This window comes from Nocardia pseudobrasiliensis NBRC 108224 (genome assembly GCF_001613105.1).
Lineage (GTDB): Bacteria > Actinomycetota > Actinomycetes > Mycobacteriales > Mycobacteriaceae > Nocardia > Nocardia pseudobrasiliensis.
This window is the reverse complement of record NZ_BDBS01000018.1, coordinates 53200-110870: the sequence shown is the minus strand read 5'-3', so window position 1 is coordinate 110870 and position 57671 is coordinate 53200. Positions and strand designations below refer to the sequence as shown.

General features: G+C 66.4%; 54 protein-coding genes (2 of these 54 only partly in view). 25 read left to right on the top strand and 29 right to left on the bottom strand.

The genetic code is table 11. From position 1 onward, the window contains the following. The 5 genes from NP4_RS16105 to NP4_RS16085 form a co-directional block, all read right to left on the bottom strand. On the bottom strand, positions 1–1677 hold the 5' portion of the coding sequence (locus tag NP4_RS16105; RefSeq protein WP_067998458.1) for an NB-ARC domain-containing protein. Its footprint begins 423 nt before the window's first position; the window shows 1677 of its 2100 coding nt (coding positions 1–1677); the start codon lies at positions 1675–1677; the stop codon falls past the left edge of the window. 14 nt (positions 1678–1691) lie between these two features. After that, positions 1692–2792, bottom strand: a complete 1101-nt coding sequence (locus NP4_RS16100) for a glycosyltransferase family 4 protein (RefSeq protein ID WP_067998455.1) — start codon at positions 2790–2792, stop codon at positions 1692–1694. Further along, on the bottom strand, positions 2789–3814 hold the full coding sequence (locus NP4_RS16095; RefSeq protein ID WP_067998453.1) for a radical SAM protein: 1026 nt from the start codon (positions 3812–3814) through the stop codon (positions 2789–2791). Before NP4_RS16095 ends, NP4_RS16100 begins: the two co-directional genes overlap by 4 nt. Before the next feature lie 6 nt (positions 3815–3820). Next, a complete protein-coding gene (locus tag NP4_RS16090; protein ID WP_067998451.1) occupies positions 3821–4216 on the bottom strand; it encodes a cupin domain-containing protein in 396 nt (131 codons plus the stop codon). A gap of 190 nt (positions 4217–4406) precedes the next feature. Continuing rightward, complete coding sequence (locus tag NP4_RS16085) at positions 4407–5111, bottom strand: GntR family transcriptional regulator (protein WP_067998450.1); 705 nt, start codon at positions 5109–5111, stop codon at positions 4407–4409. 97 nt (positions 5112–5208) lie between these two features. On the opposite strand from NP4_RS16085, the gene NP4_RS16080 reads away from it, so the two are divergent. From NP4_RS16080 to NP4_RS16055, 6 genes are all read left to right on the top strand, one after another. Next, positions 5209–6324, top strand: a complete 1116-nt coding sequence (locus NP4_RS16080) for a TIGR03364 family FAD-dependent oxidoreductase (RefSeq protein WP_067998603.1) — start codon at positions 5209–5211, stop codon at positions 6322–6324. Between the two features lie 47 nt (positions 6325–6371). Next, positions 6372–7013, top strand: a complete 642-nt coding sequence (locus tag NP4_RS16075) for a phosphonatase-like hydrolase (RefSeq protein WP_067998600.1) — start codon at positions 6372–6374, stop codon at positions 7011–7013. A 48-nt stretch (positions 7014–7061) separates the two neighbouring features. Next, complete coding sequence (locus NP4_RS16070) at positions 7062–8120, top strand: 2-aminoethylphosphonate ABC transporter substrate-binding protein (RefSeq protein WP_114755737.1); 1059 nt, start codon at positions 7062–7064, stop codon at positions 8118–8120. Between the two features lie 23 nt (positions 8121–8143). After that, a complete protein-coding gene (locus NP4_RS16065; RefSeq protein ID WP_067998448.1) occupies positions 8144–9301 on the top strand; it encodes an ABC transporter ATP-binding protein in 1158 nt (385 codons plus the stop codon). Positions 9302–9500: 199 nt separating this feature from the next. Continuing rightward, positions 9501–10394: a 2-aminoethylphosphonate ABC transporter permease subunit gene (locus NP4_RS16060; protein ID WP_174556135.1), complete on the top strand. Its 894-nt coding sequence runs from the start codon at positions 9501–9503 to the stop codon at positions 10392–10394. A gap of 3 nt (positions 10395–10397) precedes the next feature. After that, positions 10398–11195: an ABC transporter permease gene (locus tag NP4_RS16055; protein WP_067998446.1), complete on the top strand. Its 798-nt coding sequence runs from the start codon at positions 10398–10400 to the stop codon at positions 11193–11195. Positions 11196–11634: 439 nt separating this feature from the next. Here NP4_RS16055 and NP4_RS16050 read toward each other — a convergent pair whose 3' ends face one another. The 12 genes from NP4_RS16050 to NP4_RS15995 form a co-directional block, all read right to left on the bottom strand. Beyond that, on the bottom strand, positions 11635–11994 hold the full coding sequence (locus NP4_RS16050) for a DUF4254 domain-containing protein (RefSeq protein ID WP_062510387.1): 360 nt from the start codon (positions 11992–11994) through the stop codon (positions 11635–11637). 457 nt (positions 11995–12451) lie between these two features. After that, complete coding sequence (locus tag NP4_RS16045) at positions 12452–12940, bottom strand: MarR family winged helix-turn-helix transcriptional regulator (protein WP_067998445.1); 489 nt, start codon at positions 12938–12940, stop codon at positions 12452–12454. A gap of 702 nt (positions 12941–13642) precedes the next feature. After that, positions 13643–13846: an ATP-binding cassette domain-containing protein gene (locus NP4_RS42620; RefSeq protein WP_245998079.1), complete on the bottom strand. Its 204-nt coding sequence runs from the start codon at positions 13844–13846 to the stop codon at positions 13643–13645. A gap of 244 nt (positions 13847–14090) precedes the next feature. Beyond that, positions 14091–14273, bottom strand: a complete 183-nt coding sequence (locus tag NP4_RS16035) for a hypothetical protein (protein WP_067998443.1) — start codon at positions 14271–14273, stop codon at positions 14091–14093. Between the two features lie 69 nt (positions 14274–14342). Continuing rightward, positions 14343–15008 (bottom strand): response regulator transcription factor, encoded by a 666-nt coding sequence (locus tag NP4_RS16030; protein ID WP_147287994.1) that lies wholly within the window; start codon positions 15006–15008, stop codon positions 14343–14345. 210 nt (positions 15009–15218) lie between these two features. Next, positions 15219–17237: an AfsR/SARP family transcriptional regulator gene (locus tag NP4_RS16025; RefSeq protein WP_067998441.1), complete on the bottom strand. Its 2019-nt coding sequence runs from the start codon at positions 17235–17237 to the stop codon at positions 15219–15221. Between the two features lie 170 nt (positions 17238–17407). Then, positions 17408–19846 carry a condensation domain-containing protein gene (locus tag NP4_RS16020; protein WP_067998439.1) on the bottom strand — a complete coding sequence of 813 codons (2439 nt, stop codon included), beginning with the start codon at positions 19844–19846 and terminating at the stop codon, positions 17408–17410. Beyond that, the gene (locus tag NP4_RS16015) at positions 19843–21423 is read right to left on the bottom strand and encodes an AMP-binding protein (RefSeq protein WP_067998437.1); all 1581 of its coding nucleotides are present in this window, start codon (positions 21421–21423) and stop codon (positions 19843–19845) included. Before NP4_RS16015 ends, NP4_RS16020 begins: the two co-directional genes overlap by 4 nt. Before the next feature lie 62 nt (positions 21424–21485). Next, complete coding sequence (locus tag NP4_RS16010; RefSeq protein WP_067998435.1) at positions 21486–22196, bottom strand: thioesterase II family protein; 711 nt, start codon at positions 22194–22196, stop codon at positions 21486–21488. Further along, on the bottom strand, positions 22193–25324 hold the full coding sequence (locus NP4_RS16005; protein WP_067998433.1) for a non-ribosomal peptide synthetase: 3132 nt from the start codon (positions 25322–25324) through the stop codon (positions 22193–22195). Before NP4_RS16005 ends, NP4_RS16010 begins: the two co-directional genes overlap by 4 nt. Further along, the gene (locus tag NP4_RS16000; RefSeq protein WP_062510324.1) at positions 25321–25596 is read right to left on the bottom strand and encodes a phosphopantetheine-binding protein; all 276 of its coding nucleotides are present in this window, start codon (positions 25594–25596) and stop codon (positions 25321–25323) included. Before NP4_RS16000 ends, NP4_RS16005 begins: the two co-directional genes overlap by 4 nt. 123 nt (positions 25597–25719) lie before the next feature. After that, the gene (locus NP4_RS15995) at positions 25720–26520 is read right to left on the bottom strand and encodes a phytanoyl-CoA dioxygenase family protein (RefSeq protein WP_067998431.1); all 801 of its coding nucleotides are present in this window, start codon (positions 26518–26520) and stop codon (positions 25720–25722) included. 270 nt (positions 26521–26790) lie between these two features. On the opposite strand from NP4_RS15995, the gene NP4_RS15990 reads away from it, so the two are divergent. The 6 genes from NP4_RS15990 (at position 26791) to NP4_RS15965 (ending at position 35887) form a co-directional block, all read left to right on the top strand. Then, on the top strand, positions 26791–28056 hold the full coding sequence (locus NP4_RS15990; protein ID WP_067998429.1) for an MFS transporter: 1266 nt from the start codon (positions 26791–26793) through the stop codon (positions 28054–28056). 10 nt (positions 28057–28066) lie between these two features. Then, entirely contained in the window at positions 28067–29641 is a 1575-nt protein-coding gene (locus NP4_RS15985; RefSeq protein ID WP_067998426.1) for an amino acid adenylation domain-containing protein, read from the top strand. Between the two features lie 139 nt (positions 29642–29780). After that, positions 29781–32243 carry a class III lanthionine synthetase LanKC N-terminal domain-containing protein gene (locus NP4_RS15980; RefSeq protein ID WP_067998424.1) on the top strand — a complete coding sequence of 821 codons (2463 nt, stop codon included), beginning with the start codon at positions 29781–29783 and terminating at the stop codon, positions 32241–32243. A gap of 291 nt (positions 32244–32534) precedes the next feature. Next, positions 32535–33479, top strand: coding sequence for a type I restriction endonuclease (locus NP4_RS15975; protein WP_245998082.1), 945 nt, complete (start codon positions 32535–32537; stop codon positions 33477–33479). A 68-nt stretch (positions 33480–33547) separates the two neighbouring features. Next, positions 33548–34948: a Si-specific NAD(P)(+) transhydrogenase gene (sthA, locus tag NP4_RS15970; RefSeq protein WP_067998420.1), complete on the top strand. Its 1401-nt coding sequence runs from the start codon at positions 33548–33550 to the stop codon at positions 34946–34948. Positions 34949–35023: 75 nt separating this feature from the next. Next, positions 35024–35887, top strand: coding sequence for a helix-turn-helix domain-containing protein (locus tag NP4_RS15965; RefSeq protein WP_067998592.1), 864 nt, complete (start codon positions 35024–35026; stop codon positions 35885–35887). Here NP4_RS15965 and NP4_RS15960 read toward each other — a convergent pair whose 3' ends face one another. Next, on the bottom strand, positions 35888–36694 hold the full coding sequence (locus tag NP4_RS15960; RefSeq protein WP_067998418.1) for an ABC transporter permease: 807 nt from the start codon (positions 36692–36694) through the stop codon (positions 35888–35890). Then, the gene (locus tag NP4_RS15955; protein ID WP_307597363.1) at positions 36691–37494 is read right to left on the bottom strand and encodes an ABC transporter permease; all 804 of its coding nucleotides are present in this window, start codon (positions 37492–37494) and stop codon (positions 36691–36693) included. The genes NP4_RS15960 and NP4_RS15955 overlap by 4 nt, the downstream gene beginning before the upstream one ends. A 157-nt stretch (positions 37495–37651) precedes the next feature. On the opposite strand from NP4_RS15955, the gene NP4_RS15950 reads away from it, so the two are divergent. Together NP4_RS15950 and NP4_RS40970 are read left to right on the top strand one after the other, a co-directional pair. Then, a complete protein-coding gene (locus NP4_RS15950; protein WP_067998416.1) occupies positions 37652–38173 on the top strand; it encodes a peroxynitrite isomerase in 522 nt (173 codons plus the stop codon). 160 nt (positions 38174–38333) lie between these two features. After that, positions 38334–38486 carry a hypothetical protein gene (locus NP4_RS40970; protein WP_156524917.1) on the top strand — a complete coding sequence of 51 codons (153 nt, stop codon included), beginning with the start codon at positions 38334–38336 and terminating at the stop codon, positions 38484–38486. A gap of 100 nt (positions 38487–38586) precedes the next feature. On the opposite strand, the gene NP4_RS15945 is transcribed toward NP4_RS40970, so the two are convergent. The 3 genes from NP4_RS15945 to ispG all read right to left on the bottom strand — a co-directional run bounded on the left by NP4_RS15945 (position 38587) and on the right by ispG (position 42547). Further along, the gene (locus tag NP4_RS15945) at positions 38587–40350 is read right to left on the bottom strand and encodes a penicillin-binding transpeptidase domain-containing protein (RefSeq protein WP_067998414.1); all 1764 of its coding nucleotides are present in this window, start codon (positions 40348–40350) and stop codon (positions 38587–38589) included. Positions 40351–40474: 124 nt separating this feature from the next. Then, positions 40475–41338 (bottom strand): GNAT family N-acetyltransferase, encoded by an 864-nt coding sequence (locus NP4_RS15940; protein WP_245998086.1) that lies wholly within the window; start codon positions 41336–41338, stop codon positions 40475–40477. A 54-nt stretch (positions 41339–41392) separates the two neighbouring features. Beyond that, a complete protein-coding gene (gene ispG, locus NP4_RS15935) occupies positions 41393–42547 on the bottom strand; it encodes a flavodoxin-dependent (E)-4-hydroxy-3-methylbut-2-enyl-diphosphate synthase (RefSeq protein WP_082875903.1) in 1155 nt (384 codons plus the stop codon). Positions 42548–42730: 183 nt separating this feature from the next. Between ispG and NP4_RS15930 the strand changes: the two genes are divergently transcribed. From NP4_RS15930 to NP4_RS15915, 4 genes are read left to right on the top strand one after another with little or no spacing between them, the layout of a single operon-like run. After that, positions 42731–43291, top strand: coding sequence for a DUF3558 domain-containing protein (locus tag NP4_RS15930; RefSeq protein ID WP_147287995.1), 561 nt, complete (start codon positions 42731–42733; stop codon positions 43289–43291). Positions 43292–43300: 9 nt separating this feature from the next. Beyond that, the gene (locus NP4_RS15925) at positions 43301–43681 is read left to right on the top strand and encodes a hypothetical protein (protein ID WP_067998410.1); all 381 of its coding nucleotides are present in this window, start codon (positions 43301–43303) and stop codon (positions 43679–43681) included. Beyond that, a complete protein-coding gene (locus tag NP4_RS15920; protein ID WP_067998408.1) occupies positions 43678–45024 on the top strand; it encodes a WXG100 family type VII secretion target in 1347 nt (448 codons plus the stop codon). The genes NP4_RS15925 and NP4_RS15920 overlap by 4 nt, the downstream gene beginning before the upstream one ends. Then, the gene (locus NP4_RS15915) at positions 45017–45790 is read left to right on the top strand and encodes an ESX secretion-associated protein EspG (protein ID WP_067998406.1); all 774 of its coding nucleotides are present in this window, start codon (positions 45017–45019) and stop codon (positions 45788–45790) included. The genes NP4_RS15920 and NP4_RS15915 overlap by 8 nt, the downstream gene beginning before the upstream one ends. Before the next feature lie 109 nt (positions 45791–45899). Here NP4_RS15915 and NP4_RS15910 read toward each other — a convergent pair whose 3' ends face one another. Together NP4_RS15910 and NP4_RS15905 are read right to left on the bottom strand one after the other, a co-directional pair. Beyond that, positions 45900–47087, bottom strand: coding sequence for a hypothetical protein (locus tag NP4_RS15910; RefSeq protein WP_147287996.1), 1188 nt, complete (start codon positions 47085–47087; stop codon positions 45900–45902). 6 nt (positions 47088–47093) lie between these two features. Further along, a complete protein-coding gene (locus NP4_RS15905; RefSeq protein ID WP_082875919.1) occupies positions 47094–48296 on the bottom strand; it encodes an alanine--tRNA ligase-related protein in 1203 nt (400 codons plus the stop codon). 379 nt (positions 48297–48675) lie between these two features. Here NP4_RS15905 and NP4_RS15900 point away from each other — a divergent pair, with 379 nt between their 5' ends. Then, on the top strand, positions 48676–49212 hold the full coding sequence (locus tag NP4_RS15900) for a hypothetical protein (protein WP_082875902.1): 537 nt from the start codon (positions 48676–48678) through the stop codon (positions 49210–49212). Positions 49213–49230: 18 nt separating this feature from the next. Here NP4_RS15900 and NP4_RS15895 read toward each other — a convergent pair whose 3' ends face one another. Further along, the gene (locus NP4_RS15895) at positions 49231–49632 is read right to left on the bottom strand and encodes an SRPBCC family protein (protein ID WP_067998401.1); all 402 of its coding nucleotides are present in this window, start codon (positions 49630–49632) and stop codon (positions 49231–49233) included. Positions 49633–49761: 129 nt separating this feature from the next. On the opposite strand from NP4_RS15895, the gene NP4_RS15890 reads away from it, so the two are divergent. Then, positions 49762–50652 carry a helix-turn-helix domain-containing protein gene (locus NP4_RS15890; protein ID WP_067998400.1) on the top strand — a complete coding sequence of 297 codons (891 nt, stop codon included), beginning with the start codon at positions 49762–49764 and terminating at the stop codon, positions 50650–50652. Here the strand turns inward: NP4_RS15890 and NP4_RS15885 are convergent. Both NP4_RS15885 and NP4_RS15880 read right to left on the bottom strand, forming a co-directional pair. Beyond that, positions 50587–51336, bottom strand: a complete 750-nt coding sequence (locus NP4_RS15885) for a MerR family transcriptional regulator (RefSeq protein WP_245998088.1) — start codon at positions 51334–51336, stop codon at positions 50587–50589. The genes NP4_RS15890 and NP4_RS15885 overlap by 66 nt on opposite strands. 13 nt (positions 51337–51349) lie before the next feature. After that, positions 51350–52252: an alpha/beta fold hydrolase gene (locus NP4_RS15880; RefSeq protein ID WP_067998398.1), complete on the bottom strand. Its 903-nt coding sequence runs from the start codon at positions 52250–52252 to the stop codon at positions 51350–51352. A 167-nt stretch (positions 52253–52419) separates the two neighbouring features. On the opposite strand from NP4_RS15880, the gene NP4_RS15875 reads away from it, so the two are divergent. After that, positions 52420–52944: a CAP family protein gene (locus tag NP4_RS15875; RefSeq protein ID WP_169813743.1), complete on the top strand. Its 525-nt coding sequence runs from the start codon at positions 52420–52422 to the stop codon at positions 52942–52944. A gap of 227 nt (positions 52945–53171) precedes the next feature. On the opposite strand, the gene NP4_RS15870 is transcribed toward NP4_RS15875, so the two are convergent. Both NP4_RS15870 and NP4_RS15865 read right to left on the bottom strand, forming a co-directional pair. Beyond that, complete coding sequence (locus NP4_RS15870) at positions 53172–53657, bottom strand: VOC family protein (RefSeq protein WP_067998394.1); 486 nt, start codon at positions 53655–53657, stop codon at positions 53172–53174. Positions 53658–53731: 74 nt separating this feature from the next. Next, positions 53732–54337, bottom strand: coding sequence for a response regulator transcription factor (locus NP4_RS15865; protein WP_067998392.1), 606 nt, complete (start codon positions 54335–54337; stop codon positions 53732–53734). Positions 54338–54414: 77 nt separating this feature from the next. On the opposite strand from NP4_RS15865, the gene NP4_RS15860 reads away from it, so the two are divergent. The 4 genes from NP4_RS15860 to NP4_RS15845 all read left to right on the top strand — a co-directional run. Next, positions 54415–56154 carry a sensor histidine kinase gene (locus tag NP4_RS15860; RefSeq protein WP_067998390.1) on the top strand — a complete coding sequence of 580 codons (1740 nt, stop codon included), beginning with the start codon at positions 54415–54417 and terminating at the stop codon, positions 56152–56154. Between the two features lie 129 nt (positions 56155–56283). Further along, positions 56284–56577: a hypothetical protein gene (locus NP4_RS15855; protein WP_067998388.1), complete on the top strand. Its 294-nt coding sequence runs from the start codon at positions 56284–56286 to the stop codon at positions 56575–56577. Between the two features lie 28 nt (positions 56578–56605). Beyond that, the gene (locus NP4_RS15850) at positions 56606–56953 is read left to right on the top strand and encodes a DoxX family protein (protein WP_067998386.1); all 348 of its coding nucleotides are present in this window, start codon (positions 56606–56608) and stop codon (positions 56951–56953) included. 14 nt (positions 56954–56967) lie between these two features. Further along, positions 56968–57671 carry the 5' portion of an FAD-dependent monooxygenase gene (locus tag NP4_RS15845; protein WP_067998579.1) on the top strand. The gene runs 397 nt beyond the window's last position, so only the first 704 of its 1101 coding nucleotides appear in the window; it begins with the start codon at positions 56968–56970; its stop codon lies off the right edge, out of view.

Sequence of the window (57671 nt, the reverse complement as noted above, 5' to 3'; positions counted from 1 at the left end):
CCGGATACGCGCGCGAACCGGCGGCAGTTCGGCCAACGCCTCGGCCCGCTCGAGTTCCGCCGCATGATCACGCCCCCGCTCGCGCCGCGCGTCGAGCTGCACCTGATACGCGATAGCCAGCGCCACACCGTCATCGAGCGACTCCGCACTCGCCAACGCCCGCGCCCGATCGAATACGCCCGAGGCGAGATCGTCCTGCCGTCGGGTCAGGTAGATGTACCCGACACCGTCGACCAGCAGCCACACCTCCCATTCGGCGCGATGCAGTTCATGGGCCGCCGCGATACACCATTCCGATACCGCGCGCCGCTCGTCGACCATTCCGATTCGCCACAGATGATGAACCAACGGACCGCCCAACCGCAGTACCGCCTCGTGATTGCGCTCGGCCACCGCCCAACTCAGACACTGCAGTATCGCGTCGATTTCGCGTTCGATGGTCTCGTTGGACAGCCACGCGGTGATCGGCGCCCAATAGTCGGTCCCCAGCGCACCCTCGACGAAGTCGATCAGCAATCGAGTCATCCGCCCCTTGAGCTCGATCGAAAGTCGCGGCGCCGCGGCCACTTCGGCGGCGATGAACCGCCGGGTCAACGGCAGGATGCTGAAGCGGTCCTCGGTCAGCCGCACCAGAGACAGCTGCAACAGCTCCCGCGTCGCCGCGCTCCCGCCGGCTGCGTCCAATCCGGCGACTTCGATCGCGGTGGCCCGCGCGACACTCGCCGGAAACAGGGATATGGCGATGAGCAGTCGATAGCCGTCCTGCCCGCGGATGCCGACTATCGCGCTCGCGAAGGTGAATTCCACGACGTCTCCCCTCGGATTGGCCACGGTGTGCGGCAGCGATTCCGGATCGAATCCGTGCGCGACCTGTCCGACACTCCACACCGCGGCCAGCGCCACCCCGCCCGTACTCTCGTAGATCCGCCGCTCCAGCGCCTGCGAGGGCGTCAGCCCCTTCGCCTCGAGTTCCTTCGCGACCAGCGTCGCCGTATCGGTCGAACCGAACTCTCCGATCCGGATCTCGAATGCCCAGCCCAGCGCCGGGCGAGTGGTTACCAGAACCCTTGTGGGACTGGGGATGCCACGCAGGAACGAAAAAATCGTCTCGTTGTCGAGGGTCTCGATGTTGTCGACCACCAGCAGCGCTCTGCGCCGGCTCAACAACATTCGGACGAGATCTTCCCGTTCGGCCAGCGGCGCCTGCAATATCTCACGCCGATCCAGGGTGATCGCGATCGCCCGGAACACATCCGCGATCGACTGTGCCGCCGAACGCCTGCGCACGATGCCGGTCGGCAACAGTTCGTGCTGCTGGGCCGAACACCAGATGAACGCGTCATAGGGTGTGCGGCCGCTGTCGGCCAGCCGCAGCAGCCGCCCGACCGCCTCGAGCGCCAGCGTCGTCTTGCCCACCCCGCCGAATCCCACGATCGCGACCACCGGATGCGTCGGCGCGGTCAGCTCCCGCAGCAGCGCCTCGAGCTCCCGCTGTCGATCGACGAAACCGTTGTGTAGAGGCTGCGGCAGATTGTGGGCCACCTGCCGCAGAGTCGGACGCGCGCGGCGATCCTGCCACCAGCTCACCAACGGAATCTGCCCGATGATCGCGACATACAACACGGCGAGAACACCGGCGATACTGCCGGATATGGATATGATCGCCGACCATCCCATCCCGTAACGCTAACCTAATGCCGTCGCGCGCGGTCGTAGATCTCGTTCAGGGCCAACGCATATCGCGCCGAACCATAGGTGCGCCCGATATATCCGGCGCGGGCCCGCCGACCGGCATGCGAGCCCGATAGCGCCGCGACCACCGCGGCCTGCGCCGAGCCCGGATCCTCCGGCTCGAAACCGAGTATGTGCGGAGCTCGTTCCAACTCCCCGAGCCCGCCCGATCTCGGCACCACCACCGGCGTCCCGCACGCCGCCGCCTCGACCGCCGTCAGCCCGAAGGGTTCGTCGACGGCACAGGCGACCAGAACATCCAGCGCGCCATAGACTTCGGGCATCCGTGCGTGCGGCACCGCCCCGAGGAATTCCACCGCGCCCCGGCATTCCCGCGCGAGCGCGATGGACCGACGCCGATCCGGCCCGTCGCCGACGATCAGGAATTCCCGCGCCACACCGACGGCGCACAGGCGATCGGCGAGTTCGAGAAAGAAATCGACCCGTTTGTATCTGACCAGTCTGCTGACGAAACCGATACGGCGGTCGCGCATTCCACGATCGGCCCGCGGTCGGAACAGACTGTCGTCGTAGGCATTCGGCAACAGGATCAGCCGGGACGCGTCGATCGCGCATTCCCGCCGCAATCGCGCGGCGACGTATTCGGAGACGCAGATGATCGGCGGCAGATTCTCATCCGCCAGCGCCCGATCCCCCGCCGCCGCACGCTTGCTCAGCAATCCGATCTCCGAGCCGTGACAGGTCGCGACCACCGGCGGTCCCGATCGCAAGGCCGCCTCGAGCGGAATCCAGATATGCTGCACGTGAACGATATCCGGCCGGAACCGCGCCACCGCGTCGTCGATATTCGCCGCCCATGCCTCGACCAGCGCCGACAACTGTTCCGGACGTAATTCGGCGTAGGTCAGCGAACTTCGCGGATGCCCGGTGAAGGTCGGAAACCGCTCGAACGGCAGCGCCACCGGCATATCTCCCGATTCGGGACACAGCACCGCGACTCGGTGACCGTGCGCGGTCAGGATGCGACGCAGATTGGCCGTATACGTCCCACTGCCGGAACCGTCGAGCGGTGTGTGATTGACCAGCAGTATGCGAGTCACTCGCCGAACCACTCCAGCTGCCGCTCCGGATGCCGCAGGATGTAGGAGTTGTCGGAATGACAGCCCGAAGGGCAGTGCGCGCAGACCGAATCCCGCACGGGGAATTCGCCGTAGCGTTCGCGGCCGCGCGCGACGAGTTCGTCGATGCTGTGTTCCAGGAGCGAGCCGACCTTCTGGTCCGCGTACTCGTCGCACGGATACAGGAAGTTACCCTCGAAATCCAGATAGAACTGATTGCCCCGGACCAGGCAGTTCGACTGCGTGAATGCGTCGCTGAGCTGTTCGGAGTGGCGGCGGTCGTTGGTTACGTACTCGCGCCCGGCGTATTCGACCGCGCGCAGCGCCATCTCGCGCTCCTTGGCCCAGTCGGAGTGCTGATCGTGCTTCAGCGGCAGGAACTTCATGATGAACGCGTTCTCGACGCAGAAGTCCAGCAGCGGAACCACATCCCGGTCGAAATCGTCGTTGGACGCCGTGGTCCAGGACGGCACCACCGTCGGCAGGTCGGCGCCGAACTCCTGCCGCAGCGCCCGCAGATCGTCGAGCAGCCGGGCCATCTGCTTCGGATACTGCCGGATTCGCATGGCATCGATACTCACCGTCAGGGTGTCCACGAGCGGGAGCAGATGTTTGTTGCGCCGCAACAGCAGACCGTTGGTGCTGACCCGGATCGACGGAATGTCCAGCGCCCGCATATGGGTCAGCAGATCGCCGAAATCCCTGCGGCTGAACGGCTCTCCGCCGAGTACGACCACGCAGTAGGTGTGCCCGGACAGCTGATCGGCCAGGGCGCGCAGCGTATCGAGGGAGACGTTCTCGCGCGCGTGATGCGAGGGTTCGGCGAAGTAGTCCTCGAAATAGAAGTAGCAGTAATTGCAACGCAGATTGCATGTGTTGGTGACATAGATGTCGGTCTCGAAGGCGCGGTGCGCATCCAACCCGCGTTGCAACCGTTCCACATCCGCCCGGAATTCCTCGCGTACCGCGGCCCTACGCACCGGATCACGAACGGTGATGAGCATATTCGACTACTCCTCGCTATGTCGCGGCGGATTCACCGAGATCTTGTCCGACGGAATGCTCGGCGCCCGGACCACGATGAGTTCGGCATCCGGACCGGTCGAAATGTCGGAGACGACGGATTCCGGCCAGATGACATAGAACTGACCGGCCCGGAGGGTATGTTCGACGCCGTCGATCGACAGCTTCAGCCAACCCCGCAGCAGGATGTTGATCTCGACGGTTTGCCGATGATAGTGGGCCTGTTCCGGATTCGGCGTCACATCGGGCAGCCGTTGCCACGCGACCTCGACGAGATCGCTCTCGAGTAGCGGCTCGTCCATGAACGCACCGAAGAACCAGCCTTTGCGTTGACGGAAGTCGTCCACCGTTCCGACGAAAGACATCTTCTTCTTGTCGTCCATCACGCACCTTTCCGCGTCGACAGTGATTCGCTGAGCCGAATACCCCACACCGCACTACGTAGTCCGTGGTTCACGAAGATGATCAACCGATCAGTGGAACACGCCCGTTCCATTTCGACGCGAAGACGAGCGTATTCATCCCATTATCATCGGGCGGCAAACCAATTGTCAACCGGCGCAATGTATTCGGTCAGCTGACAAGTTGCGCTTCGAACGCTATGCGATCACCGCGATACAGCGAGCGGACCCGCTCCACGGGCCGATCCTCGATATCGAGCGTGCGCCGATGCAGCAGGATCATCGGCAGCGCCGTCGTACATTCCAGCAGCGCGGCCTCGCGCGGCGAGGCCAGGACGGTCTGGATACGCTCGCGCGCGGAACCGAAATCCACCCCGGCCGCGCGCAGCGCCGCGTAGAGCGAGGTGGTGGGGTCATAGGTGTCGCGCAGCCGACCGAAACGATCCAGCGGCAGGAATGTGCTCTCCAGACCGATCTTCTCACCGTCGGCCAGCAGGATCCGCTCCAGATGCATGACCTGGGCGCCGGGTTCGAGATCGAGCGCGTCGGCGGTCTCGCTGTCCGCGGCCACATCCTCCCAGCCGACCAGCACGCGGCCGGGTTTGCGCCCCAGGCTCAGCGCCGCCTCGGTATAGGACCGCAGCGACAGCGGCTGCACCATCTTCGGGCGCGACACCACCGTACCCCGACCCTGACGGCGAATCCGCCCCTCCACCAACAGGTCTCGCAGGGCTTGGCGCACCGTCTCGCGCGCCACCTCGAATCGGCTCGCCAGCTCCCGCTCCGAGGGCACCGGATCGCCCTCGGCCAATTCGTCGATGATGCGCTCGATCTGTGTACGCACCCGATAGGCCTTCGGTAGCCGCGTCACCTCCATGCCGACAGCGTACCCGAGATTGGTCTATACCAATTGTTAACCCTGCGTTCGTGTATGACACACCCTACGGTCTAGACCATTGCCCATGATGCTGACCATGCGTTTGGTCATCATCGGCGGCGGCATCCTCGGCACCGCCCACGCCTTCGCCGCCATCGGTCGCGGTCACGAGGTCGTGCAGTTGGAGCGGGAGACCGAGGCCCGCGGCGCCACCGTCCGCAATTTCGGTCTGGTCTGGGTCTCCGGCCGCAGCGCGGCGGAATTGGCGATCACACTGCGCTCCCGAATGCTCTGGGAGGAGATCGGCGGCCGCGTTCCGGGCGTCGGGTTCCGACCGGCCGGATCGATCACCCTGGTGCGCACCGAGGCCGAACTGGCCGTCGCCGAGGCCGCCGCGGCCGGACCGACCGCCGCCGAACGCGGCTTCGAACTGCTCGATCCGGACCGCGTCCGCGCGCTCAACCCGGCCCTGCGCGGCAAATTCCTTGCGGGCCTGCACTGTTCGAACGACGCCGCGGTGGAGTCGCGCCAGGCCATGCCCGCGCTGCGCGCCCATATGGAGGCTACCGGCCGCTACAGCTTCTACGCCGGAGCCGAGGCCCGCACCGTCACCGGCACGGCCGTGATCGACGACCGCGGCCGCCGCTTCGAGGCCGATCTGGTGCTGGTGTGCCCGGGCGCGGCGCACACCGGCCTGACCCGAGAACTGGTGGGCGACATTCCCGTTCGCCGCGTGCGCCTGCAGATGATGCAGACCGCTCCCCTGGGCGAATCGCTCACCACCGCGGTCGCCGACGGCGACAGCTTCCGCTACTACCCCGGGTTCGCGGGCCCGGAACTCGAGCGGCTCAATCGCGAGGAGTCCCAAGCTTTCACCGCCGCGCGGCACAAGATGCAGCTGCTGTGCGTGCAGCGCCTGCACGGCGGGCTCACCATCGGCGACACCCACGAATACGACGAACCGTTCGCCTTCGATGTCGACGAGGCGCCCTATGAGCACCTCACCGCCGTGGCCGAGGAACTACTGGGCCGCAAACTGCCCACGGTCGTGCGCCGCTGGGCCGGGGTCTACAGCCAGAGCATCGATCCCACCGCGATCGTGACCCGCGCGCAGGCCGCCGACGACGTCTGGGTGATCACCGGCGCGGGCGGCCGCGGTATGACCCTCGGCCCCGCCCTCGGCGAGGAAACCGCCGACCTGCTGAACCTGTGAGAGGAAAGATCGTGTCCGACAAGCAGATCGAGCTGGCCGTACTGGATATGGCCGGAACCACCGTCGCCGACGGCGGCCTGGTGCTGCGCGCCTTCGACGCCGCCGCGACCGCCGCCGGACTGCCCGAGGGCGGACCCGACCGCGCGGCGGCCCGCACCTACGTCCTCGACACCATGGGCCAGTCCAAGATCACCGTTTTCCGCGCCCTGTTCGGCGACGAGGATCGCGCCCAACTGGCCAACCGCACCTTCGAGACCGCCTACGACGAATTCGCCGCCGAGGCCACCGCGATTCCCGGTGCGGCCGAGGCGATCACGGCGCTGCGCGCGGCCGGTATCAAGGTGGCGCTCACCACCGGCTTCAGCCGCACCACCCAGGACAAGCTGCTCGACGCCTTGGGCTGGCACGATATCGCCGATCTGACCCTGGCCCCGTCCCAGGCCGGCCGCGGCCGCCCGTATCCGGATCTCGTCCTGACCGCGCTGCTGCGCCTGAATATCGACGCCGTCGACCGCGTGGCCGTACTCGGCGACACCACCAGCGATATCGCGTCCGGTATCGCGGCGGGCGCGCGCGTCGTCGCCGGAACTTTGACCGGCGCGCACACCGAGGAACAGCTGCGCGCCGCGGGCGCCACCCACATCGTGGCCTCGGTCGCCGACTTCCCGAACCTGTTGACCTCCCTGTAACCCGTCCCTTCGATCCATCCTCCGCACCACACGAAAGTTGCTGTAATCGTGCGTATTCCGACCCTGCGCCTCGCACGCACCACGGTCGTCGTGGCCTCGGCCGTCGCCGTGGCCCTCACCGCCGCGGCCTGCGGCGGCACCGGCGCCACCTCCTCCGACGGCAAGACCGTCACCGTGTACTCCGCCGACGGCGTCGGCGACTGGTACAAGACCCAGTTCAAGAAGTTCAAGGAGCAGACCGGGATCGACGTGAACTACGTGGAGGCCGGTTCCGGCGAGGTCGTCAACCGGGTCGACAAGGAACAGTCGAATCCGCAGGCCGATATCGTCGTCACACTGCCGCCGTTCATCCAGAAGGCCAACAAGTCCGGGCTGCTGCAGGACAGCGGAGTGGACACCGGCGCGGTGGCCGCCACCGACAAGGACGCGGGCGGCAAGTACGTCACCCTGGCCGGAAACTACCTGTCCTTCATCGCGAATCCGTCGATCGACAGCTCCAAGCTCACCTGGGACGACCTGCTGAAGCCGGAATTCAAGGGCAAGATCCAGTACTCCACCCCGGGGCAGGCCGGTGACGGCACGGCCGTGTTGATCCTGTTGCAGCAGCTCTACGGCAAGCAGGGCGCGCTGGACTATCTGGGCAAGCTGCAGGCCAACAATGTCGGACCGTCCTCCTCGACCGGCAAGCTGCAGCCGAAGGTGGACAATGGCGAATTGCTCGTCGCCAACGGCGATGTGCAGATGAACCTGGCCAATATCAAGGAGAAGTCCTCCAAGTTCAGCGTCTTCTTCCCCACCACCGCCGACGGCAAGCGCAGCACCGTCGCCGTGCCCTACGTCATGGGCCTGGCCAAGGGCGCGCCGCACAGGGACGCGGCGAAGAAGCTGATGGAGTACCTGCTTTCGGCCGATGTGCAGAAGACCCTCGGTCCCGACGCCATGGCGGTGCCGGTGCGCACGGATCTGAAGGATGCCCCCGCGCCCGCGGGCGCCGTATCCCCGGCGGCCTATCTGAAGGACGTCACCGTGGTGAACCCGGACTGGAACAAGGTGCTCGACGAGCTGGACAGCGACGTCGCCGCCTACCAGAAGGCCACCGGAAGCTGATCGAAAACCCCAGGAGCGCAACCATGTCCGCACCGACGACCTCCGTCTCGGTCACCGGCGCCGCCGACGGCCAGACCGCGATCGTCTTCGATCGCGTCGGCGTCCGCTACGGCCGCGGCCGCAAGACCACCGTCGCGCTGACCGATTTCACCCTGCGCGTGGCCGCCGGCGAAACGGTTGCGCTACTGGGGCCCAGTGGTTCCGGTAAGTCGACCGCGCTCAAGGCGCTGGCCGGATTCGTCCGGCCCACCTCGGGCGCGGTGCGGCTGGCCGGACGCGACGTCACCGACCTGTCCCCCGCCAAGCGCGGTATCGGCGTGGTGGTCCAGTCCTACGCCCTGTTTCCCCATATGCGCGTGCGCGACAATGTCGCCTTCGGCCTGAAGGCACATCGCGTGCGGCGCGGCGAGATTCGCGACCGCGTCATCGAGGCGTTGGAGATGGTCGGCATGGCCGCCTACGCCGAGCGGCTGCCGCGGGAGCTGTCCGGCGGTCAGCAGCAGCGCGTCGCGATCGCCCGCGCCCTGGCCATCCGCCCCAAGGTGCTGCTGCTCGACGAGCCGCTCGCGGCCCTCGACGCCCAGCTGCGCCAGTCCATGCTCGCCGAACTGCAGCAGCTGCGAAAGGCTTTGCCCGACACCGCGATGCTGTACGTCACCCACGATCAATCCGAGGCGCTCGCGCTGGCCGATCGCATCGCGGTCATGCGCGACGCCCGCCTGGTCGACATCGATACCGCCGAGAACCTGTGGCGACGTCCGCCCAGCTCGTTCACCGCCGCCTTCCTCGGCGGCGCGAATCTGCTGCCGTGCAGGGTCGAACACGTCTCCGGCGCCATCGCCCTGGTCACCGTCGGCATCCGCACGCTGCGCGCCGAGGCCCCCACTCCCGGTATCGGCCAACTGGATTGGACTCCCGGTGTGGAGGGTCTGCTCTGCGTACGCCCCCATACGATCCGCATCGGCACTACCAGCGACCGCGAGGCCATCCCCGCGACGGTGCTCGCCTCGGTCTGGCGGGGTTCGTCGACCCGCCTGCGACTCGATGTCAACGGTCTGCCCACCGAACTGACCGTCGACGTCCCGGGCCATGCGGACACCGCGGTCGGCGCGGTCGTCGGCGTGCGATTCCCTGACACCGCGGGGGTTTTGATCCCGGCCGCCGTCGGGGAGGGATCATGATCCGCAACCCGAGCGTCCAGCCCACGTCGGGCACGGCTGCCAGGCGATCGACCGATCCGGCTCCTCGGCGCACGCCGGGTCCACACATCGAATACGCGACCAACCTCTCCCGGCATCTGTTCGATCCGCCATCCACGCGGACCTGCGACGGATCGTTCAGGCAGGCAACCGATTCGGTCCGCAGCAGAGGTGGTCGAGTATGAGCGTGACGGCGGTTCTCGAACCGGCGCTGACCGAGCCTCCGGAACGGCCTGCCGCACAGCGCAACTGGCGGCCGATCCTCTGGTCGCTGCCGCCGCTCGCGGTGGTGGCGTTGATCGCGGTCTATCCGATCATCCGGGTGCTGGGCGAGTCGGCGCGGACTCGGCCGGGGCACGGGTCGGTATGGGGCGAGGTGCTCGGGTCGCGGGCGTTCCGGGATGCGTTGTGGCGCACGGTGTCCATCGCGGTGTGCTCGACGGCCGGCTGTCTGGCGCTCGGGACCTTCATCGCGGTGGTACTGGCCTTCGTGCCGTTTCCCGGGTCGGGGGTGATGGGGCGGTTGATCGATACCGTGCTGACGCTGCCGTCGTTTCTGATCACCCTCGCCTTCACCTTCCTCTACGGCACGGCGGGCGCGGTGAACGCGCTCATCGCGCGGATCAGTGGAAATCACTCCCCCGCAGTGGATTTCCTCACCACGCCGACCGGTGTGATCCTGGCCGAGGTCACATACTTCACACCGTTCGTGGTCCGGCCGCTGCTGGCCGCCTTCGCGCAGTTGCCGCGCGAGCAGTTGGATGTGGCGGCGAGTCTGGGCGCGTCGCCCTGGCGGGTGCTGCGGCAGGTGGTACTGCCGGAGGCGTGGCCCACGCTGGCGGCGGGCGGCAGCCTGGTATTGCTGTTGACGCTCAACGAATTCGGCATCGTGCTGTTCACCGGCGCAAAGGGCGTGATCACCCTGCCCGCGCTGATCTATACCCGCGGCATCGTCACCTTCGACCTACCGGGCGCGGCGGTGCTCGCGTCGGTACAGGTGCTGTTGTCGCTGACCCTGTATGTGTCCTATCGGCTGATCTTCGCCTGGTTCACCAGGATTCGGAAGGAGGGCTGAGTCGTGCTGGTGTGGACCCGACGCGGCCGCGCGCTGGTGTTGGCCGTCTTCGCACTGATCGTGCTGATCGTATTCGCCGCGCCGATCGCGACGGTGATCGCCGCGGCGCTGGCCGGGCACTGGACCGGCCCGCTGCCCTCGGATCTAGGCTTCGCCAATTTCGGGCGCGCGCTCTCCGGCGACGAGGCCGCGAGCCTGTCGGTGAGCCTGCAGACCGCCCTACTGGCCGGAGCGGTCGCGCTGATTCTCGGCACCTGGGCGGCCCTGGCCGCGCGGGAGGCGCCGGACTGGTGGCGTCGCATCACCGACGCGATATTCCACCTACCCGTCGCGGTCCCATCGGTGGCGATCGGCCTGGGCGTCCTGATCGCGTTCAACGAACGCCCGCTACTACTGGGCGGCACCAAATGGATTGTGATCGTGGCCCATTCGGTCCTGGTCCTCGCCTACGCCTTCAGCTCGGTCTCCGCGGCCCTCGACCGCCTGGACCCCGCCTACCGCCAGGCCGCCGAATCCCTGGGCGCCGGCCCGGCCCGAGTCCTGTTCCGCATCACCCTGCCCCTACTGCTCCCCGCCCTGGGCGCGGCCGCGGGCCTATCCATCGCCCTCTCCATGGGAGAACTCGGCGCAACTATCATGGTCTACCCCGCAACCTGGAAAACCCTGCCGATCACCATCTTCGGCGCAACCGACAGAGGCGAGGTATTCGACGCCGCAGCCAGCACAACAGTCCTGGTCGCAGTCACCCTTGTGGCCCTACTACTCCTGGGCCGCATCCGCAGCAGAGCCGCACTGAGATAACAACTCCGGCCGACCGTAAACACCTGCGCCCAACCGACATTCAAAACCTCGCGGCAGAACCCGACCATGCCACGATTCCCACGCCTGACCGGGCCACGATTCCGCACCCGTCCACGCCACAATTTCCCGTGCCTGACCGGCCCACGATTTCCGGCTCCCGACCAGACCACGATTCCCGCGCCCAACCAGACCACGATTCTCACGCTCAACCGGGTCATGCCCGACCGGATCGCGTTTTCCTTGTTCCGGTCGGGCGGGATTCCTTACCCCCGGCGCACATTCGGTCGGGGAAGAACGAGCGTGCCGCGCCAGTCGACCGCGCGGCACGCCGGGCGGGGCGCCCCGTTGCGCCCGCCGTCTTGGCGGGCAACGTCATGGCTCGAGCGCGCCATCGATGGGATGGCACCTCGCTCGGGCGACGTCTCCGCTCGAGCAATGATCACTGCTCGGGTAAACGGCGGCGGCCTCCGGCCACGTCGATTACGAGATCAGTGTAACCGTCGACCAGTTCGGCCAGGTGATACCAGTGTTTATGGGTGTTGTCGCTGCGCGGACCGTGCCGGTCGATCGCCTGATTGGCGTCCACCCAGCTCCGGGCCATGCGATCAACGACCGCCCCCAGGCTCTCGGTGTGCAGCGATGCCCCGTTTCTGTGCTGAGGCATCTCCTGCTCCACCCAATCATTGATGTCGTCAACGAGTTCACCGCGCCGGCAATCGATCTCGGCGACCATGATCGGGTCGCGCACCTGCACACGGCGAGCATGCAGTTCGGCGAGCGCCCGGGCCGAGCGCAACAGCGCTCGATCCTCGAATCGACGACCTTGAAACGCGCACAGCAACTGCGGAGCAGTCGGCAGCACGCCGGCTATCGACATGGTGGTCATCGCCGCTCCCCGCACGCACCCGACTGCAACACTAATCGCACCAACATGATTGGTCTCCGGGATTCAGATGTACCGGTCTACGGATCGGTGGTTCACAACTAAGCGTAGCTGGGATCATGCTCTTACAAATGCAAGAACGCAAGATTGCGACCGCATATTCTGGCGTCAATATGCACTTACACCCGCAAGCACACGGTCAAAGGCCCGCCGACCCCCTACCGAAAATACGACCCCGGCGTGTCGACCGACCAAACCGTTCCGTTTGCTATAAGGCTGCTATACAACCGACCGCCCGGTTCTATTGATTGACCGAGCGGCCAGCGATCCCTCAATTACCCTGCATACGAAGCAATCCCGTCCGCCACGGGACTCAGAGTTGATACCCCTCGATATCGCCGACGGCATTGGCCTCCCCGCCCGCGGCGCTGAATGCGGTGAGCGCCTCGACCAGTCCGGTCCGGTCACGGGCGGGCATGCGCTCGACCACGGCCGCGATCTCCGATCGACGTCGCACGATGACCGCATCGACAACGGCTCGGCCGCGCGGAGTCAGCGCGATGATCAACTCCCGCCGCGATTCCGGATTCGGTCGGCGATCGACCAACCCGACCCCGACCAACCGATCGACCATGCGCGTGGCGGTGGACGGCTGGACGTCGAGCATATGCGCGAGGTTCACGATCTTGGACGGGCCGCGGGTCGACAGAATCATCAGCGTTCGGAACTGTGGCACCGTGATGGATTCGTCGACGTGGGCGATAGATCGAACCGACAGAGCGACCAGCAGTCGTGACGCGGTCAGCAGCGCATCGGTGATCTCGTCCACGGATTCCTCGACCGCCCCGTCCTTGTGACCCATTGCAACCTCCTCGAGCGAGCCGATCGATAATTTGTATCCTGCCGTCCCGCCGCTCAACCGACCGCCACCGCTCAGACCGCGCGTTCCCGACCCACCTCGCCGCATCGAGCCACCAAAGAAACCGAAGCGTCGGTATCTGAGAACCCGCAGCCATCAGTACGGCCACCACCGCCAACGACGTCGCGAATACCCCGATCGACAGGTCCAACGCGAACATATCGCTGGTGAACGATCGTAAGAACACCGAGCAGCACGATTACCGCGACCGCTATTGCCTGCATCGGCCTTCGACGCAGGTTGCGGCGAATCTTGCGGCCCAGCAACCTATTCCGATGCGCGTTCACCGAGATCACCAGTGCACCGAGGCGGCCTCGGACAGTGCGGCATTGGCGCCGTCGGCCACGACGCCCTGTCGCGCATGCGGATCACCCGGTCGGCGATCGAGCGACAGCTTCGTTGTGGCTCACCATCACCACGCCGCGACCGTCACGGGCGGTGCTTTGCAGTAGGGCGAGCACCTCCCGCCCGGTCGCCACATCGAGCGCGCCGGTCGGCTCGTCGACCAGCAGCAGATCCGGATCGGTGGCCAGCGCGAGCGATCAACACTCGCTGCTGCTGTCCACCGGACAGCTGCGCGCCGGGAAATGGTCTGCGCGATCGGACAATCCGACCGCGTTCGGCAGCCCGCCCACCCGCTCCCGATCATCGCGCCAGGCCCGCAATCAATTTGGAGAACTGAAAGACGAAACCCGCTCGCATACGGCGGAATTCGTTCAGGCCACGCGGGTGACGGCCCGAGATGCCCTCCCCCGCACCAATGATCGACCCGTGATTCACCGATTCGATCCCACCGATCACATTGCGCAGGGTGGTCTTACCGGAACCGCTGGCGCCCAATACGGCCACCAGCTCGCCGGTTCAATCTCGAGCTCGACCCCGCGCAGCGCCCGCGCCGCGGCGTCACCGGCCCCATAAGTCTTGTGCACGTCCCGCAGCCGAACCCCATCACGCCGTCCTGGCCGTATCCGGCCGCTCCTCTCGGCCCACCGGCGTCGGGACGAAGGTCTACGGATTCACCGGCGAGCACCTGCGGACACAGGCAACAAATCAGTGCCCTGGGCAATAGTTGCTCCTCGCACAGGTTTTGGGATCAGCTCAGCAGACCGAACGGCATCACCAGGGCCAGACTGAGGCCCAAACCCGCGATCGCCGCCTGTCCGGCGGCGTCGATGAGGGTGGTCACGACCGCGGCGAGGACGGGCCCGGACCGGCCATTCGTCGTGCCGGAGACCGTATTCGCCGAACGAAAGCGAGGCAGCGTATTCACAGTCATGCCGTCGCTCTACCCGTTCATTTTGTTATCACACTCGCACGACGGAATATCGAAACTACATTCTCCGGACTATCCAGACAAAGCGGTGGAACAATAGGCCGGTTCGGCATGCAGACTTTCCGTCCGCGCCTCCCCGACGGACACCAGCCCGACCCGATAGGCCAGTGCAATCGCCTGCCCACGGTCCTGCACACCCAATTTCGCGAGCAGATGGGATATATGCGATTTGACGGTGGCCCGGCTGCGCCGCAAGGTGTGTGCGACCTCGGCGGTACTCAAACCCAGTGCGATCAAACGCAATACCTCACGCTCGCGAGCGGTCAGCAGTTCGATCCCGCGGCTGAGCGTCGGATCGATGGCCGGAATGCGGGCTCCCAATTGGTCGAGCACATATCCGGCCGCCGAGGGCGCGATATACGCATTGCCCGCCACGACCTCACGCACCGCGCGAACCAACTGTCGTCGCGCGTCCGAGCGCAGTACGATGCCCCGCGCGCCGATCCGCACCACATGGTCCAGTTCGGCGACCGACTCGCACATCGCGACAACCGGCAGTTCGGAGAACGACGAACGCAGCGCGCCCTCACCCTCACTCACCACCACGTTCGGCGTATGCCGCCGAATCAACGCGCCCATGTTGCCGCCCGAAACCGCCTCTGCGACAACGGAAATATCCGGCTCGGCCTCGAGAATCGAGACCACACCCGCGCGCACCAACTCATTGCTTTCAGACAAGAGCACACGGCAATGCCGCCCACTCGTGCGGACCCCAGGCACCGTCGGCACCTCCTTCTGCCCCTGCTCAGCCGGCCCCCCAACCGTCGATGTCCACACTGTACAGCCGGACAAATCGAAAACACATCGGTTCAGCTCAACGAGCGAATTATGCGCTCGCACAAGGGAAATAGAGGCTTCGTCAAGCCCCAGGAAGCTCCGGCAGGGAAATTACTGCTTCCCCGCCAGCAGGGCATGGCGCAGATCGTCAACGGCCTTGTGCAGGGTGTCGGTGTGGTCGCGCAGCGACAGCTCACTGAGCGTCGTGCGGTGGGCCCGATACCATGCCGACCGATCGTGCCGCCCCGGCATGCACGCGCGCGGCTGCGGGGCCGTCAGCGTATCGGAGACACATCCGCGCACCGCGTCCACGTAATAGTCGACCACCCGCTGAACCGCCGCTCGAGCCATCGCCGGATCCGACTGAGTTTCGCGGGCCACCAACCGAACCGAGGCGGGAACCAGATAGCGACCCAACTCGAGCGATTCCAGCAGCCCCGCATCGACCAGCCGTTCGGCGATCAGATGTGCGGCGGCGGGCGCGGAGTCCAGCAACATCACCAGATCCATCTCGGTCACCAGCGGCAGATCGAGAGCGCCCAGCAGTTCCAACGCCCGCAACCCCGCCGCGTCGTTACCGCGCGCCAACCGGGCGCGGCAGGCCGCGAGCCGATCACGCAGGCTCATCTCACCGTGCGTGAGCAGGTCCAGCCGGGCATGCGCATCGGCGAGACGCTCGGCGAAATCGGCCAGCTTCCAATCGGGTCGGGCACTGAGCTTGCCCGCGGCGATCCGCAGCGCCAGCGGCGTGTGCTCACACAATCGGGCCAGCCGTGCCGCCGCCGCGCGATCGGCGTCGACCCGCTCGTCACCGACCAGCCGACCGAGCAGTTCGAGCGCACCGACCTCCGGCAGCCGACCCACCAGCAGATGGCTGCGACTGTCCACCGCCCCGACCGCGGCGCAACCGGTGAGCAGAATCGACCATCCGGCTGGAACGGCCGACAGCAGCGGACCCACCTGTCGCATATTCATCACATCGTCGAGCACCAAAAGCACTCGCCGATCGGATAATTCCTGCGGCCAGCGCGGCAGCGCCTGATCATGACCGACCAGAACCGAGGCCGCCACGACCCCGAACGCCTCGCACACCTGATGCATCGCCTCGATCGGACGCAGCGGCGCCGAGGTGGTTCCGCGCATATCGACGAAGACCTGACCGTCATCGAAACGGTCGGCCACCGCATGCGCCGCAGTGAGCGCCAGCGCGGTCTTGCCGACCCCGGCCACCCCGTGCACCGACACCACGGCATCGTCTTCGACCAGCTGTTCGGTCAGCCGCTGCAATTCGGTATCGCGGGCGACGAGGATCCGCGGCGCGGGCGGCAGGCCGTGCGGCGTCGCGATCGGACCCGCCGGTACAGCCTGGGACGCAATATCTTTCGTCGACGACCTCGCCACGGTGGTCAGCAGCGACGGATCCTCCAGCAGAATGCGCTGCTGCAATTCACGCAGCGGCTTACTCGGATCGACACCGAGTTCGTCGACCAGCAACCCGCGCAGATCCCGGAAGACCCCGAGCGCCTCCGCCTGCTGTCCGCAGCGATATAGCGCGGTCATCAGCAATCCGTGCAGGCGCTCGCGCAACGGCTGTTGGGAGACGAGCAATTTCAGTTCGGGCAGCACTTCCTCGTGGCGGCCGAGATCGAGTTCGACGCCGCAGCGGGCCTCGGTCACGGCGAGCCGCGTCTCCTCCAGCCGAGACTGCTCGGCCATGATCGAATTCGTGGCCGCGACATCGGCGAGCGCGTTGCCGCGCCAGACCTCGAGCGCGCGAATGAACGAATCCAGCGCTCCGGTAAGGTCATTCGCCGCGCGGCGCGCCCGCCCCTCCGCGACCAGTGTCTGGTAGACGTGCAGATCGATCGCACCGGGCGGCACATTGAGCTGATAGCCCCCGGGGGTGGTCACGAGTTGTGTGCCGCTCTCGTCTCCGATCGCGGCGCGCAACCGCCACATACATCCGGCCAGCAGGCCGCTATTGCGCGCCTGCGGCCGATCCGGCCACAGCTCCGAATACAGTTGCTGCGCGGACACACTGCGATTGGCGTGGAGCAGCAGCGTCGCCAGTAGGGTGCGCTGTTTGGTCGCGCTGATCGAAACCCAACCGTCAGGTCCCAGGTACTCCACGGGACCGAGGATCCTGAATATGATCGGCGACTGCCCCGACCCCGACGATGTCGTCACCGAATCTCCCCTCTCACCTAGTTGAAGTGACAATCGCATATTCGCGCTCCCGTGGTAACTGCCAACCGAATGTGCGTCTCCTCCACTTCTGGTGGAGGAGACGCACCGTCATCTCATCCGGAAGTGGAACTGCGGACCGGAACGGCCACGTCGGCGAAGCGTTCGATCGCCGCGGCGACCGTTGCGACCGCCGGTGCTCGCAACACCGAATAGTGTTCGGCGTCAACGCGTTCCACCTCCGGCGCGGTGACGAACCGACCCGTCCAGCCTGCGGTGTGCTCATCGGTCACGGCCGCGGCGAGCATCGTCGCGGGCACATCGAGTACCCGATCGGATACGAACGCCGACAGGGCGCGATAGTGCCGGTCGAAGGTGTGCCAGCGCTCGGCCAGCGTCGCCGTCGGCACCTCGTGTCCGGCGGCGCGCAACCGCGCCGACAGCACCACCAGTGTGTCCTCCGCGGTAGCGTCCGCACCGGCCGCGTCGACCACCGGCGAACCGTCCAGTCGCACACCGAGAGCCAGGCAGATCGTCGCCGCGAAGTCGGCGAGGCGCTGCCCCTCCGGCTCGGCCTCGAGATCGAACCCGACCGGCGGAATCGTGTCGATCAGCACCACACCGGGCGCCGAATCTCCGTATCCCGCAGCGACCTCGTAGGCAACCTGTCCACCCATGGACCAGCCCGCGAGCAGATCCGGCCGCAGTCCCTCGCCGTCCAGATCCGCGCGATATCGCACGGCCATATCCACGACGCTTGACAGTGGCTCCCGCTCCTGAGACACCGTGATCCGCCAGTCCGCGGGCAATGCGTCCACCAGTGCGCGGTAATCCTGCACGGCCCCACCGGATCCGGTGAACAGATGCAAATGGCGACCCGTACCCGAGCGCAGCGACACCACCGTGCTCTGCCGATCGGCGTCGGCCTCCGACCGCGGACCGTCCAACTGCGTCAGAATCGCCCGCGGCGTTGGATCGGCCAGCCAGGTCGCGAGATCCAGCTGCGCACCGGTCGCCTCGACGAGCGCGGCGACGAATTCCACCGCATTGAGCGAATGGCCACCACTTTCGAAGAAGTTGTCGTCCACGGACGCCGGCGGATACCCGAGCAGATCCGCCCATGCGTCGCGCACGGTCTGCTCGGCCTCGTCCACCGCCGCCACACCGGATTCGACCGATCGGTCCGGCCGCACGCCGACGTGGTGATCGGCCTGTGCTGATACCGATTTCGTGCGCACCCGCACATCCTGGATCTTGCGCTCGGGCTCGTTCGCGAGGACGAGCACGTCGTCGAGATCCTGCAGCAGTCGCAGTACCGTGTCCCGGTCGTAGCGGGCGGTGCTGTACTCCACCTCGGCGATGAGGCCGCCGCCCTCGGTATCCCAGTAGGCGATCGCGATATCGGTGCGGGCCGCGACATTCGGGCTCGGCAGCAACGTCAGGGCGATCTCACCGAGCTTCAAACCACCGCCGATCGGACCCAGGTAGTTCAGCACCACGGGCACGATGTCGCCGAGTCCGGCGCGGGCCGAATCGGTGAGTTCGGAGAACACCACCGGATACGGAACGCCCTGATGGGCCAGCATCTGCCAGAGGGACTGGCGCGCACGACCGGTCACCTCGCCGAGGGTGTCCTGTTCGGAGACGGTCGCCCGCAGCGCGCACAGATTGACCGTATAGCCGACCAGCTTCTGATCCCGCACGCTCATCCGGTTCGCGGCCACCGCGCCGACCACCACATCGGAGGTGTCGCCGGAGCGGGCGAGCACCACTTGCAGCGCGGCGAGCACCACCGCGAACGAGGTCGTGGAGATCGACTTCGCCAGGGCGGCGACACCGTTCACCGCCTCGTCGCTGAAGGTATGCCGCAGGATCGCCCCGACGCCACCGGCGCCCGCATAGCGCGGTCGATCCCCGGCCACCGTGGTCGCCACCACGCCGTCGAGGGTCTTGCGCCAGTGGTCGATACCCTTCTGCCACTTGCCCGCCCGCCGCACCTCGCCCTGCTCCCGCGCGAAGTCGCACCAGGACGGCGCCTCGGCCTCGAACTCCGGCGTCCGCCCGGCCGAGGCCATGGCGTAGGCCTCGGCCAGATCGGTGAACAGCAGCTGGATCGCCCAACCGTCGAGCGCGATGTGATGCACGGTCAGGATGAGCTCGTAGCGCTCACCCACCCGGACCACCGCGAGCCGCCCCAAGGGCGCCCGAGCCAGATCGAACGGCTCCCGGTGCAGCTCCTCGGCAATGGCCAGCAGTAGCGCATCGGTATCGGCCGATCCCGGATCGTCGACCTCGATCAGTCGTACCGGCGATGGCACCGTCGAGGCGACGGCGGCCCCGAGTCCGCCATCGCGCAGCCCGAACGACAGCCGCATCGCCTCGTGCCGGTCGATCACGGCCGGCCAGGCCGCCCGCAGCGCCGAGATATCCGGCGCCGCAGCACATGCCAGCCGCCAGGTGACGTTGTATACCGACCCGTCACGGACGCGCTGGCACAGCCACCACATCGCCTCCTGCAGCGCGGTAGGTTCGACCGCGATCGGCTCCTCGCTCATGACGCCGCCGCTTCCGCGGTGCCCAGCTCCCGGGCGAGTTGCGCGGACAGGCCGCGGCGGTCCACCTTGTTGAGTCCGGTCAACGGAATCGTGTCGCGGCGATGGAATTTGCGCGGATGCATATAGCCCGGCAGCCGCGTGAGCAACTGGTTGAATTCGGCGATGGTCACCTCACCGCCGGTGTAGACCGCATGCAGATCGATCTCCCCCTCCCCATCGGGCACGGTGACCACGACGGCATCCTCGATCGCTGGATGCCGGCGCAGCGCCGACTCGATCTCCCCGAGTTCGAGCCGGTTTCCGCGCACCTTGACCATGCCGTCCATCCGGCCCAGATGCACCATTTCCCCGTGCTCGATCCGGCACCGGTCGCCCGTGCGGTAGTAGTGCGCGTCGGTCACCGGACCGTCGCCGTCGTAGATGCTGCCGCGGCCGGACTCCACCAGAACGAATCGGCCGAAATTCTCCGCAGGATCAAGATACCCCGGAAAACGTTGCGGCCCACGGACACACAGCTCGCCGTCGTCCGACACGCGGAGATCGTCGTCGATCAGCACCCATTCGAGATGTGGATACGGGTAGCCGATCGGCACCGAACGGTTGGAGGTCTCCACCCAGTCCGCGCGATTCGACGGCACCAGATACCCGGTCATGATGATCGTGGTCTCGGTAGGTCCGTAGCAGTTGTTCAGCACGGCCTTCGGTGCGGCCGCCGCCCAGGCTTCGGCCTGTTCGATATTCATGGCGTCGCCGCCGAACATGCCGCGCTCGAGGGTCGGCATACAGCCCGGCTGCAGGGCGCGCAGGCGACGGGCGAAGGAGATGGCCGAGGGGACCGACATCCAGTGCGTGAGCCGCTTTTCGTTGATGAACTTGACCGGGGTGAAAATGTCGGCGTGCTGGCAGACGCACAGCGTGCCGCCCGCGCCCCACGCGCCCCAGCTCTCGATGACTACGCCGTCGAAGAACATCTCGAAGGTCTGTGACACACGGGACTTCGGGCCGAGCGCGAATCGCGTCAGGATATCGCTGAGGAACGCGTCGACGCTGAGGTGCATCGTGGGCACGCCCTTGGGCTTACCGGTGGTGCCGCTGGTGAAGGTGATGTAGGCCAGATCCTTCGGACCGGGCTTGCCCTGTTCGGGAATCTCGGCAGTCGGATCCGGATCGAACAGCCCGCGCCAGTTGTCCCCGGTCATATCCAGCACCCGCACACCGGACTTCTCCCGGTATTCGGTGAGGCCCTCACCCGAGGTGTTGTCGATGAGGGTGAGATCGATACTCGCCTCGAGGGTGATATCGGCATTGCGTACCGCGGGTGCGGCGGGATTGAGCGGCACACCGATCGCCCCGAGCCGTTGCACGGCTAGATAGCCGACGTAGCTGACGATATCGCGCGAGGTGAGCAGGCCGACCGTGCGCGGCCGCCCACCCGCCGCCTCGACTATCCGAGCCGACATCCATTCGGCCGCCGCGCGCAGCTGCCGATAGGTCATCGAGACGTCTTTGACCTCGATCGCGATGGTGTCCGGATAGGCGTCGGCACTGTCGGAAAACCATTCGTACAGGGTTCGCATGGGTTCATCCCTCCGTTGACTGTTGTTGCTCACCACATGCGGCGGCATTGCGCCCGCGCTACTCATTCGGCTCTCCCCAGAAAGCCGTCGATCGCCGAAACAAGTTGCGGCAGATGGGCGGGTTCGAAGACTTCGTAGTGATCGGCGTCGAGGGTTCCGGTGGTCAGATCCTCGGCCAGTTCCTTCCAGCGGCGGACAGCGGCGGCCGTCGCCTCGGTGTCCCACGGCGTGCACATCTGCAACAGCACCCGGCCGCGGTAGTGATATTCGGTGCGGTAGTCGCGCAACGCCCGAACCTGAGCGTCGAAGATGCGCAGCACCCGATCGACCAGATCCGGTTTGGCCAGCGGCCCCAGCTGCGCCAGAATCCGGCTCTGCACCTCGTGATCCTCGGCGGCGGTGGCTCGCCTCGGCAGCGGCGAGCTGTCCACGATCACCACCTCCGGTGCGGGACCGTCGGCGGCGAGCAGATTGCTCAGCTCCCAGGCGATGATTCCGCCGAAGGACCATCCGAAAACGAGTTCGGGCTGAATATCGCCGTTGCCGAGCGCATCCCGTGCGGCCGCGGCCATCTCGGGGACGGTCTCTTCCGGCAGTTCGCCGGGCAGCATGCCGGTCGGCACCACCCCGTACACGTTGTGGCTCTTGCCGAAATGGCGTGCCAATCGCAGATAGGGCGAGAGGCCGCCGCCCGAGCCGGGCAGCATGACGCACGCCGGTCGCCGACCACGGCGGACCAGTGTGACCAGGCTGCCCGGATTGACCGCGGTCATGCCGGTACCTGTTCCCGGACCAGTTCGGCCAGCGCGGCGATCGTGGGATCCCGGAAGAAGTCCGGCACCTCGACCGTCACGCCGTAGCGCTCCTCGATCTGCGCGAAGGCGGTGAACACATTGAGCGAATGCGCACCGTATTCCAGCAGCGACCGGTCCCGCTCGAGGCGCTCGACCTCGAGGATGCCCGCCCACACCGCGGCCAGTTCCCGCTCCAGATCGTCGGTGAATTCGGGCGCCGGCGCGTCCTGGGCGATGGCGGGTGCCAGCGAATCCATAAGTGCGACAAGGGCGGTGCGATCGGTCTTACCCGACCGTGAGGTCGGCACGGTATCGATGTCGAAGATCTTCGTCGGCACCTGATACGCGGGCAGCGTCCTGGCCAGCGCGGAACGGACCGTGGCGTGATCGGACGGCGCGGTGCCGTCCCCGCGGAGGAACAGCACCAGCTCTCGTTCGGCGCCGGTACCGTGCGCCACCGCGACCGCCTGGGCCACGCCCTTCACTCGGGTCGCCACGGCCTCGATCTCGCCGAGTTCGACACGGTGACCGCGGATCTTGAGCTGAGTGTCCTTGCGGCCCAGGAAGGTCAGCGTGCCGCCGGTATCCCGGACGACCTGGTCGCCGGTCCGGTACATTCGGCCCGATTCGGCGAAACGATCCGTCAGGAAGCCCGCCGCGGTGCGCTCCGGATCGTCGAGATATCCGTCCGCCGGGACACAGCCACCGATGTAGAGCTCACCCGGAACGCCCACGGGCGCAAGATGCCCGGTCGTATCGACCACGTAGGCGGCCACCCCGGGCATCGGCGTCCCGATCGGCACATGCACCGGCCACGGCCCGTCGGAGCCCTGCAGCATGTGCACGGTCACGGCGTTGGTTTCCGTCGGTCCGTACAGATTGATCAGCTTGCACCGCTCGTGCTCGACGAAGAATTCACGAATCTCGTCGTCCACCAGCAACTGTTCGCCGGATACGCACAGGTGGGTCAGCGCCGGAAAGCTCAGTCCCTCGGCCCGAGCCGCCTGTACGAACGGCCGCAGCGCGGCCACCGGCAGGAACAGGTGGGTGATCGCGGTTTCGGCGACCCGGCGTACCAGCGCCGGGAAATCCCGCCGGTCGACCGGCTGCCGCGACACCACGGTGCCACCGGTCATCAGGGTCGGGATGATCTCCTGGAACGATACGTCGAAACCCAGTGGGGCGTACTGGAAGAACCGGGTCTCCGGACCGTGGTCGAGTGCGGTCAGCTGCCAGGCCGCCAGATTCAGCAGCGGCTGCTGTCCCATCAGCACGCCCTTGGGCACCCCGGTCGAGCCGGAGGTGAACATCAGGTAGGCGGCCGCGCTCGGATCCCCGTTCAGCCCTTCGATTCTCGCCGGGCCGCACAGTTCCGCACACCGGATGGTGCGCACCCCTGGCGCGTCCACCCCGTCGCCGATGACGATCTTGCAGCCCGACCGGCCCAGCATTCCGGCCAGCCGCTCGGCGGGCAGGCTCAGATCCACCGGCAGGAAGGTGGCGCCGCAGCGCAGGATGGCCAGCATCGCGACCAAGGTGCTGACCAGTGTCTCGGTGGCGATGGCGACGACATCCTGTGCGGCCGTGCCGTGTTCGATCAGGCCCGCGGCCACCTGCTCGGACGCGGTGATCAATTCGGCGTAGGTCAGCTGTTTGCCGGGTTCCTCGACCGCGATCGCATCCGGCGTGCGCCGGGCGGCCCGGTCGATCAGCTCGGTCAGCGTGTCACCGGGCAGCTGCCACGGCGGTGTCGGAAGGCTTTGTGCCAGAGACGCATCGGTGAACAGCTCCGACAGCGGCGTCGAGCCGTCCGACAGGGTGCGCACCAGCGCGGTGCGCAGCGAGTCGAGAACCGCCTCGGCAACCTCGGGCCGGATCAGCTCGGTGTCGTACTCCAGCTCGAGCAGCCAGCTGCCGTCGACCGGGGTGGCGCCGAGCCACAAGTCGAATTTGGCCGTGCCGTTGCCCGGTTCGCTCACCCCGAGGATCGGCCCGTCCTCGGTGTTCACGTAGGTGTCCTGCATGGCGAGCATGCAGGAGAACAGCGGATTGCGATTGCTGGTGCGGTCCTGCCCGACCTCGGCCACCAGCTGATTGAAGGAGATGTCCAGATTCGAGCGGCAGTAGTCGACCGCCTCGCGCACGGTCCGGCCGATATGCTCGTCGACCGATCGCGTCCAGTCGACATCGACTGTGACAGGAAGTGTCTGGACGAAGAAGCCGACCAGATCGAAGGATTTCACCGTGCGCCGCGCCGCGAACGGGCTGCCCACCAGAACTCGATCGACCCCACCGTGCCGGGCCACCGTCGCCCCGTAGATGGCGGTGAACAAGACGAACGGACTCACCGACAGGCGCTTGCACAGTGCGGTGACCGCGGTGGTCTGCTCCTCGGTCAGTCGCCATTCCACCCGGGCGCCACGGAAATTCGTCTCCGAGGGCCGATCCGGACGCGGGTCGAGGACCAGCGGCGGGACATCGGTGACCTCCTTGGCCCACACCTTGGCACGATCGCTCGCCACGGCCGCGCGCGTGGCGCGGTCCTGGGAGGCAAGCTCTTTGACGTACGCCCTCTCCCGCTCGGCCTGTTTGGCGGCAATCGCCTCGGTGTCGAACTTGCCGGAGATCGCGTCCTGCAGATCGCGGATGATCGGCCCCATCGAGATGCCGTCACCCACGATGTGATGGCCGCACAGCAGTACGGCGGAGGCGCTGCGGTCCTCGGCGCGCACATGACCGAACCGATAGGCCGGCCCGATCTGCAGGTCGAAGCTTTCATTGCCCATGCGCCGCACGAGCTCCCAGACGCCGTCCTCGAAATCCTCCGCGCCGGTGTCGACCACCTCGAGCGGGAAGGATTCCGGATCGGGCGTCGGGGCGAACAGCGCGTGGAATTCGGGTTTGGTGCGAAACACCTGGCGCAACGCCGGCTGAATGGCGACCAGGGTGCGAATCGCGTCGGCCACAACCGAATCGGGCAGATTCGGATCGATATCGAATCGCATCAGCTGGTTGTAGATCTCCGGCGTCGGCACCCAGCCGTCGACGACCAGCAGACCCTTTTGCGAATCGGTGATCGTCAGGACGTCGGAATTCAGCGCGGTCATGATTCCTGCGCTCCCGCCGCGGCGGCCGCGAGTTCCCGCAGCCACACTTTCAGATCACCGATGTTGTGAATGTCGACCAGACGGGTCGCGTCGATTTCGGCGTCCTCATCGGCTGCCGCTTCCACCGCGAGCCTGATGAGTGACAACGATTCCAGCCCGGCGTCGGCCAGAGAAGTGGAATCGTCGAATTCCGCCGTGGCATGTCGAGCGATGGCGACATCGAGGTCCAATGTGTCCGCCACGGTCCCCCTGCTTTCGTCGATGGTGTCCATGAAACTGCTTCTTTCACATAGTTCTCGAGGCGGATGTGCGCTCGATGTGCTCGCAATTGCGCGCCGCTGTGGCCGGAGCGGCAGGCCTTGTGAGCAGGGCTTCTGCCGCGTTCGGCGGATCGGCTAGGCGGGGGTCAACGCCCGGGGCTGGGCCAGCCGGCGGACCGCGGTCACGCTCGGATCGACCAGGAAGTCGGGGCGATGGACGTGGCGCGGCGAGTTCGTCACCGCGTTGTAGGTGATGTACAGGATGGTGCGGCGATCGCTCGAGGTGTTGCGCGCCGAGGAGTGCACGATGTTGGGGTGGAAGGCCGATATGGTTCCGGCCGGGCCCGTGAGCTTGTGCAATGTGTGCCGCTGGCTGAGCTCCTCGACCTCCTGATCGCCGACGGTGTAGGTCAGATCGGCCGAGACGTGGTCGCGCCAGTCACGGCCGGTGGACGCGTCGTGGCTGGGCGACGGGATGAGCCCGAGCAGATGCGAGCCCGCGAGCACCTGCAGCGGACCGTTCCAGTCGAAGACATCGTCGAGGTTGATGGCAATGTTCATCGCGCGGTCGGCGGGCATGCCGTCCTCGATGCTCCAGAACGCGAAATCCTGGTGCCACGGCCATTTCTCGCCGTCGTAGGAGTTCTTGATGTTCACCTTGAACTGGTAGACATAGGCCGGATCGCCGAGTACCGCCTCGGCCAGATCGACGAACAGCGGTAGGCGCACCAGATCCGCGCACACATCGTCGAATCGGTGACATCCGTGCAGTGCGCGGACCGTTTTACCGTCCTTTTCGTAGACGACCTCCGGGCGGCTCATTTGCGAGATTTCGGAGATACTCTCACGCACCTTCGCGAGCATGTCGTCACTGAGCCGCTGCGGCAGAACGCAGAAGCCCTGTGTTTCGTATTGCTGCTTGGCATCGATCAGCATCGTCTGCCCCTTCTATTTCTGAGAGATCGAAAGCGCGCCGAGTGGAATGGATCGCGGTGACATGCGCCTTCGGGATACAGGTTTCCAAGCCAGGATGTGTTCTCGATGTTCGAGCGATACACCCATGCTGTTACGAGCGCGCGACCTCATGTTTTTCCGCTGTCCCGGGCACAGGTGCATATTCCGTATTCGCTTGCGACACGGCATCCTTGAATGCAATGGGCCCGCCGCGTCGGCGGGCGACATCGAAATCGATTAGGGGATAAGACGATGACGGAACCCCAAGAGGCGACGGCGCCACCGACCGAGACCCGCACCGAGTCGCCGATCGGGCGCAACACGGTCGTACTGGTCTCGTTCACCGCGGTGACCAATCTCGCGGACGGCGTGACCAAGGTGGCGCTCCCGCTGATCGCGACGACGCTGACCAAGTCACCCGCGCTGGTGTCCTTCGTGCTGCTCACCTTGACGCTGCCGTGGCTGTTCGCCGCGATGCACGTGGGCGTCCTGGTCGATCGCGCCGACCGGCGGCGGCTGCTGGGGCTGGCCAACACGATGCGAATCGTGGTGGTGGCCGGACTGTTCGCGGCCGTACTGGCCGATGTGATCAACCTGCCGATGCTCTACGGGGGCGGCCTCGTACTAGGTGTCGCGGAGGTGATCGCGCTGACCTCGGCCGGTGCGCTCATACCCGATGCCGTCGCACCGGCCGGACGTGAACGCGCCAATCAGTGGCTCACCGGCGCCGAAACCGTCTGCAACGAATTCGCCGGTCCGTTCCTGGGCGGTCTGCTGGTCGCCGCGGGCACCGCGATCGCACTGGGCTCCACGGTCGTCGCGTATGTCCTGTCGGTGGCCATCCTGCTGTTCCTGGTCGGCACCTTCCGCGTGGCCCGCACCGAGGATCAGCCGAAGGTCACGGTGCACGAGCAGATCGCCGAGGGTTTGAAATTCCTGCTGCGCCACCGCTTGTTGCGCACATTCAGCATCGTGGTGTCGGTGCTGTGCGCCTGCTGGGGCGCCTGGTTCGGCCTCATGCCGCTGGTCGCGACGAGCGGAATGGGTTTGAGCGCAAGCTATTACGGCGCCATGGTCAGCGCGCTCGGCGTCGGCGGCGTCTTCGGCACCGTGATCGTCGGGGCGAGCAACCGGCTGTTCGGACGGCGGCGGGTGATGTTCAGCAACATCATCCTGACCCTCGCGATGACCGCCGCGCCCGCGCTCACCACCAATGTCTGGATCGTGGGGGCCGCGGCGTTCCTGGGCGGTATGGGCGGCACGCTGTGGACGGTCAACTCCCGCACCATCGGTCAGCGACTGGTGACCCAGGAGATGATGGGCCGCTACAGCGCCGCCAACCGCCTGTTCGGCTGGGGCTCGATCCCGCTGGGCTCGGCGGTGGCGGGTCTGCTCGCCCAGTGGTTCGATCCGAAACTGGCCTTCGGCGTTTTCGCCATCGCGACCCTGGCCCTGATCCCGCTGTTCCTGCGCGTGTACACCAGCGCGGTCGAAACCGAAGTCGAAGCGAAAGTCTGAGGGACGACACATGTCCACACCCACCACAGTCGAGTCGCTCGACGAGGTTCTCACCCGGTCCGCGACGAATTCACCCGATGCCGTGGCGCTGTCCGATACGACCCGGAGCCTGACCTACGAACAACTGCGCTCGCGTACCGCGGCGGTCGCGACCCAGCTGACCGAACGCGGCGTGCGCAAGGGCGATCTGGTCGGCCTCCTGGTGGAGCGGACCGTGGACGTCGTGGTCGGCATGTTGGCCGTACTCCGTTGCGGCGCGGCGTATGTGCCGATCGATCCGACCTATCCGGTCGAACGGCAGAACTACATCCTGCGCGACGCCGGAATCGGCTTCGTGGTCGGCTCCGCTGCCGCGCTCGCGCGCACCGAGCTGCCCACCGCGGTGCGGGTCCACGACCTCGACACTCCGACGGATCCGGGCGCCCCGGTCGCCGATCCAGCCGCGGTGGGTCCGGGCGATCCGGCCTATGTGATCTACACGTCCGGATCGACCGGTGCGCCCAAGGGCTGTGTGGTGACCCACGGCAATGTGCTGAGTCTGCTCGACAACGCGCTGCCGCTGTTCTCCGTCGGTCCAGAGGACTGCTGGTCGATCTTCCATTCGTTCAGCTTCGATGTCTCGGTCTGGGAGCTGTGGGCCCCGCTGTCCATCGGGGCCAAGACGGTGGTCGTGCCGCACGAGGCGACCCAGGTGCCCGCGGCGTTCGTGCGCGTGTTGGTCGAGGAGGGGGTGACGGTGCTGTCCCAGGTGCCGTCCATCTTCCGACAGTTCACCAGCCTCAACCGGTATCCGGCGGAACAGTTGCGTTACATCGTCTTCGCCGGGGAGGGCATCGATCTCACCAGCGTCGGGAAGTTCTGGGCGCAGTGCGACGGGCACCGCCCGGCCGTGATCAATATGTACGGGCCCACCGAGACCACGGTGTACGCGACGTTCCGGCACATCACCGAGGCAGATCTCACCGGCGCGGTGCACTCGCCGATCGGTGTCGCGCTCCCGCATCTGACCATCGAGTTGCGCGCGCAGGAACCGCCGCATCGACCGGTGCCCGACGGGGAGATCGGCGAAATGTGGGTCACCGGTCCGGGAGTGGCTTGCGGCTATCTGAATCGCGCGGAGTTGACCGCGCAGCGCTTCGTCATGGACGAGGCGTCGGGCACTCGCAGGCGCTACTACCGGTCCGGTGATCTGGCTCGCCGTCAACCCGACGGGGGGCTGGAGTATCTGGGCCGCAACGATCAGCAGATCAAGTTGCGGGGATATCGCATCGAGCTCGGCGAGATCGAGGCCGTACTGCGCGTCCAGCCCGGCGTGCGGGATGCCGCGCTGTGTGTGGTTGCCCGGCGAACCGGATCGAATCTGCTGACGGCCTGCGTGGTCGCCGAGGACGAGGGCGAGGAGCAGGGCAGCCGGATCGAGGCACTGCGCGCGGTGCTGACGGCGCGGCTGCCGAAATATATGCTGCCCGACCGCTATGTCCATCTCACGTCCCTGCCGCTTACCCTGTCGGGCAAACTCGACCGGAACAGGCTGACGGAGCTGGCGACCGAGGCCGTGGCGAACAGATCCGCCCGCACCAGGTAAATCATGTCCCCCTGACACCTTTGGGACCCAACGGGTTTCGCGAATCGCCCGGTCAACCCCCGTAAAATTCTGTCTGGAACGGGTTTGCGCAGGTCAATACCATGTCGCGGAGTGAGTTCGACCGACGACAGGTAGCGCGATGCGCGGTGGTGACGGTTTCGAGCAGTACGCGACGCGCGCGGCGGTCGAGTACGGTCGCTGCGTGCACCTGTCCCAGGTCTGGCTGCATGTGCACAACCCCGAGATGCCACTGCCCGATCACGGCTGGAAGTTACACATCTCGGTGCGCCCGCAGGATTTCGAGCGGTTGGCCGACATCGTGGTGCCGGAATTACTGGCGGCGGGATGTCATTTCCGGATGATTCGCTCGGAGCCCGCGCTGCGGGAGTTGAGCGGGGATACGGGCGGGAAGGCGTGGACGGTATATCCGAGCCCGGCGCAGATCCGCGAGGTCGGCACGCTGTTGGCCGAGTTGCTGCGCGGGGAGCGGGGGCCACGCCTACCCGCCGACGGTCGGGTCGCCGAGGACGCCCCGGTCTATTACGGCTACGGTCCGTTCGGGCAGCGCAATGTCTCCTGGAACGAGAAAACGGTTCATCCGCGGCCGCGTTGGACGGTTGACCCGTTCCTGGAGACCGCCGACTCGCCGAAGTACGGTCTGGTCGAAATTCTCAGCGGCAATGTGTATTACGCCCAGGACGTCCGTACCGGAGAACGGGTCGTCGTCAAACAGGCCCGGGCCGCACGGGCCGCCGAATCCGGCGGCCCGGACGACGACGCTCGCGGCCGATTGCGCAACGAACACTACGTTCTCGAGCATCTCAGCGAGATATCGGGCGTACCGAGGTATTTGGATCATTTCCGGCATGGCGTCGACGAATACCTGGTCACCAGCTTCGACGGGAAGTTCACCCTCGCACAGGATGTCGCGCGGCACGGCCGCTATCGGCCGCTGTCTGCGGCGCGATCGACCGATCCGTCGCGCCGGTCGCTGGATCGCCTGGCCACCCGGCTGGCCCGGATCCTCGGCGATATTCACACCCGCGGATTCATCGTCGCGGATCTGTCGCCGAAGAACATCGTGATCCGCCAGTCCAGCGGTGAACCGACCATCATCGACCTCGGGCATTGCAATCACGGCCGCGTGCGTCCCGTCGCCGGTGCGCCGGGGTATGCCACGCATGCCCAATTGGCCGGCGCCGCACCGTCGGTCGCCGATGATCTGCACGCGCTCGGCATGACATTGCTGTTCGCCGCGACCGGCGCGGATCCGGTCGAGGCCGGACCCGATCCCGAGGAACCCCGCAGGCGCGCCCGCGAAACCATCCGGCGCAGATTCGGCGTCGAAACACCGCCCCTGCTGCGCTGCATCGTGGGCCTGCTCGATCCCGATCTCGATCGCGCCCGCGCGGCCCTGAGCGCCCTTGGCTCCGGCTATCCCGAACGATTCCACACCGTTGCGATACCACTGACCGGAATTGATTGCGGTCCAACCGATCTCATCGATCAATTGCGAGCCGATGTGATCGATCGCGTCACCCGCCTGCTGGACGGCCCCGGCGGATGGTCCGAACCCAACGCCTATCACGGCGCGGCGGGGGTGGGCCTGGAACTGCTGCACCACCTCGGTAAGCGCGAGGCCGTGGACGCCGTGCAGAGTCTGGGTCGCGCCGCCGCGGACCATGCGCGGCGAATCCGCATGCCTCCGGGATTGTTCGTCGGATCCACCGGCGTCGACATTCTGCTGCGCCGCCTGCACGACGAGGGTATCGAGGCACCCGAGCCGACGAATCCTATTCTCACCGAATGGGATTCGCGGCAGCAGGGCGACGATCTCATCGCGGGCGTGGCCGGAATCGGCTTCGGGCACTGTCTGCTCGCCGACGCCGCGTCGACTCCGCCCGAGAACCGACGACGGCATCTGGCTGTGGCCCGCCGCTGCGCGAAGCGGTTGATCGACCACACGCCGTCTCGATCCTCCTATCCCGCCGACGATCTCCCGCCCGCGGCCGGAATCGACGCCTCGGTCGGCATGGCGCACGGACAGGCCGGGGCGGTGGCATTCCTGCTGCATATGAGCGCACTCGGCCTACTCGCCTCCGACGAGCCCGCACTGCGTTACCGGCTGGCGGATCTGTATCGCCAAACGCGTTCGCTCCTCGAACGCTCCGCACAGTCCACCGCCGCCCGGCTGTGCGTCTCGTGGTGCCGCGGCCTGGCCGGAATCGGCGACACGCTGCTGCAATCCGCCGAAATCCGTTCCGACAGCGAGGCCCTGGAGCTGGCCATCGCCGCGGGAACCACCTGCGCGACCTGGCTCCCTAACCTGGCCGCCCCCGGCGCCTGCTGTGGCATATCCGGCGTCGGCGACTTCCTGCTCCGCCTGGCCGACCTCACCGGCAAGGACCGCTTCACCGAAGCCGCCTGGTCCGCCGCCACCCACCTCGTCGGCCGCGATATCGCCGAGGGCACCTGTTACAACCCAGCCGACCCCGCCGACCAACGCAGCGTCGTCTCCTGGGCCTACGGCCGCTCGGGCATCCTCGCATTCCTCCGCCGCCTCCACACCGGCGACAAACCATCAACGGTCGGACCGTTCTGAACCAGAATTGCGTACCGGTCGGGCTGTTGAGAATAGGGCTGTAACAGCTGCGGCCGGAATGGCGACCGAAATTATAGGAAAGCAGTCGGTTGCCATGGCCCCGCGGCCGCTCGGATTCAGTTAGAAAGCGTCCACACCATGTCGAGCACACTCGATCGAATCAACGCCATCGCAGGCAAGTTGCGCACAGCGCACACGGTCATCGCCACCGAGGAAGCCACGAAAAACGCTCTCGTCATGCCGTTCATTTCGCAGGTCCTCGGCTATGACGTCTTCGATCCGGCCGAGGTCGTGCCCGAGTTCATCGCGGATGTAGGCACCAAGAAGGGCGAGAAGATCGACTACGCCATCCTGAAGAATGGGATCATTCAAATATTGGTCGAGTGCAAGAAAATGTCGGAGCCGCTGGACATCAACCACGCCTCCCAACTCTTCCGGTATTTCACGGTGACATCGGCTCGGATCGCCATACTCACCAATGGCCGCGAATATCAAGTGTTCACCGACGGCGATCGGCCGAACATCATGGACTCCAAGCCTTTTCTGGTTTTCGACATCCTCAACATGGACCGTCTGCTCGTTCCCGAGGTTGCGAAGTTGTCGAAGGAGTCGTTCGATCTCGACTCGATCGTCAGCGCCGCGGAGGAGCTGAAGTACATCGGTCAGATCAAGCGAATCATCGCCGGTGAGGCCAAGAGTCCCTCCGACGAGTGGGTGCGACTCTTCGTCTCTCGCGTCTACGAGGGCAAGGCCACGCAGCGCGTCGTCGACCAGTTCCGGCCTCTGGCCGCCAAGGCCTTCGCGCAATATGTCGCAGACCAGGTGAGCGACCGGCTGAATACCGCCCTGGGCGAGAACGACGGAGCGGTGATCGCCGCGGCCGCCGCGCCGAGGCCGATACCCGCGATCACTCCTGATGCTGTCGCGCCCGAGCCGGACGACGGAATCGTCACTACCCCAGAGGAACTCGACGGATACAACATCATCCGTGCCATCCTGGCCAAGGACATAGATCCGATGAGAGTGTTCTGCCGCGACGCGAAGGCCTACTGCGCAATCCTGCTCGACGACAACAACCGGAAGCCGATCGCTCGATTGCATTTCAATGGCAAGGGCATCAAGTTCATCACAACCTTCGAGAACGGAAAGCTCGGTGAGCGGCACGATATCGGCAGTGTGGTCGACATCTACCGGCATGCGGACCGGATCCTCGCCGCGGTGTCCAACTATGCCTGAGCTGAGCGATACACACCCCTGTCGGCCAATGCCCCATGGATTTCACGTCGCGCTGTCACACTGGCCGCATGTACGACTGCGACGTGCTGGTGCTCGGTTCCGGGCCCGGTGGGCAGAAGGCGGCTATTGCTACCGCGAAGCTTGGGCGGCGGGCGGGTGTGGTTGAGCGGCGGGACATGATCGGTGGGGTGTGTATCAACACCGGGACGATTCCGTCGAAGACACTGCGGGAGGCCGTGCTTTATCTGACGGGGCTCAGTCAGCGGGAGATGTATGGGCAGAGTTATCGGGTGAAGGAGAACATCACCGTCGCCGATCTGCTCGCCCGGGCGAATCATGTGATCGGGCGGGAGATCGATGTGATCCGAAATCAGCTCTCGCGCAATCGGGTTGCCATGTATCCGGGTATGGGGGCGTTCGTGGACGAGCACACCGTGGAGGTGATGGACGGGACGGGGCGCGAGACGCGGGTGACCGCGGAGAAGATCGTGATCGCCACCGGTACCCAACCCGCGCGCCCGGAGGCGGTGGAGTTCGACGGCACGACGATCATCGACTCCGACGGCATCTTGCGTCTCGAGCGGGTTCCGCAGTCGATGATCGTGGTCGGCGCGGGGGTCATCGGCATCGAGTACGCGTCGATGTTCGCCGCGCTGGGTTGCAAGGTGACGGTGGTGGAATCGCGTGAACGGATGCTGGACTTCTGCGATATCGAGGTGGTCGAGGCGCTGAAGTATCACCTGCGCGATCTCGCGGTCACCTTCCGTTTCCGCGAGACCGTCGCCGCGGTGGAGCGGCATCCGCGCGGTGCGATCGCGATTCTGGAGAGCGGCAAGAAGATTCCGGCCGAGGTGGTGATGTACTCCGCGGGACGGCAGGGCATGACCGAGAGTCTGCGGCTCGACAATGCCGGGCTGAGCGCGGACAAGCGCGGCCGGGTCGCCGTCGACGAATATTTCCGCACCGAGATCCCGCACATCTACGCCGTCGGCGATGTGATCGGCTTCCCGGCGCTGGCCGCGACCTCGATGGAACAGGGTCGCCTGGCCGCCCATCACGCGTGCGGCGAACCGGTGCAGGCATTGTCGTCGCTGCAGCCGATCGGGATCTACACGATTCCGGAGATCAGTTTCATCGGCAAGACCGAGGACGAGCTGACCGCGGAACGGATTCCGTTCGAGGTCGGGGTGTCTCGCTACCGCGAACTGGCGCGCGGCCAGATCATCGGCGATTCCTACGGCGTGCTCAAACTCCTGGTGTCCAGCGAGGACCGCACGCTGCTCGGCGTGCACGTGTTCGGCACCGGCGCCACCGAACTCGTGCATATCGGTCAGGCGGTGATGGGTTGCGGTGGCACGGTGGACTATCTGGTCGACGCCGTATTCAACTACCCCACCCTCGCGGAGTCCTACAAGGTCGCGGCGCTGGACGCGATGAACAAGATCCGCCAGATCGACCATATGGACTGACCGCGCAAGCGGTTGGCGGACCTCGCATCCCGACTCGCCCCGCGCACCCCGATGTGGGAGGTATTCTCCTGCGTTATGGCAGGTAAGCGCACGGTTCTCACCGTTCGGCTCCGCCGGTTGGCGGCGCTGCTGTTCGAGATGCGCGAACACTCCGGTCTCAGCAAGGAAGTGGTCAGCGCCCGCACCGGGATCAATGTGACCACGCTGTACCGGATCGAGACCGCGCAGGCCCGGCCGCAGCGCCGCACGCTGATGGCCATGCTCGAGCTGTACGGCGTCGAGGATCCGCAGCGGTCCGATGCGCTGCAATTGCTCTCGGAGGCACAGAAACCCGGTATGTCGCGGCCGTTCGAGGCGGCGGTGTCGGAGGTGTACGCGGCCTATATCAACTTCGAGACCGAGGCGCTGTCGGCGCGGCTGTTCCAGACCTCGTTCATCCCGGGGTTGCTGCAGACCGAACGCTACGCGTGGGCCGTGCTCGATACCGCGATGCCCAAGGTGGAGACCGCGGTCATCGAACAACGACTGCGCGCCCGCGTCGAACGGTCCAAGGTGCTCACCCGGGTCGGCAATCCGCTGGAACTGTGGGTGGTGCTGGACGAAGCGGCGATTCGGCGAGTGGTGGGCGGGGCCGAGGTCATGCGCGAACAACTGCTGCGGCTGACCGAGGAATCCGATAAGCGCAATGTGATCCTGCAGGTGCTGCCGTTCGGCGCCGGGGCGCATCCGGCCATGGTCGGCTCGTTCGTGGTGCTGGACTTCCCCGATCCCGCCGATCCCGAACTGGTCTACGTCGAGGGCATCGCGGGCGACGATATCGTGGAGGGCCACAATGAGATTCGACGCTTCGGAGTGATGTTCGACCAGTTGCGCGCGATGGCGCTGAGCCCGCGCGATTCGGCCGAGATGATCAACGAGGTCGCCGAGGGGCTGCGCTGATCAGCTGCGACTGGCTCGGCGATAGCCGATGAACGCGGGCCCGGCGAAGACGACGATCGCCCCGACCGACCACGTCACGGTCGCCAGTAGCGGACCACGCACCGGACCCCCCAGCGACAATCCGCGCATGGTGTCGATGGCATGGCTCATGGGCTGATGCGCCACAATGGGTTTCGCCCAGGCCGGATAGGCGGCCAGCGGGACGAAACCGGTCGAGAAGAACATCATCAGCGACGATCCCAGGGAAATCGCCTCCACCAGAGCCGGTTTGGCGGTGTACACAGCCACGGCGGTGACCAGGGTCGCGAAACCGAGCCCGTACACCACCGGAACGCACACCAGCGCCACCGCGGCCGCGACACCCTCCCGGAAGCGGAATCCGAGCGCCACGCCGACGCCGAACAGGACGAGTGTGCAGGTCAGGATGCGCACACCCTCGGCGAGCACCCGTGCCGCCGGACCCGAGGCGCGATGCACCGGCAGCACCCACAGCCTGGCCAGCAGCCCCGCGTCGCGCTCACGCCCCAGCGTGATGGCACCGGCCAGCGAACCCGACATCGCCGATACCAGCGTCACCATCGGCACCGACCCGTACAGCGCGCTGACGCCCGAGAACGCCGAGATCTGACGGCCCAGAACGGTATTCAGCACGATCAGCAGACCGGCCGGGAATACCAGCGACTGTGCCATCGTCAACGGGTCCCGCCGCCAGCGCATCAGGAGTCGCCTGGTCTGAATCACCGTCTGCGACAGCACGTATCGCGGAGATTCGGTCCGTCCGATCACCACCGGCAGGTCCACGCTCATCGCTGCCTCCGCAGGGCCACCACGACGGCCGCGCCGCCGAAGGTCAGCATTCCGGCCGCCATCCAAGCCAATCCGGGACCCAACGCCGCCCAGCTCACCGCGCCCGCCCGTCCCGAACGATCACCGGCCAACGCGCGCAATACGTAGACGAACTGCGAGACCGGCTGATCACGCGCGAATCTTTGGATCCAGTGCGGGAACTGCCGCGCGGGCGCGAATCCGGTGGACACCATCCCGAGAATCAGCTGCGGCAGGACCAGGACCTGCGTGATCGCCTCGGGGCTCTTGGACAGTGTGCCCAGCAGGTCGCCCATCAGCCCGATCATCAGTCCGACCAGGAGCGCGAAGCCGAGGAAACCCGCCGTATGCCACCAGCTTCCATAGAAGCGGAAGCCGATCACCCGGCCGCAGACGAGCGCGGCCAGCAGCGACCACGCGATTCGACACCCCGTGGCGAGGACGCGCGCCAGCAGCGGGGTCACCGAGGGCATGGGCATGGTCGCGAAGCGGGCGTCCAATCCGTCGCGCGCGTCGCCGGCCGCGCGGAAGGCCGCCGCGGTGCCGCTGAACGACACTGCCTGCATGACGATCATCGGCATCAGGAATTGCGCGTAACTGCTCAGCCCGTAACCGACGAAACTCATCACCCGATTCAGCGGCACATAGAACCCGAGGGTGAATACGGTCGGCGCGAGCAGGGCAGTCAGCAGTTCGCCATTGCGTACCGAGGGCCGGATCAGGCGCAGCGCCAGGACCCAGCTCTGCGTCATGGCCCGCCGTCGAATCGGTTCGATCGACACCGCAACCTCCTTCCTGGCCGCTTCGCACGATCAATCTCAACAGAGACATCGCGCGAACCGCCGGATGCGCAGCCGTGCCGCGAGCCGTCAAGACCCCCTGCTCCCATTCGGCGGAATTCGGCGCGGCGTCGGCGCACCGAAAACGGGAGCGGCCACTATGCTGACCGCCGTGCTCGATGCCCAGCCCCCTGTCGCGCCCCATCCCGATATCGCACACCTGGCCCCGCTGCTGGGCACTTGGCGCGGGTCCGGCCACGGTGAGTACCCGACCATCGACTCGTTCGACTATCACGAGGAGATTCATTTCGGGCACGTCGGCCGGCCGTTCCTGACCTATCGCCAGCGCACCCGCCATGCGGGAGACGGTCGTCCGCTGCATGCCGAGACCGGCTATCTACGCTGTGCCGGACCGGATCGCATCGAGCTGATCCTGGCTCATCCGACCGGGATCACCGAGATCTGCGAGGGCACGATCGACGTCGTCGACGGCGCGCTGCGAATGGAGCTGGGCTCCACCCAGATCGGGCGCACCACGTCCGCGAAACTGGTCACCTCGCTCGGCCGGTCGCTACATCTGTCCGGGGATGTCATCGACTACACGCTGCGGATGGCAGCCGTCGGGCAACCCGAGCAGCATCACCTCGCCGCGAGCCTGCATCGGGCCGAACAGGATCGGTGAACCGGCACTGAGCTGGTCGGACATAGCTCACATTTGACCGATCGGAAAAGTTGGGGGTTGAAACTTCCAGCGTTCTCGGTCTACCGTTTTCGAGTCGGCCAACAGTCGGCGAATCACTTGTTCGAGCCTTCGATCTCACTCACCCACAAGGGAGAAGACCATGAAGCGTTCGACATTGGCCCTCGTCACCGTGGGCATGATCCTGGCCGGGGCGGGCGTCGTCGAGTTACTCGGTGACGCGTCTTCCGCCGAAATGTCCGGCCCTGTCCCCCATACCCGTTCGACGGTGCCGGACGGCCTTCACTCACCCTGATCGAACCGAATACCGCTTTCGCGAACGTCCCCTCGGTCCCGGCGACACGCGCCCCGCTCCGGCGCCTCGTTGCCGGGATCGTCCCGTTGCCCGATACGACTCACGCGATACCCGGCGGCAGCGCGGCCAACATATCTCGGGTCAGGGCGACCGCGTTGTCCGAGCTGCCGCCACGAACGACCAGCGTTGCCCAGGCCAGGTCGCCGCGGTATCCGATGAACCAGGAATGGGAGCCGCCGTCCACCTCGGCCTCGCCTGTTTTGCCGTAGACCTCGCCTTGGTCGGCGATGCGCTCGGCCGTGCCGCCGGTGACGACCTTGCGCATCATCGAGCGCAGACCGTTCAGCACCGAGGTCGGTAGCGGTGGGCGGTCGCCGTCGATCGTGGTCGGGTGTCCGGAGATCAGGTACGGCGTCGGCGCCGAACCGTGGGCGACGGTGGCGGCGACCAATGCCATGCCGAACGGGCTCACCAGGACCTTGCCCTGCCCGATGCCGTTCTCGGTGCGCAGGACCAGATCGTTCGAAATGGGCACCGATCCGGAGACGGTGGGTAGTCCGGCCACGGTGTAGTCCGGTCCCACACCGAATTTGGTGGCGGTGCGCGTCAGGGCGTCGGGCTTCAGTTGGCTGGCGAGTTTGGCGAAGGCGGTATTGCAGGAGCGTTCGTAGTCCTGGGACATCGGCGCGTTGCCGATGGTGAACAGGTTGTAGTTGGGGATGGTCCGGTCGCCGATCACGATGGTGCTCGGGCATGGCACCACGGTGTCGGGTGTGGCGAGTCCAGCGGTCATGGCCGCGGCGGCGGTCACGGTCTTGAAGATCGAGCCGGGCGGGTACAGGCCGGAGGTGGCCACGGGGCCGTCGACATCGGCCGCCCGATTCTGGGCCACGGCAAGAATCGCACCGGTCGAGGGTTGCAGCGCGACCATGACGGCCTGTTCGGCGCGGCCGTCCACGGCGCGTTGCGCGGCATTCTGCACGGTCCGGTCGATACTCAGCGAGAACGACGGGGCGGGTTGGGGCGCAACCTCTTTCAGCACATCGGTGTCCACGCCGTTGGAGTTGATGGTGACCACGCTCCACCCGGCCTTACCGTCCACCTCGTCGATGACGGTCTTGCGCACCTGGGTCATCAGATCGGGGGCGAAGGTGCGGTCGGTGACCACCAGATCCCACTGCTTGTCGACACCGACGCCCGGCAGGGCGAGCAGTTCGGGATCGAGCTGGTCGAACTCCCAATCCGACAGCACCGCAACGGTGTACGCACCGGCGGCGGCGCCGTTGCGGATCGACTCGGCCGTGAGCTTGGCGTCGAAGCGCCCGAGCGCCTGCGCGAGTTCGGCGGCCACCGCGCCCGGATCGCTCACCCCGGACGTGGTGAACGAAATGCGATGCACCACACCGGGTACCAGCACATCGCTGCCCGCCCGCTCGTTCACCCGGGCGCGCGGCGCGGGAGTGGCTCGCAACTCCATGGTCTGGGTGTCACCGAGTTTGGGGTGGACGTCGGCCGAGGTCCAGCGCACCTGCCAGCGACCCTCGCTGCGTCCCATCTGCAATTGCCCGGAGTAGGTCCAGTTCCGATTCTTCGGCAGTCGCCACTCGTAGGTGTAGTCGACGGTCGCGGTGTCGCCGGTGACTCGGGCCGCGCCGACCCGCGCGCTCATCTTCTCCGCCTGCAACTTGCGCCACGCCGAATCCAGTACCGCCGCGGCCTTCTCGGGCTGATTGGTCAGCGCGGCCGCCCGCGCCGAATCGTGCCGGGCGAAGGCGTTGACGAACCGATCGGCCGTGGGCAGCGGTCCCTGGGACACTCCCGAACAGCCGGACGCACCGATGATCAATCCGATCGCAACGGGCAAAACGCCCAAAAACCTTCCGCGGCACCGGAGCACGGTCGGTGCGACGACGTGGCGGAGGGCGGTACTGGCCGGCACGGCACAGATGGTAGTCAGACAATGCCCCGCAAACGGGACGACACTCGCGTCAGTCGACGAGAACCGTGGCGAATGTGGCGACCTGGCGGAAGCCGACCCGAGCATAGGCGCGACGGGCAACCTCGTTGTAGGAGTTGACGTACAGGCTCGCGGTGCGACCCGAGGCCACCACGGTATTGACGATGGCCGCGGTGCCGGACGCGCCCAAACCCCGTCCGCGCCATTCCGGATGCACCCACACACCCTGAATCTGACCGGTGCGCCGCGACAGCGCGCCCACCTCCGCTTTGTACACCACGTGCCCATCCTCGAACCGCGCCCACGCGCGGCCGGCCTGGATCAGGCTCGCCACCCGGCGTCGGTAACCGCGGCCGCCGTCGCCACTGCGCGGATCGACGCCGATCTCCTCGGTGAACATCGCGACCGCGGCGATCAGGTACCGATCCAATTCGTCGGGACGCACGCGACGCACATTCGGATCGGGCGAAGCCAGGGCGGGACCCTCGAGCGCGAGCAGCGGCTGATCGGCCCGAAGATCACGAGCCGGACCCCACTGATCGGCGAGCAGCTCCCACAGCGGCAGCGCCAACTCCTGACGACCCACCACCGACGAACACAGCCGCGGCCAGCGCGTGGCCCGATCGGCGAAGGCCTTCATATCCTCGTGCCCGCCGCGCAGCGGGACCAGGTTCGCCCCGGAGAAGCACAGCGACGCCCCGGGACCACCACGGCTCCACAACTCTCCGTGACCGCCGCGACCGTCGAGGCCGTACTCCTGCAAACGGGCGGCAATCATACAGCTCGCCACTGGGTCGGTGTCCAGAACTCGCAGCACCTGGGCCAGATCGCGATTCGCAAGCTGACGAGCCCCGGAAAGTCGGGTCCGGCGGCTCGGCTCCAGCACACTCCGCACGTTCACAGCCTGCCACGAACAATGCGAACGTGCTGGTTTTTGGTCAGCCGGGGGCTACCCGACCGTGACGACCGGTTCACCGGTGCCTGCGTCGTCGTCCATTCCTTCCGCGAGCCGCATCGCTTCTTCGATGAGGGTTTCCACAATGAGATGCTCGGGCACGGTCTTGATGACCTCGCCCTTCACGAAGATCTGGCCCTTGCCGTTACCCGAGGCGACACCGAGATCGGCCTCGCGGGCCTCGCCCGGACCGTTCACGACACAACCCATCACAGCCACTCGCAGCGGGACTTCCATACCTTCGAGTCCGGCGGTGACCTCGTTGGCGAGGGTGTACACATCCACCTGCGCGCGCCCGCACGACGGGCAGGACACGATCTCGAGTTTGCGCGGGCGCAGGTTCAGCGACTGCAGAATCTGGTTACCGACCTTGACCTCCTCGGCCGGGGGCGCGGACAGCGACACGCGGATGGTGTCGCCGATGCCCTCACTGAGCAGAGCGCCGAAGGCCACCGCGGATTTGATCGTGCCCTGGAACGCCGGACCGGCCTCGGTGACGCCCAGGTGCAGCGGGTAGTCGCTCTGCGCTGCCAGCTGACGGTAGGCCTCGACCATCACGACCGGGTCGTTGTGCTTGACCGAGATCTTGATATCGCCGAACCCGTGCTCCTCGAACAGGCTCGCCTCCCACAGCGCGGACTCGACCAGCGCTTCGGGGGTGGCCTTGCCGTATTTCTCCATCATCCGCTTGTCCAGCGAACCCGCGTTGACACCGATCCGGATCGGGATCCCCGCGGCCCCGGCCGCCTTCGCGACCTCGCCGACCCGGCCGTCGAATTCCTTGATATTGCCCGGATTCACCCGTACCGCAGCACAACCGGCATCGATCGCGGCGAAGATGTAGCGCGGCTGGAAATGGATATCCGCGATCACCGGGATCGGCGACTTCTTCGCGATCGCCGCCAGCGCGTCGGCGTCCTCCTGCCGCGGGCAGGCCACACGGACGATATCGCAGCCCGACGCGGTCAACTCCGCGATCTGCTGCAACGTCGAGTTCACATCATGAGTCTTGGTCGTCGTCATCGACTGCACGGAAACCGGGAAATCACTGCCGACCCCGACCTTGCCCACCATCAACTGGCGGGTCTTGCGCCGGGGCGCGAGGACCGCCGCCGGCGCGGCCGGGATCCCCAATGCAATGGCACTCACGTTCGGCTGCCTACTTTCGCTTTCGTCTGCGTGCTGCCCGTTCGCCCCGAGTCTAGTGCTGTCCGAATGGGGGCCGCCCTGTGAGTGCGGCGACAGGGGAACCGGCGGTGAGCGGGGCGCGTCCAAGGTATCGAGCGGTAATGTGCTGGCCGGACGGTGGGGCTCTGGAGTGAAGGGGAACCTATGACGAGCCTGGGGAAGGCAGTGGGCGGGGTTGCGCTGGCTGTGGGGGCGTTGGCGCTGGTGGCGGGGTGTGGGCCGGGGGGTGGTGGGGGGACTACTACGTCGAGTAGTGCTAGTCCGACGACGACCGACCCGGCCGCGAGCCTGTGGGACCCGTGTGCGCTACCGGACTCCGCGCTGGTCGCCAACGGACTGGATCCGGCGACAAAGCAACCTGGCGTCTTGGGCAAGCAGTTCCCGGGATCGAAAACGTGCGCATGGACTTCCACCACGAAGTGGTACGACTTGACGGTCTACTCGATCGGCAGATCGTTGCAGGAAATTCGTGACCGCACCGACTTGGCCGGATTCACCCCAACGACAGTCGGGTCCCACGAAGCGATCCAGTTCGGCGATGCTGGGGATCCCAAAGCGCTGAATTGCTACATCGCCGTCGCCCTCGAGCAAGGCGATGTCACGTTCGAAGCTCAGACAAACTACTCGGTCGGAAAACAGGGCGATCCGTGCGCGCAGGTGCGCCGCCACGCCGACGACTTGGTCAAGTATCTACCCGCTAGCTGAGGAGGGGGCATGATCGCCGGGGTTGATCCCGCCGAATGGCAAAAGTTGCTGGGCCAGGCAAACTCTGGGCAGTTGTCCCTCGACCCGGAGATCGGCAAGGGGCTCGACAAGGTCTGCGACGACTACTTGGATCGTCTTAACACCCTCATGAAATCGTCTGCCCGACTTCGGTATCTAGGCGGCTTCGGATCCTTCCAGTCGGGGAAGGATCTGCAAGCGAAGTTCAGCAAGAAGGCGTTCGGCGGAGACCAATCACTGGAGATCGTTCTCCAACAGCACATGGACGCGGTCAAGACAGCTAAAGAGGTTGTAGCCAAGGCTATTTCGAACTTCGTCGGGGTCGACCAGCAGAATGCCGATGGTTACACCAACACCGAGGTGCCGAAATGAGCTCCTACGAGGACTATCAGCGGCGAATCATTGCGGCACAAGATCAGTGGAACAAGGAGAGGGAGCGTATCTACGGGGAGACCCGCACGTTCGACTCCGCGTTTCAGGGTGACTTCGACAAACCGGCGATCAATTATTGCGAGGTGTACGAGGGCTACAAGCTGGACGAGATGCGCAAGATCGTCAGTGAGATGCGCCCAGACGAGGTGCGCGATGCGTCGGAGATCTGGCGCCAGATCGGCAAGGACCTGGAAGAGGCATCGAAGACGTTCAATACCGCGTTCGCAAAGACTGTCAGCGGCGATGGCCAACATGCCGGTTGGACCGGCCAGTCCGGTCCTGCCGCTGTCACCGCGGTGAACAACTACACCACGCAATCGCAGAATCTTGTCGCGGCCGCGCAGGTGGTGGGAGCCAAGCTTGCCGAGGCACATACCGGACTCGAACAGACTCAGGCGCTGTTCCCGGGTATCACCCAGCGCCCCAATGTGCTCGACAAAACCCTGCCCAAAGACGGCGTCATGAAGTCGGGCGACTACGACGAGGAGGAAGAGACCGAAGAGGCCCGCCGTATCCTCCGCACGGTCTACGGCCGCGTCGTTGTTCAGACAGATCAAGGCGTGCCCGTACTTCCCACTCCACAACCGATTACCGACAGCGGCCCAATCGCCCCCGTACCCAACCAACCCTGGCCAGGCGGCTCCACCCCCGGCGGCACGAACACCGGCAACACCGGCAACACCACCAGCGGCGGCGAAACCCCAAGCGGCGAAACCAAACCCGAGGACTCCAAAGATCAGGGCGGCGAAACCAAGCCCGACGACAACTCCGCCGAGGACCCCGGCACGCAGGCCGCGAGCACTTCACCGAGTTCGCTGGCGGACTCCGGCACGACCGGCGGTACGTCCGGCGTGAATTCGACGAGTTCCGGAACCGCCACCACCCCAGCCGGTTTGGGCGGCGCGTCGTCGACCGGTGGCATAACCACTCCGGGGATCGGCCGCGGCGGATCGAGTGGAGGCGGGGGCCTGGGGCGTGGTGGGTCCGGCGGGGGCACGGGTGGTCAGGGCACAGCGGGGAACGCACCTGGGCGCAGCATTCCCGGTGGTGGCCTCGCGCCCACTGCGGCCGCCGCCGCTCGGCTGGCAGGTGCGTCCGGACAGGCCGGGACCGCGGGGCTGCCCGGGATGGGGATGCCCGGTGCGGGGGCCAAGAAGGAAGAGGATCGCGAAAAGTCCGGTGTTCCGGACTATCTCGTTACGCAGGAGCATGGCGAGGAGTTGATCGGGCCGGATACCAAGGCGATTCCGCCGGTTATCGGTGGGGATTACGATCGTGATTAGTTGGCGATTCACCGGTATGGAGTTCGAGATTCTCTGGGCCGGTTATGGTCGTGATCGTTTGCCCTATCCGATTCAGTTCCGGCCGCAAGCAGTCGATTTCGATGATCTGAAGGCGCAGCGGGAGGCGGCCGTCGAGGCACTGCTCGGTAAGTACGAACCCGAGATCCCGCGGGCCGTCGAAGTTCTGCTGGAGCCCGATGTTCGGGTGGAGATGAAGGGTTTCGCCGGGCCGGAGTTGTCGGAGGTCATTCGGTTTCACGGTGCCGTTCGTGGGTCCGAGGGCGTGGCGCTGCGGCAGCTTCCGGGAGCGAGCGAGGACACCGGCGCGGATGTACTTGTCTCCTATGGCGAATCGAGCCATGTGGCCCAGCAAACCGTCGCCGCATTACCGCCCAGCGGGCCGGGGGCGCGACAGCCGATCGAGATTCGGCGACAGCAGATCGCCACGGACGGCAATCGCGCGGTCGCCACACCGGGCAACAGCATCGAGCAGCTCAACGGCATCTTCAAACGCCGCCGCCTCGGCCTGGGTGAGATCACCGTCTTCCCGGGCCCGGCCGTCGACGCCCGCCCGACGCCCGGCCGCGGCTTCTGGTGGATGGATTACGAGGACGGCCGCTACTACGTGAAAACCGGCGACCCGATCGTCGCCAAACCGCTCGACGCCACGCGCATGGCCGCCGAGATCCATCGCCTGACCACCCTCACCCAGCGCTACTTCGCCGAGGACCGCGAACACGACGAGTATCTGCGCTCACGCCGCTGAAAACCGATCGTGTCCTCGACACCACGAAGGGTGCGGCCGTTGCCCGCGACCTCTCGTAGGCCGGAAGCACCCTCGACGACGTGTCGGCATCGGTCGCGTGTGCCGTGCCTCAGGCAGGTGACCGGACGAAACCCGGTGAGGTGACGGCGAGGCGGAGAACGTCGTGGCGCAGGGCGAGGGTGAGTTCGTACCAGTCCGCGGTGCGGGCTTGGGCGACGATGCCGTACGGGTCGGTCGCGGGGGTTACCGGCCAGCCGAGTTGTTCCCAGATTCGCATGATGACGGACGGGTAGATGTCGGGTGGGTCCGGCCATGGCTGGTCGAGGAAGTAGTTGACCTCCAGGCGGTCCAGGTCGTACATAGCGCCCGCGCCGTCGTCGCAGGGGAGGATCATTTCGCCGTCGGGGCCGTCCTGGGGGCGGACTCGGAATTGGCCGCCTAGCGCGCGGAGCAGTTCGGCGACCAGTCCGCGGATGCGTGCGCGGGCGATCTCCTCGGTGAGCTCACTGCTCCAGACGACCGCCCGGGCCGCTCGCATGGACCGGACCCGGGACAGCGTGCGCCGCGGGTCTTCCGGCGGCTTCTCGGGTTCGGCCGCGCGATCGCGTTCGAGTTGGAAGCCCTTGCTCATCAACTCGTCCAGCGTCTCGTCGAATTCCAACGGCTTGTCCAGATTGCCGCCGAATTCCCAGCCGATCGTCCCGCCGGGCAGGTTCGGCGACACGAAGTAGCGGGTCCCGCCCATGCCCTGGGTGACGAGTGTCATGCGATCACCCGGAATGTCTTGGTCCGCTTCCCAATTGCGGACCGGTTCCTCGAGACTCAGGGCGCGATAGGTCCGCATGTCGCGAGGCCGGGTGGGGCCGAAGGAAATTCCATCGAGATCGGTGAATCCGGCGTGCACGGTGCGCAGAAAGTTGCGTAGCGCGGTGGGCAGCGAATCCCAGTGCGGTGGTAGGTCGGGGCCGAATGTCTCCGGCTCCCAACCGATTCGGAATTCGTGCGCCTGGAACGGTTTCCGAAACGCGTACAGCAGCACCCAGTCCCCACGCAGCAGGCAGACCCGCACATCGTCGAGGCATTCGTCCAGCGCCGCCGCGAATCGCGGTAGGAGCATGAGCATGTCGAGAGTCCACAGCGCCGTGGCGGCGGCGCGGCGAGCGCGGGGTTCGTCGCCGACGACGACCCCGGCCCATTTCGCCGGTACCTGGGTCGCGGCCGGCGCCCCCGGTTCGACCAGCAACGCGTTACCGACGCCGAATTCCGCGACGACCCGCGCGAAGTCCACAGTGTCCACGATCACTCATCGAACAACATTTCCCGTCGGATCACCATGGCCCACACGCAGATACATCACGAGGTCGCGGGGCAGACCATGCGTTTCGTGCAGATACCGATAATCGTCATCGCGCAGCGGCCCGGTGAAACGCGGCCGCGACAAGACCTGCCATCCGCGCTCGAGCAGTCGGCCGAATCTGCGTTCCTCGTCGAGCAATACGGTGCGCACCTCGCGCGGTGGACGCGATTGCCGAAAATGCCCGAGCGTCCCCTCGATCAGGTCGATCGGCAGATCGCTCAGCGTTCGGGTGGGTTCGTCGCGCCACAATGTGGTCAGCACGCGCCGAATCAGCCGACGAAGCACATAGCCGCCACCGTTCGGGGACGGCACGATTCGATCGCCGAGTACGACGATGCACGACCGCAGATGATCCGACAGCAATCGCATCGACGATTCGTCGAGCGGCCCCCACAGCCGAGGCAGAGTGGTCAGCCAGGGCTGGAAGATATCGATGTCGAAAACCGACGGCCTATCTTGCAGAATCCGGACCAGCCGTTCCAGCCCCAGCCCGGTGTCGACGCTGGGCCGCCGCAGCGGCTCGAGGCTGCCGTCCGAATGCCGGACGTATCGCATCATGACGTGATTCCACACCTCGACCCAACGATCATCGGTGGTTGGTGTGCCCTGCGGCATTCCGGGCCCGGTCCAGACGAAGATCTCCGAATCGGGGCCGCAGAGTCCGGTGGGTTCGTGCGACCACCAGTTCTCCTCGGTGGTCGGTTCGACCGGCAGGCCCAACTCCTCCCAGGTTCGCCATGATTCGTCATCGGGTCCGACCTGCTCGTCCCCGCCGAAGATCGTGACATGCATCCGCCCCGGGTCGATTCCGAATCCGTCGCGCAGTAGTTCACAGCCCCACCGCAGACTCCGCGGGCCGTCGTAGTCGCCGAGCGACCACGAGCCGAGCATCTCGAAGACCGTCAAATGGGTGCTGTCGCCGACCTCGTCCAGATCCGTGGTGCGCAGACACCGCTGCAGATTGGTCAGCCGAGGCCCCAGCGGATGCGGGCGGCCCAGCAGATACGGCGTCAACGGATGCATTCCGGAGGTGGTGAACAGCACCGAATCCCCCGACGGCGGGATGAGGGATTCCTGCGGTACGAGTTCGTGGCCGCGCTCGCGGAAGAACTCGAGGAACATACGAATGGTTCGGTCGGTCGAGATCATGATGGTTGCTCCGATCAGGATGGAATCGACCGGAAGCGACCGCGAATATCGGACCCGAGAGGAGACCGACACAGACCGGCGGACCGTTTCCGGTCGCCGGCAGGGGAATCGAGGTCAGGCGGCAGCGACCGGCGAGCTGTGAGCTCGTGCGGCCGCGGCGGCAATTCGTGAACAGACCTCCATGACTCCACGGTAGCAATGACACCGATAGGCGCACGACCGAATTTCCACGCCCGCCGATACCGTCCTGCCTGCGGTTAAGCGCCTTCTTAACATCGTGAAGCACAGCCCGCCGAATCAGCCGCGAACCGGGTCGACCGCGTACGGTTGGCTGCCGTGGACGGCGGTCGTCCGGTTCGGGATCAGGAGGAAACGATTCATGCGAAAGTTCGGTGCGGCACGACGATTCGCGGCGGTGCGGATGGCGGTGGCCGGAGTCCTGTCTGCCACCGGACTGTTCGGCGCAGATACCATCGCCTTGGCCGAACCGCCCGCGCCCACACCGACTTTCGTGGTGTTCAGCATGATTCCGGACGGCTGGGAGGATCGCACCGATCTGGCGCCGATGCTGCAGGTCCACGCGGACGGACAGGCGGTGAAGAGTCCCGATGCCGTCAGTGAGGAGCGTAAGCGCGGGACCGCGCCCCAGCAGCTGCAGGGCCGAATCGCGCCGGATGTGCTCGCCGCGGCCTTCGCCGAGGCCAGGTCGCTGGCGAAGGTCGATATGGGCATCCCGAAAAGCGGCAAGGGCAGCGCGGTTCTGAACTTCCTGGGCGCGACCCCGGATCAGGATGTCCCCCTGGTCAATTACGCACCGGCCTCGACCGACGGGCTGTCCGACGATCAGATCGACGCCCGCCATCGCTTCGCCGATCTGTGCCGCAAGCTGCTGGACGGCTTCGTCCAGAATCGCTGAGCATCTCGGGCTGCGGTTTCAGCTGTCCGCCAAGGCGTTTCGCATGACGTCCACGGCCTCGCTCATATTCGTGTGCAACAGCTCGGCCAGTTCGTCCGGCAGGACGTCGTGGATCCACACCAGTCGGCTGCGGCCCGGCCCCGTCGCGAACACCTGCATGGACGCATTGTCGTGAACGGGCCGCACGGTGTCACCGACGACCGAATACACGATGCGCCGCCGGTGCTCGTCCACGGCAATGAGCCGCTCCCGCACGATGATTCCATTGCGCAAGGTCACCACCCGCACGCCGCCGTCGGCCACGCACGAACTCACCCAGCCGGGCGTCATTCGTTCGGGCGCGGTCGCGAAGCCGCCCACTACCTTCCACACCGAATCCGCGTCGGCGTCGATCTCGATATCCAGCTGTACGGTCGCCACGGCATATCCCTTCTGCGATCTGGTCGACTGCCACTGTCCACGCCGGATGGTGATCTCGTCTTGTACATTTGCTCCACGCCCCCTGCCGAGCAGGAACTTCGGTCGAAAACCGGCACGTAGCATGGGTTGATGCGATCTACCGGGCGGGTGGCCGACGGCTCGGCCGGTTGGGATATCGCGCGGCCGACCCGGCCGAATCGAGCGGGCGGCATCAGGATGGCCGGATTTCGCAGTCTCGCTACGGATCCGATCGAGCAGCGCGTGATTGCGCACCCTTCGATCACCCTGATATTCGAATTCGGCGAGGGCGCACTGCTGATCGAGGAGGCGACCGGCAGACAACACGTGGGCAGCCTCGCCGCCGGACTCGCACACGGGCAGGTCCGGATGCGCGGGCAGCACATCGCCTGCGTGGAGGTGCGAATGTCCCCGGTGGTCGCGCACGCGGTACTGGGCCCCTGCCCGGCCGTGCTGCCCCTCGACGCGCTGTCGGGTCGAGATGCCGCACAGCTTCGAGAGCGATTGAGCGAGGCCACATCCTGGGATGAACGGTTCGCGGCGGCGGAGGCATTTCTCGCCGCACGCATTACCGCGGGACCGCCGATGGATCCGGAGGTGATCTGGGCGTGGGAACGAATCACCTCGAGCGGCGGTCGAATTCGGGTCGATAATCTGGCCGCCGAGCTCGGCTGGAGTCGCAAACGGCTGTGGACGCGGTTCCGATCGCAGGTGGGCCTGCCGCCGAAGCGCGCCGCGAAACTGGTGCGCTTCGACCGTGCCGTCCATCAACTGATCGCGGGCCGCAGCGTCGCGCTGATCGCGGCGGAATGCGGCTATGTCGATCAGTCACATCTGTATCGAGAGGTGTTGGCGTTCAGCGGGACAACTCCGACAGCGCTCGCCGGAATGCCGGGCCTCGCCGAGAACCACCGCGCATATGCCGGTGGCACGACATCAGGCGTCGCGGCGACGCTCGGCGCGATGGGCGAGCGCGGCGATGATGCGCTGCCACGCCGGTGACGCCTCGGAGATCCGAGACGAGATCAGCCGCAGGCTCCGATCCCCGTCGCGGTCTCGCTCGTGTGCGATCTCCCAGGCGTCCAGATCGTCGATGAGCCGATCCAGGCGCGGATCATCCGGTTCCCAGTCCACGGCTCGATCGCAGGCGAGATACAGGCGCACGGTCTCGGGGTCGTCCAGGCCCGCGGTCTTCTCCCGGACGCGCTGCGGCATGGCCTGCGGGTCCAGGGCCTGCAGCAGGATCCATGAATCGCGCTCGAGTTGCACCCGCTGTTCGCTCACGCCGAGGCCACGCATCCGGTTCAGGATGGCGACCACCTCGGCGGGCAGGACCAGGCTCTCGCCGCTGGCCAGATCGGCGATGCGGCGACGATATGCGGCGAGCTGATCGATCTTGCGCTGTAATTCGGCGTCGATATCGGTAATGGCCGAGGCGAATTCGGCGGGCTGTGCGTGCAGTAGCGCGTCGATGCGGGCCAGCGGGACACCCGCGTCGGCGAGGGTTCTGATCCGGATGAGGTCCACCGCGGCCTGCGCGCTGTAGCGGCGATAACCGGAGGCGTCGCGCTCGGGCTCGGCCAGCAGGCCGACGTGGTGGTAGTGGCGAACGGCGCGTACGGTCACGCCCGCGGCGGCCGCGAGTTGGCCGATGGTCAGCACCGCTCCCCTGTCGTCGTCGGGCATCGTCGCGCCGAGTCTACGGGCGGACCACCCGGTCGAGGACGTCGCGGATCGCCCGGACCACGGCATCGGGACGGTCGAAGCAGAGCCGGTGGTGCAGGGTGTCGGGCAGGATGCGCTGTTCGCCGCGCGTGACCGCGCGCACCAGGGCCGCGTCCATTCTCGTCTTGGCGTCGTTGATCTCCCGGGAGCTCAGCGCCTGCTGGGCGGGGTCGCTGCCGACCACGGTCAGCGCGATCAATGGGACGTCGGGGATGTTCGGCCCCGCTCGCAGTTCGGTGGCGAGTTCGGTCAGGGCCGAACGTTCCGCGATGCCGACCCGCGTCCATTCGTCGCTGTCCTTGGCCTCGAGCAGCGGCTGCCGGATGTGCTCGGGATAGTCCGTGAGCAAGGCGGCCCGCATCGCGCGCAGCGCCGGGCGCATTCGTCGCAGCTGTTCCGGATCGGTTGCCATACGCTCGGCCGCCGCCAGACTCATCGAGGGTGGCATGAAATCGTCCCAATCGCGGTGTAGCGCATCCATCCAGACCAGGCCCGCCACCTCCCGCGGATACAGCTGCGCGAACCGGTGCGCGTAGAGGCCGCCCAGGGAGTGGGCCGCGAGAATGTAAGGGCCGGTGATGTTCTCGGCACGCAGCAGCTCGCGCAATTCCGTGGCGACCGCTGCCGCGGTGCGCGGCAGCGGTAGCGCATCGCTGTAGCCCGTGCCGCCGCGGTCGTAGATGACCGCCGTGGTGAATTGCGAAACCTGTTGGTGGACACCGAGGTAGTCCAGCCCGACCGCACTCGCGCCGGGCAGGAACACGACCGCCGGTCCCCCGCTGCCCGACCGATGCACATGAATTCGGCGACCCTCGATTTCCTGGAACCCGCCGACCGGCGGCACGAACCGGGTCGGGGAGAAGCTGTCATTCGTCATGCGGCAAGCCTGCAACCCTGACGCAGGGTCAAGGTCAACCCGGCGTCCGGATGTCCATGGCGCAATTGAGCAGAACGCTTGCCGACCCCACGGTCTCTGCTACCGCACGGAAGCGATCGCATCTCGACTCGAGTCCCATTCCGCAGCAACGGCTTTCGGGAGAACAAATGACAAAATCAGGTACGGCGATGCTCGGTGTCGCGGCGGCTGTCGTCACCGGATTGTTCATGAATATCGTTCCGGCTCAGGCGGATACCCAGAACGACCAGATCGTCGCCGCCGTCGACAAGGCCCGCGCGGGCTACGGGGCCGATCCGGTGACGTGGAATTCCGAGCTGTATCCGAGCACTCAGCAGTACGCCGAGGCCTGCCGGTTCGAACATTCGAACCCGCAGGGACGATACGGTGAGAATCTTTATGCCGGAACCGGAAACGTCGGCTTCCAGGACGCCTTGGACGCCTGGATGGAGGAGGCGTCCAAATACGACTACAACCACCCGGGCTTCTCCATGGAGACAGGGCATTTCACCCAAGTCGTATGGAAGAACAGCCGACAGATCGCCGTGGGGATCGCCTCCTGCCCGGCGGGGACGGTCTTCTCGCAACCGAGCACATTGATAGTGGCTCGCTTCACCCCGCCCGGCAATGTGGAGGGCCGGTATCCGGAGAATGTCGGCCGCCCCGTCGACTGAGTTCAGGAGAAGTCAGCAGCAGACCGTCTCCGCATTCGCTCCGGCCGTATAGGCCGCGTCAACGACGTCGCCCTCAGTCCCGATGGCGCCCGCCTGGTGGCCGCCGGATTCGACGGCACGCTTCGTACGTGGCAGCTCGACAGCCGAAGTGTCGTCGCGGCGCTGTGTGCGGACAAGTCGTCGGTTATCTCGATCGGCGAATGGCGGCAATACTTTCCGAGCGCGGCCTACGCCGATCCCTGCGGGGTGTGACCGTCGCGTTCGCGCGCTTCGGCGGTTTCCCGGGGGTTGTCGACCCGCAGGGTGTCCTCGCCGAGGGCGGTGTGGGATTCGATGGTGTAGAAGCGGATTTCGTGGCCGTCGGGGTCGTGCAGTTCGGGGAGAATCCAGCCGGTGGTGGCGAAGTGGACTCCGGCGTGGGAGTCGCCGAGGGCGTCGAGGTGTTCGGCGAGGGCCTCCATGGCCTGCTTGTCGGGAACGCCTATCGAGAAGTAGTCGAACCCCGCTGCCGCGGCGGCCTTTTCGGGATACAGGCGCAGGGCGAGCATCGGTCCGCCCGCGGGGTGGCGCAGGCCCACGCCCATCAGCACGCCCTGTTCGTGGAATTCGACCGCGACCGTGTAGCCGAGCCGGGTGCGGTACCAGTCGACGGAACGGGCCAGGTCCGAGACGGGGAGTTTGAGGTGATGTACACCGGCGAGAGTGGGAATCATCGCTGCCGTCCTCTGCAGTATCGATGTCAGTGCGGCACAACTGTACGTCGATCAGCGAGGATCCGAGCTGAAAGTCACAGCCAACCGGCCTGCTGGGCTATGCGGACCGCGTCGACGCGCGTGCGGGCCTGGAGCTTGGTCGCGGCCGCGGCCAGGTAGTTGCGGACCGTGCCGTGGGACAGATGCAGTTGAGCGGCAATCTGTTTCGGGTCGGCGCCCGCGGCGAGGCAGCGCAGAACATCGGCCTCGCGGCCGGTGAGCGGGTTGGCGGGGCCGCGCAGGGCGGTGAAGGCCAGCCCCGGATCGAGGACGCTGCCGCCGGACGCGACGGTGCGGACGGCATGCAACAGCTCGCGCCGGGAGCTGTCCTTGAGCACGAATCCGGACACACCGATATCGATCGCACGCCGGATGTGACCGGGATTGGCCAGCGAGGTCAGGATCAGGACGCGGCAGTGCGGATGATCGCGGCGGATCCGTGCGGCGGCGGTGAGTCCGTCCACGCCGGGCAGATCGATGTCCAGGATGGCGAGGTCGATCTCCTCGGCCGCCACGGTCGCCACGATGGCATCGCCCGCCGCCAGCACCGCGACCACCTCGAGGTCGTCCTCGAGCTCCAGCGATGCCACCAGGGTTTCGCGCAGCAGCCGCATATCCTCGGCGATCAGCACCCTGATCATATGCTCCACTCCTTGTTTCCGGTCCCGCCGAACGCGCCGAGTTGCTTCGAACCGTCCGACCGGTATGCAATCATCGCGTGTCGTTGCTTTCGAGGTCGACCGGGTATCTGTTCCTGGTTGTTTATGTCCTCTCGGTCGTCGTCGGCGGGAATGGCATCGCGGCCGCCTGCTGTGCCGTCGTACAGGCGATCCTGCTGGTGATCGCCCATCGTCGACCCGGCCCGAACCGGCCCGTCCTGTTCGCGCAGGCCGCGTTCAGCTACCTGCCCATTGCCTTTCCCGCCGCCGGGACAGTCGATCTGGACTGGCTGCTGGCCGCCACCATCCTGGTCGGGCCCGGACATCGGCTGCGCTGGTTCGGATTCTGTGTCGTGACACTGGCTTCCGGCCCGGCCCACTACGGACTGCACGCCGACGCGGCCACCTACCTGCACGCCTATGTCGCGACGACGGCCGTCGGCCTGGTCACCTACGGCCTGCTGCGACTCCCCGTTCTGCTCGATCGGCTGAGCACCACCCAGGACGAGCTGTCCCGAGTGGTGCGCACGGAGGAACGGCTGCGGGTGGCTCGCGATCTGCGCTCCGGACTGGGCACGCAGATCATGGCGGTACTGGACCGATTGGGGCAAGTGCGAACGGAGATGGGACATGCTCCGGAGCTCGCGCGCCGCGCGGCCGACGATGTGGCGGACCGCACTCGCACGATCGTCGCCGTCATGCGTCGCACGGCCGCCGCCCAGCACGAGTTCGACGCACCCTCGGCGGATCCGACACCGGTGGCGCGGCTGGCTCCCCGGCTGGCACTGGCGGCGCTGGTGGCGGGCCTGATCGCGATGATCGCCAATCAGGTTCTGGAGATACCGGAGCGCCAGCTGGCGAACGGGCTGGGCGGTGTCGTGCTGTCGGTTTTGCTTGTGGCACAGGTGCTCCGGCCCCGGTACGCGGCCGCGCTGCTGGGTTTGCAGGCGCTGTTCACCCTCGTACCGCTGCTGTGGCTCGGCTCGGCCTGGTGCTCCTGGCTGACGCTGCTCGCGGTGGCGGCGCTGCTGCGGGAGCGCGTGTCCTGGATGCTGATCGCCGTCGGTTCGATCGCGCTGCGCGCGGTATTCGCCGAACCGGTCGGCGAGCTCACCCAACCCGGCGGCTGGGTGTTCATGGCTTTGGAGGCGACGCTGAGCCTCTACGGCTTGGCGCGGTTTCGACAGCTCTCGCTACAGCTCAATCAGGCCCGGGGCGAATTGGCCGCTCGGACAGCCCAGCTCGAACGCCTGCGGCTGGCCCGCGACATCCACGATCTGCTCGGGCTGACCCTGTCGGTGCTGGCGTTGAAGTGCGATCTGATCGCCGAATTGATCACCCGGGACCCGCGGCGCGTGGCGACCGAGGTCGACCAGGCATTGCGGATCGCGGCGGACGCACAGATCGAGGCCCAGGCGCTGACCGACGATCGCGTCGCGCTTTCGGTGCGGCACGAAGTCGATTCGGCCCGAACGATACTCGCGGCCGCCATCGCGACGGTCAGCATCGACTGCGATGACGATCTGCCGGAGCGAGTCGATATCGTCCTCGCCCCGGTCGTTCGGGAGGCGGTGACCAATGTGCTGCGGCACAGCGCCGCGACTCGCGTCGACATCGACTGCCGGAATCGAAATCGGTTCGTGCGGTTGCGTATTCACAATGACGGCGTATGCGCGGAAATGAACTCGCACGGACAGGGCCTGCGCAATATGCGCGACCGGGTGCTCGACGCGGGCGGATCCTTCGCGGCCTCGGTCAGCGACGGCGAATTCCGGCTGGAGGCCGCGGTGCCGTACTGAGCCGTGCATTCGGCAGTGCCGAACCATGCGAAACGCATGACCGATCGGTGTCCGGCGCACTACTGCCCGGCGTCGGCGGCTGTGAATCTTACTGACGTAGGAACGACGCACCGCAGAAGGGACGCCGCGATGGCAGTGATCAGGATGCACAGGTTCCGGGTCGCGCGCGGCGACCTGGAAACGCTACTGGCGCAACGAAAACGATTGATCGACGGAATCCGGATCGCCAACCCGGGCCTTACCGAAACCCGCCTCACCCGGCTGGAGGACGGTACCTACCTCGACACCTGGCGCTGGGATCGCGCCGAACACATGCTCGCGGCGATCGCCGCCGCGCAGGGTATTCCGCTGGTCGATGCCACCGAGGCGCTCATGCTGGACGCCTCCGCACTGACCGGCGAAATCATCGACGAACGCGCCTGACGTCTACTTCAACCCGCAAAGGAAAGTCATGAATATCGCCTACCACATCGTCGGAGTCCTCGCGGCCCTCTGGATCGGTTTCTCCGGTTACTCCCTGTTCGCCAAGAAGCAGTTCGTCGTCGAACCGCTCCAGCAGTACCACGTCCCCGAATCCTGGTGGAACTGGCTGGCGCTGGCGAAATCCGCGGGAGCGCTCGGACTGATCGTCGGCTTCGTCATTCCTCCGATCGGCGTCGCGGCCGCCGTCTGCCTGATCGCCTACTTCCTGCTGGCATCGGCTACGTCGATCCGGGCCGGACATCCGGGGTCGGCCATTTTCCCGGTGCTCTATCTCGTGCCCGCCGCGGCGACGCTGGCGCTGCAATTCGCCAAGTGAACGAGGGAAACGATATGCCGAAAGTGGTCGTGGTCGGGGGCGGCATCGGTGGACTCGCGACGGCGATCGCGTTCCGACGCCGGGGCTGGGAGATCGAGGTACTGGAGCGATCCGCCCGCATCACGGAGGTGGGCGCGGGATTGTCGCTGTGGCCCAACGCGCTTCGCGCATTGGACGCGCTGGGCATCGGCGATCAGGTCCGCGGGCGGGCACGGGAGGAAGGCTCGGCAGGTATCCGGGACAGCAGGGGACGCTGGCTGTCCCGCACCGATATCGACGCCGTGCGCACTCGCTACGGCAGCCCGATCCTGTTGCACCGCGCCGACCTGCTGGACATACTGCGCGCGGCGATTCCGGAAGGCGTTGTGCGCACCGGGGTTTCGGTCACGGAAGTGCGGCCGGACGGCACCGTCGCGCATTCCGCGGGGACCTCGGTCGGCGATGTCGTCGTGGGTGCGGACGGGATCCACAGCGTGGTTCGGCGCGCGGTGTGCGGTCCGATCGAGCCGCGCTACAGCGGATACACCGCGTGGCGACTGGTGGTGACCCCCACCGAGCCGGTCGGCGAAATGGGCGAAAGCTGGGGCAGGGGCGAGCGTTTCGGCTACGGCACCCTGCCCGACGGCCGGGTCTATTGCTTCGCCACGGCCGATATGGCCGAGGGCGCGTCGGGCGGCGGGCTGTCCGAACTGCGTGCCCGATTCGGTTCCTGGCACGC

What these genes read in the sequence shown, in the direction of transcription:
- NP4_RS16095 (WP_067998453.1), bottom strand. Translation starts at nt 3,814, where the DNA reads ATGCTCATCACCGTTCGTGATCCGGTGCGTAGGGCCGCGGTACGCGAG.
- NP4_RS16090 (WP_067998451.1), bottom strand. Translation starts at nt 4,216, where the DNA reads ATGGACGACAAGAAGAAGATGTCTTTCGTCGGAACGGTGGACGACTTC.
- NP4_RS16085 (WP_067998450.1), bottom strand. Translation starts at nt 5,111, where the DNA reads ATGGAGGTGACGCGGCTACCGAAGGCCTATCGGGTGCGTACACAGATC.
- NP4_RS16080 (WP_067998603.1), top strand. Translation starts at nt 5,209, where the DNA reads ATGCGTTTGGTCATCATCGGCGGCGGCATCCTCGGCACCGCCCACGCC.
- NP4_RS16075 (WP_067998600.1), top strand. Translation starts at nt 6,372, where the DNA reads ATGGCCGGAACCACCGTCGCCGACGGCGGCCTGGTGCTGCGCGCCTTC.
- NP4_RS16065 (WP_067998448.1), top strand. Translation starts at nt 8,144, where the DNA reads ATGTCCGCACCGACGACCTCCGTCTCGGTCACCGGCGCCGCCGACGGC.
- NP4_RS16060 (WP_174556135.1), top strand. Translation starts at nt 9,501, where the DNA reads ATGAGCGTGACGGCGGTTCTCGAACCGGCGCTGACCGAGCCTCCGGAA.
- NP4_RS16045 (WP_067998445.1), bottom strand. Translation starts at nt 12,940, where the DNA reads ATGGGTCACAAGGACGGGGCGGTCGAGGAATCCGTGGACGAGATCACC.
- NP4_RS16035 (WP_067998443.1), bottom strand. Translation starts at nt 14,273, where the DNA reads ATGACTGTGAATACGCTGCCTCGCTTTCGTTCGGCGAATACGGTCTCC.
- NP4_RS16020 (WP_067998439.1), bottom strand. Translation starts at nt 19,846, where the DNA reads ATGAGCGAGGAGCCGATCGCGGTCGAACCTACCGCGCTGCAGGAGGCG.
- NP4_RS16015 (WP_067998437.1), bottom strand. Translation starts at nt 21,423, where the DNA reads ATGCGAACCCTGTACGAATGGTTTTCCGACAGTGCCGACGCCTATCCG.
- NP4_RS16010 (WP_067998435.1), bottom strand. Translation starts at nt 22,196, where the DNA reads ATGACCGCGGTCAATCCGGGCAGCCTGGTCACACTGGTCCGCCGTGGT.
- NP4_RS16005 (WP_067998433.1), bottom strand. Translation starts at nt 25,324, where the DNA reads ATGACCGCGCTGAATTCCGACGTCCTGACGATCACCGATTCGCAAAAG.
- NP4_RS16000 (WP_062510324.1), bottom strand. Translation starts at nt 25,596, where the DNA reads ATGGACACCATCGACGAAAGCAGGGGGACCGTGGCGGACACATTGGAC.
- NP4_RS15995 (WP_067998431.1), bottom strand. Translation starts at nt 26,520, where the DNA reads ATGCTGATCGATGCCAAGCAGCAATACGAAACACAGGGCTTCTGCGTT.
- NP4_RS15990 (WP_067998429.1), top strand. Translation starts at nt 26,791, where the DNA reads ATGACGGAACCCCAAGAGGCGACGGCGCCACCGACCGAGACCCGCACC.
- NP4_RS15985 (WP_067998426.1), top strand. Translation starts at nt 28,067, where the DNA reads ATGTCCACACCCACCACAGTCGAGTCGCTCGACGAGGTTCTCACCCGG.
- NP4_RS15980 (WP_067998424.1), top strand. Translation starts at nt 29,781, where the DNA reads ATGCGCGGTGGTGACGGTTTCGAGCAGTACGCGACGCGCGCGGCGGTC.
- sthA (WP_067998420.1), top strand. Translation starts at nt 33,548, where the DNA reads ATGTACGACTGCGACGTGCTGGTGCTCGGTTCCGGGCCCGGTGGGCAG.
- NP4_RS15965 (WP_067998592.1), top strand. Translation starts at nt 35,024, where the DNA reads ATGGCAGGTAAGCGCACGGTTCTCACCGTTCGGCTCCGCCGGTTGGCG.
- NP4_RS15960 (WP_067998418.1), bottom strand. Translation starts at nt 36,694, where the DNA reads ATGAGCGTGGACCTGCCGGTGGTGATCGGACGGACCGAATCTCCGCGA.
- NP4_RS15950 (WP_067998416.1), top strand. Translation starts at nt 37,652, where the DNA reads ATGCTGACCGCCGTGCTCGATGCCCAGCCCCCTGTCGCGCCCCATCCC.
- NP4_RS40970 (WP_156524917.1), top strand. Translation starts at nt 38,334, where the DNA reads ATGAAGCGTTCGACATTGGCCCTCGTCACCGTGGGCATGATCCTGGCC.
- NP4_RS15930 (WP_147287995.1), top strand. Translation starts at nt 42,731, where the DNA reads ATGACGAGCCTGGGGAAGGCAGTGGGCGGGGTTGCGCTGGCTGTGGGG.
- NP4_RS15925 (WP_067998410.1), top strand. Translation starts at nt 43,301, where the DNA reads ATGATCGCCGGGGTTGATCCCGCCGAATGGCAAAAGTTGCTGGGCCAG.
- NP4_RS15920 (WP_067998408.1), top strand. Translation starts at nt 43,678, where the DNA reads ATGAGCTCCTACGAGGACTATCAGCGGCGAATCATTGCGGCACAAGAT.
- NP4_RS15905 (WP_082875919.1), bottom strand. Translation starts at nt 48,296, where the DNA reads ATGATCTCGACCGACCGAACCATTCGTATGTTCCTCGAGTTCTTCCGC.
- NP4_RS15900 (WP_082875902.1), top strand. Translation starts at nt 48,676, where the DNA reads ATGCGAAAGTTCGGTGCGGCACGACGATTCGCGGCGGTGCGGATGGCG.
- NP4_RS15890 (WP_067998400.1), top strand. Translation starts at nt 49,762, where the DNA reads ATGCGATCTACCGGGCGGGTGGCCGACGGCTCGGCCGGTTGGGATATC.
- NP4_RS15885 (WP_245998088.1), bottom strand. Translation starts at nt 51,336, where the DNA reads ATGCCCGACGACGACAGGGGAGCGGTGCTGACCATCGGCCAACTCGCG.
- NP4_RS15880 (WP_067998398.1), bottom strand. Translation starts at nt 52,252, where the DNA reads ATGACGAATGACAGCTTCTCCCCGACCCGGTTCGTGCCGCCGGTCGGC.
- NP4_RS15875 (WP_169813743.1), top strand. Translation starts at nt 52,420, where the DNA reads ATGACAAAATCAGGTACGGCGATGCTCGGTGTCGCGGCGGCTGTCGTC.
- NP4_RS15870 (WP_067998394.1), bottom strand. Translation starts at nt 53,657, where the DNA reads ATGATTCCCACTCTCGCCGGTGTACATCACCTCAAACTCCCCGTCTCG.
- NP4_RS15865 (WP_067998392.1), bottom strand. Translation starts at nt 54,337, where the DNA reads ATGATCAGGGTGCTGATCGCCGAGGATATGCGGCTGCTGCGCGAAACC.
- NP4_RS15855 (WP_067998388.1), top strand. Translation starts at nt 56,284, where the DNA reads ATGGCAGTGATCAGGATGCACAGGTTCCGGGTCGCGCGCGGCGACCTG.
- NP4_RS15850 (WP_067998386.1), top strand. Translation starts at nt 56,606, where the DNA reads ATGAATATCGCCTACCACATCGTCGGAGTCCTCGCGGCCCTCTGGATC.